The organism is Streptomyces sp. 4N124 (assembly GCF_052245395.1).
Taxonomy (GTDB): domain Bacteria; phylum Actinomycetota; class Actinomycetes; order Streptomycetales; family Streptomycetaceae; genus Streptomyces.
On the sequence record NZ_JBQQBS010000071.1, the window covers coordinates 1 to 44879 of the forward strand.

At 73.1% G+C, this 44879-nt stretch carries 19 protein-coding genes and 1 pseudogene; 10 read left to right on the forward strand and 10 right to left on the reverse strand.

Going from position 1 to position 44879, the window contains the following annotated elements:
• The 9 genes and pseudogenes from ACTWQO_RS42280 to ACTWQO_RS42320 form a co-directional block, all read right to left on the reverse strand.
• Positions 1-2182 (reverse strand): type I polyketide synthase (locus ACTWQO_RS42280; RefSeq protein ID WP_443242692.1); only part of this gene is annotated, 2182 nt, incomplete at its 3' end.
• An 85-nt stretch (positions 2183-2267) separates the two neighbouring features.
• The gene (locus tag ACTWQO_RS42285; protein ID WP_443242693.1) at positions 2268-7118 is read right to left on the reverse strand and encodes a type I polyketide synthase; all 4851 of its coding nucleotides are present in this window, start codon (positions 7116-7118) and stop codon (positions 2268-2270) included.
• Between the two features lie 287 nt (positions 7119-7405).
• A pseudogene (locus ACTWQO_RS42290) lies at positions 7406-14162 on the reverse strand (SDR family NAD(P)-dependent oxidoreductase); the annotation flags it as partial.
• A gap of 195 nt (positions 14163-14357) precedes the next feature.
• Positions 14358-15767: an FAD-dependent oxidoreductase gene (locus ACTWQO_RS42295; protein ID WP_443242694.1), complete on the reverse strand. Its 1410-nt coding sequence runs from the start codon at positions 15765-15767 to the stop codon at positions 14358-14360.
• Complete coding sequence (locus ACTWQO_RS42300; protein WP_443242695.1) at positions 15764-16969, reverse strand: DUF993 family protein; 1206 nt, start codon at positions 16967-16969, stop codon at positions 15764-15766. Before ACTWQO_RS42300 ends, ACTWQO_RS42295 begins: the two co-directional genes overlap by 4 nt.
• 186 nt (positions 16970-17155) lie before the next feature.
• A complete protein-coding gene (locus tag ACTWQO_RS42305; protein WP_443242696.1) occupies positions 17156-19702 on the reverse strand; it encodes an FtsX-like permease family protein in 2547 nt (848 codons plus the stop codon).
• Positions 19702-20493 carry an ABC transporter ATP-binding protein gene (locus ACTWQO_RS42310; protein WP_443242697.1) on the reverse strand — a complete coding sequence of 264 codons (792 nt, stop codon included), beginning with the start codon at positions 20491-20493 and terminating at the stop codon, positions 19702-19704. The genes ACTWQO_RS42305 and ACTWQO_RS42310 overlap by 1 nt, the downstream gene beginning before the upstream one ends.
• Positions 20494-20539: 46 nt before the next feature.
• A complete protein-coding gene (locus tag ACTWQO_RS42315; RefSeq protein WP_443242698.1) occupies positions 20540-22144 on the reverse strand; it encodes an MFS transporter in 1605 nt (534 codons plus the stop codon).
• A 215-nt stretch (positions 22145-22359) separates the two neighbouring features.
• Complete coding sequence (locus tag ACTWQO_RS42320; protein WP_443242699.1) at positions 22360-23208, reverse strand: mycofactocin-coupled SDR family oxidoreductase; 849 nt, start codon at positions 23206-23208, stop codon at positions 22360-22362.
• A 202-nt stretch (positions 23209-23410) separates the two neighbouring features.
• Between ACTWQO_RS42320 and mftA the strand changes: the two genes are divergently transcribed.
• From mftA to mftC, 3 genes are read left to right on the forward strand one after another with little or no spacing between them, the layout of a single operon-like run.
• Complete coding sequence (mftA, locus tag ACTWQO_RS42325; protein ID WP_443242700.1) at positions 23411-23533, forward strand: mycofactocin precursor MftA; 123 nt, start codon at positions 23411-23413, stop codon at positions 23531-23533.
• Positions 23534-23546: 13 nt separating this feature from the next.
• Entirely contained in the window at positions 23547-23852 is a 306-nt protein-coding gene (mftB, locus tag ACTWQO_RS42330; protein WP_443242701.1) for a mycofactocin biosynthesis chaperone MftB, read from the forward strand.
• A complete protein-coding gene (gene mftC / locus ACTWQO_RS42335; RefSeq protein ID WP_443242702.1) occupies positions 23849-25063 on the forward strand; it encodes a mycofactocin radical SAM maturase in 1215 nt (404 codons plus the stop codon). Before mftB ends, mftC begins: the two co-directional genes overlap by 4 nt.
• Here mftC and ACTWQO_RS42340 read toward each other — a convergent pair.
• Positions 25053-26681, reverse strand: a complete 1629-nt coding sequence (locus ACTWQO_RS42340) for an IS200/IS605 family accessory protein TnpB-related protein (RefSeq protein ID WP_443242703.1) — start codon at positions 26679-26681, stop codon at positions 25053-25055. The two genes, mftC and ACTWQO_RS42340, sit on opposite strands and share 11 nt — an antisense overlap.
• Positions 26682-27014: 333 nt before the next feature.
• Here ACTWQO_RS42340 and ACTWQO_RS42345 point away from each other — a divergent pair, with 333 nt between their 5' ends.
• The 7 genes from ACTWQO_RS42345 to ACTWQO_RS42375 form a co-directional block, all read left to right on the forward strand.
• Positions 27015-30065, forward strand: coding sequence for a BTAD domain-containing putative transcriptional regulator (locus ACTWQO_RS42345; protein WP_443242704.1), 3051 nt, complete (start codon positions 27015-27017; stop codon positions 30063-30065).
• 79 nt (positions 30066-30144) lie between these two features.
• Positions 30145-31392, forward strand: coding sequence for an FAD-dependent monooxygenase (locus ACTWQO_RS42350; protein WP_443242705.1), 1248 nt, complete (start codon positions 30145-30147; stop codon positions 31390-31392).
• Positions 31393-31673: 281 nt separating this feature from the next.
• Positions 31674-33203, forward strand: a complete 1530-nt coding sequence (locus ACTWQO_RS42355; protein ID WP_443242706.1) for an AMP-binding protein — start codon at positions 31674-31676, stop codon at positions 33201-33203.
• The gene (locus ACTWQO_RS42360; RefSeq protein ID WP_443242707.1) at positions 33200-34450 is read left to right on the forward strand and encodes a type III PLP-dependent enzyme; all 1251 of its coding nucleotides are present in this window, start codon (positions 33200-33202) and stop codon (positions 34448-34450) included. The genes ACTWQO_RS42355 and ACTWQO_RS42360 overlap by 4 nt, the downstream gene beginning before the upstream one ends.
• Entirely contained in the window at positions 34443-34937 is a 495-nt protein-coding gene (locus ACTWQO_RS42365; RefSeq protein ID WP_443242708.1) for a cobalamin B12-binding domain-containing protein, read from the forward strand. The genes ACTWQO_RS42360 and ACTWQO_RS42365 overlap by 8 nt, the downstream gene beginning before the upstream one ends.
• Complete coding sequence (locus ACTWQO_RS42370) at positions 34934-36298, forward strand: methylaspartate mutase (RefSeq protein WP_443242709.1); 1365 nt, start codon at positions 34934-34936, stop codon at positions 36296-36298. Before ACTWQO_RS42365 ends, ACTWQO_RS42370 begins: the two co-directional genes overlap by 4 nt.
• A gap of 131 nt (positions 36299-36429) precedes the next feature.
• A partial coding sequence (locus ACTWQO_RS42375; protein WP_443242710.1) for an SDR family NAD(P)-dependent oxidoreductase occupies positions 36430-44879 on the forward strand: 8450 nt, incomplete at its 3' end.

Below are 44879 nucleotides of genomic sequence, written 5' to 3' on the forward strand. Positions count from 1 at the left end.
CGGTGGGCCCGTTGACGGCGGCGATACCGACGCCCTCGGCCAGCAGCGGTCGTACTTCTTCTTCGGTGGCTTGTACGGCGGCCATGGCGCCGCCCGCCGGCAGCGCCTGCATCAGACGCCCACGCGCGGCCACCAGCTTCGCGGCGTCGGCGAGGGACAGGACTCCGGCCACGTGGGCGGCGGCGAACTCGCCGATGGAGTGCCCGGCCAGATAGTCGGGCCTGATGCCCCACGACTCCACCAGCCGGAACAGCGCCACCTCGATCGCGAACAGGGCGGGCTGGGTGAACTCGGTACGGTTCAGCCGCTCGCCGTCCTCACCCCACATCACCTCCCGCAGCGGCAGGCCGTCCAGCTCGGCCAACACCGCGTCGAAAGCCTCCGCGAACACCGGGAACGCCTCATACAACTCCCGGCCCATACCGATCCGTTGCGCCCCCTGGCCGGTGAACAGGAACGCCGTCAGACCGTCGGAGGCGAGGCCGCGCAGTACGTCGGGGTGGGCCTCGTCGCGGGCGAGGGCGGCGAAGGCGGTGGCCGCGGACTCGCGGTGCTCGGCGAGGATCACCGCGCGGTGTTCCAGTGCCGCGCGGGTGGTGGCGAGGGAGTGGCTCAGGTCGAGGGCGGTCAGGTCGGTGCGCTCGGCGGTGTAGGTGCCGACGCGTTCGGCCTGGGCGCGCAGGGCGTCGGCGCTGCGGGCGGAGACGAGCCAGGGCAGGGGGGTGCCGGTGGGCCAGGGGGCCGGGGCGGGCGAGGGCTCGGCCGGTTCCGTCGTGGCGGGGGTGTCGGATGCCGGGTCGGTGCCGGCGGGCTCCGGCTCGGGGGCCTGTTCCAGGATGAGGTGGGCGTTGGTGCCGCTGACGCCGAACGCGGAGACGGCGGCGCGGCGCGGATGGTCGCCCTGCTGCCAGGGGCGGGGCCCGGTGAGGAGCTCGACGTTTCCGGCGGTCCAGTCGACGTGGGTGCTGGGCCGGTCGACGTGCAGGGTCTTCGGCATCGTCTCGTGCCGCATCGCCATGACGAGCTTGATGATGCCGCCGACGCCGGCCGCGGCCTGGGCGTGCCCGATGTTCGACTTCAGGGAGCCCAGCCACAGCGGCCGGTCCTCGCCGCGGCCCTGACCGTAGGTGGCCAGCAGCGCCTGGGCCTCGATCGGGTCGCCGAGTGTGGTGCCCGTGCCGTGGCCCTCGACGAGGTCGACCTGGGTGGCGGAGATGCGGGCGCTGCCGAGGGCCTCGCGGATGACGCGCTGCTGGGAGGGACCGTTGGGTGCGGTCAGGCCGTTGCTGGCGCCGTCCTGGTTGATCGCGGATCCCTTGATGACGGCGAGCACGGGGTGGCCCTTGGCGCGGGCGTCCGAGAGGCGCTCCAGGACGAGCACGCCGGCGCCCTCGGCCCAGCCGGTGCCGTCGGCGGCATCGGCGTAGGCCTTGGCGCGTCCGTCGGAGGCGAGACCGCCCTGGCGGGCCATGCCGATGAAGGGGCCCGGGGTCGACATCACCATGACGCCGCCGGCCAGCGCGAGGGAGCACTCCCGCTCGCGCAGGGCCTGTGCCGCCAGGTGGACGGCGACGAGGGAGGAGGAGCAGGCGGTGTCCACGGTCACGGACGGGCCTTCGAGGCCGAGCGCGTAGGACACCCGGCCGGCGATGACGGCGGCCACCGCGGCCGTGCCCATGAAGGGGCCGGCCGCCTCGGGAGCGGCGTTGAGCAGGTCGCCGTAGTCCTGGAAGCCGGATCCGGCGAAGACGGCGACCTGGCCGCCGCGCACCTTGTCGGCGGGGATGCCCGCGCGTTCCAGTGCCTCCCAGGACAGTTCCAGCATCAGCCGCTGCTGGGGGTCGATGGCGACGGCCTCGCGCGGTGAGATCCCGAAGAAGGCGGGGTCGAACTCCCCCGCCCCGTCGATGAATCCGCCCACCCGCGCGAAGTCGGCGTCCCCGAAGGCGTCGAGGTTCCAGCCGCGGTCCGTGGGGAACGGGGACACGGCGTCCACGCCGTCGTCCACCAGGCGCCACAGGTCCTCGGGCGAGCGGACGCCGCCGGGGTAGCGGCAGCTCATCGCCACGATCGCGATCGGGTCCTGCTCCTTGGCCTCGTACTCCTGCAGTCGCCGGCGCGTCCGGGCCAAGTCCGCAGTGACCCGCTTGAGGTAGTCAAGGAGCTTCTGATCGTCAGCCATTCCCCGCCTCGCAACGTCCTGTGGAATACGCATTGGTTCTGGTGGTTCTGGTGGTTCGTGCCCGTGCGCGTGCGCGCGGGCCTGTTCAGGCCAGGCCCAGTTCCTTGTCGATGAAGTCGAAGACGTCGTCGGCGGTGGCGTCCTCGGTGATGTGCCCGCTCGACGGCGTGCCGCCGAGCCTGGCCGTCAGTGCCTCCAGCCGGCCGGGGATCCGGTGGCGTTCGACGTCCTCGGGTGGCAGTGCCGCCAGGGTCTCTTCCAGGCGGTCGAGTTCGGCCAGGACGGACATCACCTGGCCGCCGCCGTCGGTGGCCGGGCACAGCTCGTCGCGCAGATGCGCGGCGAGCGCGGCCGGCGTCGCGTGGTCGAAGACCAGGGTGGCCGGGAGCTTCGTGCCGGTGGCGGCGGAGAGCGCGTTCCTGAGGTCGGTCGCGGCCACGGAGTCGAAGCCGAGGTCGGTGAAGGGACGGGCCGGGTCGAGGGTTGCCGGGTCGTCGTAGCCGAGCAGGGCGGCCACATGGCCGCGGACGAGGTCGAGCAGTGCCCGGCTCTGCTGGGCGGGCGGCAGTTCCCCCAGGCTTCGCGTGAACTCCCCGCCGTCCGCGGCCTGTTCGCCCTGGTCGCCGTCGCCGTGCAGGGCCGTCCGCGCCTCGGGCACGGCGTCCAGGAGGGGCCGCGGGCGGGCCAGGGTGTAGACGGGGGCGAAGCGTGACCAGTTGATGTCGGCGACGACGAGCCGGGCCTCGTCGTGGTCGAGGATCCGGCCCAGGGTGGCGACGGCGAGCCGGGGCTCCATGGGCGGGGTGCCGATCCTGCTGAGGGCCGCGCCGAGTTCGGCGTCGACCATGCCGCTGGCCCAGGAGCCCCAGGCGACGGAGGTCGCGGTGGCGCCGCGGGCGCGGCGGCGGTCGGCGAGCGCGTCGAGGAAGGCGTTGGCGCTGCCGTAGGCGGCCTGGCCGGCGCTGCCCCAGATCGCGGATCCGGAGGAGAACAGCACGAAGGCGTCCAGCGGGCGGTCGCCGAGCAGTTCGTCCAGGTGCTGGGCGCCGCCGGCCTTCGCGTCGGCGACGGCGGCGAACTCCTCAAGGGTCAGCTCGGACAGCGGGGCGATCCGCTGCATCACGCCGGCGGCATGCACCACGGCGGTCAGCGGGCGGTCCTCGGGGATCGAGGCGAGCAGGGTGCGCACGGCGTCGCGGTCGGCGACGTCGCACGCCTCGACCGTCACCGTCGTACCCCGCGCGGCGAGGTCGGCGACAAGGTCGGCGACGCCGTCGGCGTCGGGTCCGCGGCGGCTGGTCAGCACCAGGTGTTCGGCGCCCCGGTCGGCGAGCAGCCGGGCCACGTGGGCGCCGAGGCCGCCGGTGCCGCCGGTGATCAGGGTCGTGCCGCGCGGCCGCCAGTCGCGGACCGGCGATGTTGCGCCCAGCGGGGCGCGCACCATGCGGCGGCCGAGCACCCGCTCGCCGCGGACGGCGAGTTCGGTCTCCTCGCCGGGTGCGGCGAGGACGGCGCAGAGCCTGCCGACGGTCTCCTCGTCGATGGTGCCCGGCAGGTCGATCAGGCCGCCCCAGCGTTCGGGCAGGTCGAGGGCGAGGCCGGCGCCCAGGCCCCACAGGGCGGCCTGCCGCGGTGCGGGGGCCGCGTCGGCCGGGTCGGCGGCCACCGCCTGCGCGGTGACGCACCACAGCGGGGCGGCGAGTCCGGCGTCGCCGAGTGCCTGCACCAACGTCACGGTGGTGGCGGTGCCCCGGGACAGCGCGGGGTGGTCCGCGTGCGGCCGGTCGTCGAGGGCGAGCAGCGACAGCGCGCCGGCCAGCGCGGTGTGTGCCCGCAGTTCCCCGGCGAGCGCGGCCCGGTCCTGGTCACCGACCTCCAGGCGTACGGTCCACAGGCCCTGTGCGGCGAGACCGTCGGTGACGGCACGGATCCGGGGGTCGTCGGCGTGCCCCTCGGGCACGGCCAGCAGCCAGGTGCCGTCCGGCAGGGTCCGCTCCCCGGCTCCGGTCGGGGTACCGGCCGGATGCCAGGCGACGCGGTAGCGCCAGGCGTCCGTCCTGGCCTGCTCGCGCAGCCGCCGGCGCCAGTCCTTCAGCGCGGGCAGCACCTCGTCGAGGGCATGCGCGGGCGCACCCGTCCGGGCCGCCAGGGCCGCGCCGTCCTCGCGCTCCATGACCTCCCAGGCGACGGCGTCCGCCGCCTGCGGGGTCACGGGCGCGGCGGCCGCCGCGGACGTCTCGGGGTCACGCCAGAACCAGCGGCGCTGGAAGGCGTAGGTCGGCAGGCCGACCCGGCGGGCACCGCGCCCGGCGAAGAACGCCGCCCAGTCCACCGCCGTACCCCGGCAGTGGGCCAGCGCCACGCCCGCCACCAGTTCGGGCTCCTCGGCCCGCTCCCGCCGCAGCACCGGCACGAAGACGGCGTCCTCGGCGGACTGCTGCCCCATGCCGGTCAGCACGGCATCCGGACCCAGCTCCAGGAACGTGCCGACGTCCTTGCCGGCCAGGGTGCGGACGGCGTCGGCGAAGCGGACGGCTTCGCGGACGTGCCGCACCCAGTAGTCGGGGTCGGCGAGGTCGGTTGCGGTGGCCGTCTCGCCGGTCAGCGTGGAGACGATCGGGACGGACGGTTCGCCGTACGAAATCGAGGCGGCCACGTCGCGGAAGTCCGCCAGCATCGGTTCCATCAGCGGGGAGTGGAAGGCGTGCGAGACCTTCAGACGGGTGCTCTTGCGGCCCTCCGCCTCGAAGTGCGCCTTGATCCGCAGGACTTCGGTCTCGTCGCCGGAGACCACCACCGCGGCGGGCCCGTTGACGGCGGCGATACCGACGCCCTCGGCCAGCAGCGGTCGTACTTCTTCTTCGGTGGCCTGGAGCGCCACCATCGCGCCGCCCGCCGGCAGCGCCTGCATCAGACGCCCGCGCGCGGCGACCAGCTTGGCGGCGTCGGCGAGGGAGAGCACACCCGAGACATGGGCGGCCGCCAGCTCGCCGATGGAGTGCCCGGCGAGGTAGTCGGGCCTGATGCCCCACGACTCCACCAGCCGGAACAGGGCGACCTCGATGGCGAACAGGGCGGGCTGGGTGAACTCGGTACGGTTCAGCGCCTCCGCGTCCTCGCCCCACATCACCTCCCGCAGCGGCAGGCCGTCCAGTTCGGCCAGCACCGCGTCGAAGGCCGCCGCGAACACCGGGAACGCCTCGTACAACTCCCGGCCCATACCGATCCGTTGCGCCCCCTGGCCGGTGAACAGGAACGCCGTCAGAGCGTCGGTGCGGGAGGTGCCGCTCTGAATGACGCCGGGGGACGGTTCGCCGTGGATCAGGGCGCCGAGCCTGCGGGTCAGTTCGTCGCGGTCGGAGGCGAGGATCACGGCGCGGTCCTGGAGCGCGGTACGGGTGGTGGCCAGGGAGTAGCCGAGGTCGAGGACGCCGGGGGCGGTGTCGGACTCGACGAGGGTGAGCAGTCGCCGCGCCTGGGCGCGCAGCGCGTCGGTGCCCTTGCCCGAGAGGGGCAGCGGCACGAGCGTCGGGTTCCTGACGGTCGGCTCGGGCTCCTCGGGCTCCTCGGCCTGTTCGGCGGCGGGCGGCTCCTCGATGATCACGTGGCCGTTGGTGCCGCTGAAGCCGAAGGAGGAGACGCCGGCGCGGCGCGGCCTGCCCGGTGTGGCGGGCCAGTCGCGTGCCTCGGTGAGGAGTTCGATGTGGCCGGCCGTCCAGTCGACCTTGGGGCTCGGCTCGTCCACGTGCAGGGTCTTGGGCAGGACGCCGTGGCGGATCGCCTCGACCATCTTGATGATGCCGCCGACGCCGGCCGCGGCCTGGGCGTGCCCGATGTTCGACTTCAAGGAGCCCAGCCACAGCGGCCGGTCCTCGCCGCGGCCCTGCCCGTAGGTGGCCAGCAGCGCCTGGGCCTCGATCGGGTCGCCGAGTGTGGTGCCGGTGCCGTGCGCCTCCACGGCGTCGACCTGGTCGGCGGTCAACTGGGCGCCGGCCAGGGCCTGTTCGATCACGCGTCGCTGGGAGGGCCCGTTGGGGGCGGAGATGCCGTTGCTCGCGCCGTCCTGGTTGACGGCCGAGCCGCGCACCACCGCGAGGACCGGGTGGCCCTTGGCTTGGGCGTCGGAGAGCCGCTCGACCAGCAGCATGCCCACGCCTTCGCCCCAGCCGGTGCCGTCGGCGGCCGCGGCGAAGGACTTGCAGCGGCCGTCGGGCGACAGTCCGCGGTCCTGGCTGAAGCCGACGAAGGCGTGCGGGTGGGCCATGACGGTCGCACCGCCGGCGAGGGCGAGGGTGCACTCGCCGGAGCGCAGCGCCTGGATCGCCAGGTGCAGGGCGACCAGCGAGGACGAGCAGGCGGTGTCCACCGTCACGGCCGGGCCTTCCAGGCCGAGCGTGTAGGCGATCCGTCCGGAGGCGACGCTGGCGAGGCTGCCGGTGCCGCCGCCCACGAGGTAGTCGTGGTAGACGACGCCGGCGAAGACGCCCGTCCTGGTCTCCTTGAGCGAGGCCGGGTCGATGCCCGCCCGCTCCAGGGCCTCCCAGGCGGTCTCCAGGAGCAGCCGCTGCTGCGGGTCGGTCTCCTTGGCGTCCTTGGGGCTGATCTTGAAGAAGTCGGCGTCGAACTCCCCGGCGTCGTGCAGGAATCCGCCTTCACGGGCGTAGGTCTTGCCGGGCGTGGCGGGCTCGGGGTCGTAGAGGGTGGCCGTGTCCCAGTCCCGGTTCTCGGGGAAGGGCGAGATGGCGTCCCGGCCGGAACTCACCAGCTCCCACAGGTCTTCCGGGGTGCTGACGCCGCCCGGGAACCGGCAGCTCATGCCCACGATCGCGATGGGCTCGTGGTTCCTGGTCTCGGCCTCGCGCAGCCGCCGCCTCGTCTGCTGGAGATCGGCCGTCGCGCGTTTGAGGTAGTCGCGGAGCTTGTCGTCGTTCCCCATCGCTCATGAACCAATCTCGAGGTTGTCCAGTGCCTGGAAGAGCTCGTCGTCGGTGGCCGATGCGAAGTCGTCGTCGGGTGCGTCGGCCGCGGTGTCCTGCCGGGTGTCGCGCCAGGAGCGCAGGAGCGCTTCGAGCCGGGCCGTGATCCTGGAGGTCTCGCCGTTCAGTTCGGGCGCGGCGGCCAGCAGGGCCTCGATCCGGTCGAGCTCGGCGAGGACGGGCCGGGCCGGGCTGGTGTCCTGGCCCTGTGCCGCGGCCAGCAGGAGTTCGCTCACCGCCCGTGTGTTGGGGTGGTCGAACGCGAGGGTGGCGGGCAGGTCCGTGCCGGTGGCGGCGACGAGTCGCTTGCGCAGCTCACCGGCGGCCACGGAGTCGAAGCCGAGCTCGGTGAAGGCCTGTTCGGGCTCCACCTCGTCGAGCGACTCGTGGCCGAGTACGGCGGCCACCTGCTGCCGGACCAGCAACAGCGCGGCGCGCTCGCGTTCACCGCCGGGCAGGGCGAGGATCTCCCGCCAGCGGCCGGTGTCGGCGGCCTCGTCCTGACGGTCGGCGAGGTCCTGGCCGCTGCCCCCGACGACCACGGTCTCGCCGGTGATCTCGGCGAGCCAGTACGGGCGGCGCTGGAAGGCGTACGTCGGCAGGCCGACCCGGCGGGCACCGCGCCCGGCGAAGAACGCCGCCCAGTCCACCGCCGTGCCCCGGCAGTGGGCCAGCGCGACGGCCGCCACCAGCTCCCGCTCCTCGGCCCGCTCCCGCCGCAGCACCGGTACGAACACGACGTCCGTGTCCTCGCCGCCGGCCAGGCACTGCGGACCGGTCGCCGACAGCGGCCCGTCCGGCCCCAGTTCCAGGAACGTCGTGACGCGCTGCGCCTGCAGATGCGCGACCGCGTCGGCGAACCGCACGGTCCCGCACACATGCCGGACCCAGTACTCGGGGGTGCCGATCTCCCCGCCGCCGACCGGGGTGCCGGTGAGGGTGGAGACGATGGGGATGGCCGGTTCGCTGTAGGAGAGGGAGGCGGCGACCTCGCGGAAGTCGGCCAGCATCGGTTCCATCAGCGGGGAGTGGAAGGCGTGGGAGACCTTCAGGCGGGTGCTCTTGCGGCCCTCCGCCTCGAAGTGCGCCTTGATCCGCAGGACGTCGGCCTCGACGCCGGAGATCACCACCGCGGTGGGCCCGTTGACGGCGGCGATACCGACGCCCTCGGCCAGCAGCGGTCGTACTTCTTCTTCGGTGGCTTGTACGGCGGCCATGGCGCCGCCCGCCGGCAGCGCCTGCATCAGACGCCCACGCGCCGCGACCAGCTTCGCCGCATCCGCGAGGGACAGGACCCCGGCCACGTGGGCTGCGGCGAACTCGCCGATGGAGTGCCCGGCCAGATAGTCGGGCCTGATGCCCCACGACTCCACCAGCCGGAACAGGGCGACCTCGATGGCGAACAGGGCGGGCTGGGTGAACTCGGTACGGTTCAGCGCCTCCGCGTCCTCGCCCCACATCACCTCCCGCAGCGACAGACCGTCCAGCTCGGCCAACACCGCATCGAAAGCCGCCGCGAACACCGGGAACGCCTCATACAACTCCCGGCCCATGCCCAGCCGCTGCGCCCCCTGGCCGGTGAACAGGAACGCCGACTTGGTGCCCGTGCGGCTCGCGTCGCCGTGGACGACCGTGGCGGGGTGTTCGCCGTCGGCGGCGGCCGTGAGGGCGCGCAGGGCCTGGTCGCGGTCCTCGGCGAGGACCGCGATGCGGTGCTCGAAGGCGGTGCGGGCGGTGGCCAGGGTGTGGGCGAGGTCGAGCCCGGTGCCGTCCGCTCCGCCGCGCAGGTGTGCGGCGAGCTTCGTGGCCTGGGCGCGCAGCGCCTTCGGTGTGCGCGCGGACAGCAGCCAGGGCAGGACGGGGGTGGTGTCCTCGGCCGCGGGCGGCTCGGCCGCCTGGATCTCGGGGGCCTGTTCGATGACGACGTGGGCGTTGGTGCCGCTGATACCGAAGGAGGAGACACCCGCACGGCGCGGGTGGCCGGTCTTTGGCCAGGGCCGGGACTCGGTCAGCAGGCGGACGTTGCCCGCCGTCCAGTCGACCTGGGGCGAGGGCTCGTCGGCGTGCAGGGTGGCGGGCAGCGTCTCGTGGCGGATCGCCTCGATCATCTTGATGACGCCGGCGACACCGGCGGCGGCCTGGGCGTGCCCGATGTTCGACTTGATGGAGCCGAGCCACAACGGCTGGTCTTCGGGGCGTTCCTGGCCGTAGGTGGCCAGCAGCGCCTGGGCCTCGATCGGGTCGCCGAGGACCGTGCCGGTGCCGTGTGCCTCCACCGCGTCGACGTCGGCGGTGGTCAGGCCGGCGCCCGCGAGGGCCTGGCGGATGACACGCTGCTGCGAGGGGCCGTTGGGGGCGGAGAAGCCGTTGCTCGCGCCGTCCTGGTTGACGGCCGAGCCGCGGACCACGGCGAGCACGGGGTGGCCGTTGGCTTGGGCGTCCGACAGGCGCTCCACGAGCAGCAGGCCGACGCCCTCGGAGAAGCCGGTGCCGTCGGCCCCGGCGCCGAAGGAGCGGCAGCGGCCGTCGGATGAGAGGCCCTGCTGGAGCCCGAACTCGACGAGTACCTCGGTGGTGGCCATGACGGTCACGCCGCCGGCGAGGGCGAGGGTGCACTCGCCGGAGCGCAGCGCCTGGATCGCCAGGTGCAGGGCGACCAGCGAGGACGAGCAGGCGGTGTCCACCGTCACGGCCGGGCCTTCCAGGCCGTAGGTGTAGGACAGGCGGCCGGAGGCGATGGAGCCGGTGGCCCGGGAGCGTGCGTAGTCGTGGTACATCGCGCCGGTGAAGACGCCGGTGGCGCTGCCTTTGAGGGTCGCGGGGTCGATGCCGGCCCGTTCGAAGACCTCCCAGGAGGTTTCGAGGAGCAGCCGCTGCTGCGGGTCCATGCCGAGCGCGTCGTTCGGGCTGATGCCGAAGAAGGCGGCGTCGAACTCGGCGGCGTCGTGCAGGAATCCGCCGGAGCGGGTGTAGGTCTTGCCGGGGGTGCCGGGCTCGGGATGGTAGACGCCCTCGATGTCCCAGCCCCGGTCGGTGGGGAACTCCGTGACGGTCTCGGCGCCTTCGGCGACCAGCCGCCACAGGTCTTCGGGGGTCTCGACGCCGCCGGGATAGCGGCAGGCCATGGCGACGACGGCGATCGGTTCGTCCAAGGCGGCGGCCGTGGCGGGTGCGGCGGCCGGGGCGGACGAGCCGAGCGCGCTCTCCTTGAGGTGCTGGGCGGCGGCCCGGGCGGTGGGGTGGTCGAAGACCAGGGTGGCGGACAGGCGCAGCCCGGTCGCGGTGTGGAGCCGGTTGCGCAGTTCGACGGCGGTGAGCGAGTCGAAGCCGAGTTCTTTGAAGGCCCGGTCGGCGTCGACGGCGTCGGCGGAGTCGTGGCCGAGGACGTCGGCGACGTGGGTGCGGACCAGGTCGAGGAGGAGGCTGTCGCGTTCGGCCTCGGGCAGCCGGGCCAGTTGTTCGGCCAGCGAGGCGCCGCCGGTGGCGCCGCCGGCCCGCGCGGTCTTGCGGGCGGGGACGCGCACCAGGTCGCGCAGGACGCCCTGGACCAGGCCGGCGGCCGCCTGGGCGCGCAGTGCGGCCAGGTCGAGCCGGAGCAGCAGCACAAGCGGCTCGTCGCGGGCCAGCGCCTGGTCGAACAGCGCGAGTCCCTCGGGGGTCGCCATGGCGGGGAAGCCCTGGCGGCGCAGCCGTTCGATGTCGGCGTCGTCGAGCTGTCCCGTCATGCCGGTGCCCTCGGCCCACAGGCCCCAGGCCATGGAGGTGGCGGGGAGCCCGGCCGCCCGGCGGTGTGCGGCGAGGGCGTCGAGGAAGGTGTTGGCGGTGGCGTAGTTGGCCTGTCCGGCCGCGCCGAGGATGCCGGCGGCGGAGGAGAACAGGGCGAACAGCGCGAGGTCGTGGCCGGCGGTGAGCTCGTGCAGGTGCCAGGCGGCGTCCGCCTTGGGGGCGAGGACGGTGTCCAGCCGCTGGGGGGTGAGCGAGCCGACGACGCCGTCGTCGAGGACGCCCGCCGAGTGCACCACGCCGGTGAGCGGGTGCTGTGCGGGGACGGCGTCGAGGAGCGCGGTCAGGGCGTCGCGGTCGGCGGCGTCGCAGGCGGCGAGGGTGACGGTGGCGCCGGCGGCGGTGAGGTGGTCGCGCAGGTCGGTGGCGCCGGGGGTGTCGGGTCCGCGCCGGCTGGTGAGCAGCAGGTGGCGCACGCCGTGCTCGGCGACCAGGTGGCGGGCGACGATGGCGCCGAGGCCGCTGGTGCCGCCGGTGATAAGGACGGTGCCCTCCGGGTCGAGCGCGGGCGCGTCCTGGGTGTCGGACTCGGCGGCGCGGACCAGGCGGGGGACGTGCATCTGGCCGCCGCGCAGGGCGAGTTCGCCCTCCGAGGTGGCCAGGGCGGCCGGCAGGGCGGCGCGGGATGCCTCGGTGTCGTCGAGGTCGGCCAGCACGAACAGGCCGGGGTTCTCCGCCTGGGCGGCGCGGACCAGGCCCCAGGCGGGGGCGAGGGTGAGGTCGGGGGCCGGGTCGCCGTCGGCGGCGGCGACGGCGCCGCGGGTGACGACGACGAGGCGCGAGCCGGCGAAGCGTGCGTCGCCCAGCCAGGTCTGTACGAGGTCCAGGGCCCGGTGGGCGGTGGCGCGGACGGCGTCGGGCACGGTGGCGTCGGGCACCGGGAGTTCGACGAGCGCCGTCGCGGGCACCGGGTCGGCGGCGCGCAGGGCGTCGGCGTCGGTGAACCAGGCCAGGTCGGCGGCCGGGTCGGCGGCGGGGTCGACCGGTGCGGGGGTCCAGGCCGGCCGGTAGGGCAGGTCGCGGCGGCCGCTCGCGGCGCCGAGCTGGTCGGCCAAGACGGCGCGGGCGACGATGGAGCTCACGTCGAGGACGGGGCTGCCGGTGTCGTCGGCGGCCTGCAGCAGGGTGTGGCCGCGGCCGTCGGCGACGAGCCGGACGCGCAGCGCGGTGGCGCCGACGGCGTGCAGGCTGACGCCGGTCCAGGCGAAGGGCAGGACCGTTTCGCCGCCCTGCTCGCTCTCGTCGCCGACGAGTTCGGCGTGCAGGGCGGCGTCGAGCAGCGCGGGGTGCAGGCCGAACCGCTGGGCGTCGGCGTGCGCCTGTTCGGGCAGACGTACCTCGGCGAAGATCTCGTCGCCGCGCCGCCATGCCGCGGACAGCCCCTGGAACACGGGGCCGTAGGCGTAGCCGCGGCCGAAGAGCCGCTCGTAGGCGCCGTCCAGGCCGATGGGTTCGGCGCCGGCCGGCGGCCACTGGGCGAGGTCGAAGCCGGGCTCGGGGCGCTGCTCGGTCAGCACACCGCCGGCGTGCCGCACCCAGGGCATGTCGTCGCCGTCGGCCCGGGAGTGGATGGCGACGGTGCGGGCGCCGCTGTCGTCCGGCGCGCCGAGCATCACCTGCAGGGCGACGCCGCCGCGTTCGGGCAGCACCAGCGGGGCGTGCAGGGTGAGTTCGTCGAGGGTGCCGCAGCCCGCCTGGTCGCCGGCGCGGATCGCCAGCTCCACGAAGGCGGTTGCGGGCAGCAGGACGGCGCCGAGTGCCTCGTGCTCGGCGAGCCAGGGGTGGGTGCCCAGGGAGAGCCGGCTGGTGAACAGGTGTCCGCCGGTCTCGGCGGGCTCGAGGGCGGCGCCGAGCAGCGGGTGGTCGACGGCCTCCTGGCCGATGCCCGACACCTCGTCGCCCGGGGTCGGTACGTTCAGCCAGTACCGGCGGCGCTGGAAGGCGTACGTCGGCAGGTCCACGACCTGGGCGCCGGTGAAGAACCCGGTCCAGTCCACCCGTACTCCGCGTACGGAGGCCTCGGCCAGCGAGGTGGCGAACCGGTGCAGTCCGCCCTCGTCCCGGCGCAGCGAGCCGATGGTGGCCGCGCTCTGGCCGGCGGCGTCGATGGTCTCCTGCACGCCGACCTTGAGGATGTGGTGCGGGCTCGCCTCGACGAACACGCCGATGTGGTCGGCGAGGAGGGTCTGGACGGCCTCTTCGAACCGGACGGTCTGCCGCAGGTTCGTGTACCAGTACTCGGCGTCGAGGGCCGCGGTGTCCAGGAAGGCGCCGGTGACCGTGGAACAGAAGGGGATGTCCGACGTCCGCGGGCGGATGGGGGCCAGAAGGTCGATGAGCTTTTCGCGGATGGATTCCACGTAGTGCGAATGCGAGGCGTAGTCCACCGGAATCCGGCGCACCCGTGCCCCGTCGGCGGTGAGCAGGTCGAAGACCTCGTCGAGGGCGCCCACTTCGCCGCACACCACGGCGCTGCCGGGTCCGTTGACCGCGGCCAGCTGGATGCGGCCCTCCCAGGGGCGCAGCCGCTCGCGCAGGGTGTCGGCGGACAGCGACACGGAGATCATGCCGCCCTTGCCGGCCAGTTCCTCGCGGATGAGGCGGCTGCGCAGGGCGACGACGCGGGCGCCGTCCTCCAGGCTGAGTGCGCCCGCCACGCTGGCGGCGGCGATCTCGCCCTGGGAGTGGCCCACGACGGCGGCGGGTTCGACGCCGTAGGAGCGCCACAGGGCGGCGAGGGACACCATCACCGCCCACAGCACCGGCTGCACGACGTCCACCGGTTCCAGCGTGGGCTGGTCCCCCCGGCCGCGCAGGACGCCCTCCAGGTCCCAGTCGACGAAGGGCGCCAGCGCGCGGGCGCATTCGGCCATCCGTCCCGCGAACACCGGGGAGGTGTCGAGGAGTTCGACACCCATGCGGGCCCACTGAGAGCCCTGTCCGGGGAAGACGAACGCCACCCGGGGCGCGCCGCCGGTGACCGGTCCCGTCACGACGGTGCCGCCGGTGCCGCCCTGGGCCAGCGCGTCGAGCCCGGCCAGCAGGCTCTGCCGGTCCTCGCCGACGACCACCGCGCGGTGCGGCAGGGCGGCCCTGGTCGTCGCCAGGGAAAGACCCACATCGGCCGGGTGTTCATCCGGCCTTTCCGTCAGGTACGAATACAGCCGTCCGGCCTGGGCCCGAAGCGCCTGTGCACTTTTCCCCGAGATCAGCCACGGCATCGCCGGAGGCATTTCCTCACCGCTCACCCAGGACACCCCTCGAATTGGTAAACGAACATCACGCGCGTCGTGCAGAAGGATTCGAATAAAATCCTGAGCGTGGCGGAGAGGCCCGCCAACCCCTTAATCGGTCCGGCAGCCCCTACAAAAGGGGCCGCCGGACCGCGTGTGCGGGCGGGCCCGGCCGCGTGCGCCTCACGCCGCCTGCGCCGTGCTGCCGCCGGCGGCCGACGGTGCGAGCAGATCCCCGAACTCGGGGTACTGGGCGATGGCTTCCTCGCGCGTCAGCGGCTGCTCGCGGGGGCCGCGGAACACGGTCAGCAGGGCGGGCAGCGTCATCATGCTGGCGGGCGGCGCCTGCAGCGCGGCCACCTTGAACGAGGCGTCGGACAGGGCCGCGTTCTCGGTGGTCATCCGGGCGAACCGGGCCGTGAAGCGGCGCAGCAGTTCGGGTGCGCGCTTGATGGTGGACTCGGCGCCCGGGAACCACTGGTCGGTTCCGGTCGCCATCTGCCACGGCCCGAGCGACGCCTTGGAGACGGCCCTCTGGGCCCGCTTGCCGAGCCCCGGCACGAGGCCGCCGCGCTCCAGTTCGGTGCGCAGCGCGAGCGCCCCGAGCGCGGCGATGGACATGCCGGTCGCGTAGTTGGGGTTGAGCGTGGTGGCGGCGTCACCGATGACGACGAAGCCCTCGGGCAGCGGCAGCTTCTCGTAGTGCCGGCGCCAGTTGGGCAGGCCCCGGTAGGCCTGGATGCGTCCGGCCGGGGTCGCCTTGGCGATGAGGTCGGCGACGACGGGGTCGCGCAGGGAACGCGCGAACTCGGTGAAGCCCGCCTCGTCGGTGGGCGGTTGGCCGCCGCGGGTGCCGATCAGGGCGACGATCCAGCGGTTGCCCTCGTTGGGCAGCAGCGCGGCGCCCCGGCCCGGCTCCCCGGTGCCGTTCTGGGCCTGGACGAGCACGCCGGGGAAGTCCTCGGGGGTGCCGGCCGGCGCCTCGTAGAGCCTGCTGGAGTAGGCGAAGCCGGCGTCGACGTTCTCCTCGACGACCTCGGGCAGGCCGAACCCGGCGAGCCAGGCGGGGGCCTTGGAGCGGCGTCCGGTGGCGTCGACGACGAAGTCGGCGGCGAGGATCTCCTCGACGCCCGCGCGTTCGATGCGCACGCCGGTGACGCGGGCGGCCGACCCCTTGAGCCCGAGGGCCCTGGCCGACTCGATCACCGTGATCGCCGGGTCGGCGAGCACCCGCTCGCGCAGCGTGTGGTCGAGCAGCGCCCGGCTGCACAGCAGCACATGGGCGTCGCCCGTGCGGTGGCGCCGGTACCAGCCCTCGGCGGAGAGGGTCAGCAGGTCGGCCGGCATGCCGCGGCGCTTGGCACCGGCCGCGTACAGCGCGTCGGACAGGCCGGGCACCAGGGTGTCGGCGGCCCTGACGCCGCCGCTCATGAACATGTGGTTGTGGTATCCCTGCGGCAGGCCCTTGCGCAGGTCGGGCCCGTCGGGGAAGCGGTCGCCCTCGACGACGGTGACGTCGTCCACGTGGCCGGCGAGCACGGCGGCGGACAGCATCCCCGCCATGCCGCCGCCGAGCACCACTGCACTGGTCATCGGCTGCTGCCTTCCTGCGGGATCCCGGACATGTCGAGGAAGCGGGCGATGCGGTGGGCGGCCAGCTCGGGGTCGGCGAACAGGCCCAGTTCGTCCGCGAGCCGGTAGGCCTGGGCCAGGTGCGGCACGGAGCGGGCGCCGTGCTCGGCCCACACCATGCGGAAGTGGCCGATGTGGCCGGACAGCCAGCTGAGGAACACCAGCCCGGTCTTGAAGAACAGGGTGCTGCGGCCCGGCCCCGCAAAGAGGTGCGCGGACAGCGCGTGGGCCTGGCCGAGCTGCTTGCGGAAGGTGTCCGCATCCCCGTTGTCGAGGGTGCGCAGGGCTTCGGCGGCCAGCGGTGCGATGGGCGTGAACACGGGCGACAGGGCGTCGCTGAAGCCCTGCTCGTCGCCGGCGATCAGCTCGGCGTAGGTGTCGTAGTCCCCGGTGTAGAAGCGGATGCCCGCGGGCAGCCGGCGGCGCAGCGCGGTCTCGGCCCGGGGGCTGAGCGGGGCGACCTTGACGCCGTCGATGTGGTCGGCGTGGTCGGCGAGGACGGTCAGGAACGCGTCCGTGGCGGCCGCCGGGTCCTGGTGGCCCCAGTAGCCGCTGTGGCCGGGCACCCACTCGGGCAGCAGCCAGTGCACCAGAGCGGGCCGGGCGGACTTCGCCAGCAGGCCCGCATACACCTCGGCGTACTCCTCGGGGCTCTGTACGGCCTGGGCGAGTTGGGCGCTGGCCTGGATGACCGGCTGGCCGCCCGCCTCGTTGACGACGTCCAGCTGCTCCTCGTAGGCGGCGACGACGGCGTCGCGGCTGTGCGGGGAGAACGGGTCGAGCTGGTCGGTTCCCACCCCGGCGGCGAACCGGCCGCCCGCCTCGGCGGCGGCGGTCCCGGTCCGGCGGATCAGCTCGGCGGCGGTCGGCCAGTCCAGGCCGGCGCCGCGGTGCGCGGTGTCCAGGGCCTCGGCGACGGTGAAGCCGTGGGACCACAGCTGCCTGCGGATCGTGAGGGTGGCCTCCCAGTCGAGGGCCTGCGGCGGCGGCGGACCGAGCGGCGGGCCGAAGGGCTCGTTCGCAGCCAGCGGGTCGCCGACGACCGGAGCGGCGGCCAGCACGGACCGGCTGCGGAACGGGGTGCTGTCGGAAGTGAAGGCGCGCGGCTCTCGGTTCGGCCGATAGCGCGTCAACGCGCCGTTTTCATCTGGGAGTTCAATCACGGCGTCAGCTCCGGGGTATGGGTCGAATTGAGAAAATGCTAGTGACCTGAAAGACGCCGAAGACCCCTTAGCCAACCCCTAAAGGGCGGCTCATGGCTCTACATTTCGGTCCCCGTCCGCGGGGCGGACGGGGACCGAAAATCAATTGTTTCTCGAGTTTCGCCGGACGGCGCGCAGCCGCTTTCGCTAGGCGGCGAGTACCGCGGCCTCCAGCGGACGGGCCTTGAGCGCCCGCCAGGTGGGCAGCAGCGTCGCCGCCATGGTGAGCACGAAGGCGAACGCGGCCATGCCGACGTAGAGCCACACGGATCCCGCGGGTACGACCGAACCGGCCCTGGCGATGCTGAAGGTGACGAAGGTGGCGGGTGCCACCAGCGTGCCGAGGCCGATGCCGATGACGGCGGTGATGCCGCCCTCGATCGCCATCATCCGCATGACCTGTGCCGGGGTGGCACCGGTCAGCCGCTGCAGGGCGAACTCGCGGCGGCGCCGGCTGACGGACAGCCAGAGGCTGTTGAGCACCGAGATGGTGATGTAGCCGAACAGGGTCCCGATCATCATGTAGCTGACCATGGCCTGGGCGCCCAGGTGGTGGTTGAACGCCTCGGTCATCTCCTTGCGGTCGACGACCTCGGTGCCCGGCAGGGTCCCCGCCAGGGTGGTGAGGGCCGCCGCGGCCTTCTCCTCGCTCACCCCGTCGGCGGGGGTGACGACGATGTGCGTGGGCAGTCCGATGGTGGTGTGCCGGGCCAGCAGGTCGACCGGGAGCATCAGGGACTCGAAGCTCTCCTTGGACTCGAACACCGCGACGATACGCAGTTCCTGCACGGCACCGTCGCCCATGCGCAGTGTCATGGTGTCGCCGACGCCGCCGCTGAACTCCTTGGCGAAGGTGTCCGCGATGGCGACGGTGTTCCCGGTGAGTTCCTTCAGGCTGCCCTCGGTCGTCGCCTTGACGGCGCCGACGTCCGCGGCGCTGTCCGCGTTGAATCCCAGCAGCTGCCAGCCGGCCAGGTCCTTGTTCTTCCAGGGGTCCTCCGGCTTCTCGATGAATCCGGAGCTGGCGACGAACTCGGACGCCGCGCCGACCTCGGAAAGAGCGCGGACCTTGTCGAGGGTGTCGGGGGCGATACCGTCCGGCCCGCCCTTGAGGACGACGTCGCTCTTGAGGTTCTCGGTGTAGACGCTGCTGACACTGCCCTCGGTGGCGATCAGATACAGGTTCGCCGTGGCGATCCCGGTCAGCAGCATCACCGGGGTGACCACCGCCGCCATCCGGACCGCCCTGGCCTGCGCGTTGAGCGTGGCCATCATGCCGGGCAGCCCGGACACCAGGCGGACCACCGGGCCCAGGACGCGGGTGAGGCCCTGGGTGATGGCGGGGCCGAGCAGCGCGAGCCCGACGGCGAACAGGATGGACGCCCAGGTCGCCGGGGTGGCGATGAACGGGCCGGTGACGAAGTTGAACGCGGAGAACACACAGGCGCCGCTGAACACGAAGCAGAGCACGGCGAACAGCAGCCGCACCTTGCCGATCCGGAACTGCTGCCCCTCGTCGTCGCCCAGCGCCTCGATGGCGCGGGTCCTGACCACCCGGCGGCTGGCGATGGCCGCCGCGCCGACGGAGGTGAGGACGGAGACGAGGCCGGCGGCCACCACCGGCAGCCAGCCCTTGTAGTAGACGACGCCCTCGGGGGCGATGCCGATGTCCACCAGGCGGTCGAAGATCAGCTTTCCGATGTCCCGGCCGGGCACCATCGCGATCAGCGTGGCCAGCACCGCCACCACCAGCGTCTCACCGATGATCATGCGGCGCAGCTGGGCGGGGGTCCCGCCGACGGCCCGCAGCAGGGCCACCTCGCGGTGCCGCTGCTGGAAGGAGAGCGACAGCGTCGACGCCACACCGAGCAGGCCCGCCATGACGGCGAGGGCACCGAGCAGCCCGGGCACCAGCACCAGGTCGGTCATGTCGATGTTGGAGCGCTCGGCCTCGCCCCGGTTGTCCCCGGACAGCACCGAGACGCCCTTGCCGACCGTGTCGGCGATGGCCTGCTCGGTCTTGGCCGGGTCGGCCCCCGGTTCGAGGAAGACGCCGATCGCCTCGACCTGACCGGGGTCGTTGGTCAGCCGCTCGGTGTCGGCCGCCGAGAAGAACAGGGCGTGCCGGTCGGTCGTGCGGGACGCGTCGGCGACACCGCTGACCTGGAAGGTCTGCGTGCCGCCGGCGACGGCGACCTCGATGGAGTCACCGACCGAGGCGCCCAGGCTGCCCGCCACGTCGGAGTCCACGACGACCTCGCCGGCCGCCTTCGGCTCCGCGCCCTGGCTCAGCCGGTAGGGCATCAGCTGGGCGGAGGACCAGCCGTAACCGAAGGAATCGTGGTCGGCCTCGGCGACGGTCTTGCCGTCCTTCAGGGCGCTCGCCGGGAACCAGACGTCGGGCACCGCCTTGGCCACACCGGGCACGTCCGCAACGGTGCCGACCAGGCCGGCGTCGAGGGGCACCTGCTCGGACAGCGAGGCCACCGGGTTGTTGTGCTGTTCGTAGTCGGCGCTGCCGGTGACCACGATGGGGGCCGCCGCGAGCCGTTCGGCGGGCATCACGGCCCGCAGCCCGGTCTCCATCATGCTGCCGGCGGCGGTCATGATGACCCCGCACACCAGCAGCGCGATGAAGGTCGCGGCGAACCCCTGCCAGCGGAACCGGAGCGTACGCAGGGACAGACGGAACATCACACGCTCCCGGCAGTCATCGCGACGGGCTGCGCCGCGACCGCATCGCTGAGGTGTGTGAGCTGCTCGGCCACGGCGGCCGCGGTGGGCCGGTGCAGTTCGGTGGCGATCTGGCCGTCCGCGAGGAAGACCACACGGTCGGCGTAGGAGGCGGCCACCGGGTCGTGGGTGACCATCACGATGGTCTGGCCCGCCCGGTGCACCGACTCGCGCAGGAGCAGCAGCACTTCGCGGGCGGTCTTGGTGTCGAGGGCGCCGGTCGGCTCGTCGGCGAAGACCACGGTCGGCTGCGTGACCAGCGCGCGGGCGATGGCCACACGCTGCTGCTGGCCGCCGGAGAGCTCGGAGGGGCGGTGGTGCTCGCGCTGGGTGAGACCCACCCGCTCGATGACCTCGTCCACGAAGGCCTTCTTGGGCTTGCGCCCGGCCAGCTGGAGCGGCAGGACCACGTTCTGACGCACGGTCAGGGCCGGCATCAGGTTGAACGCCTGGAAGATGAAGCCGATGCGGTCACGGCGCAGCAGGGTGAGGTTCTTCTCGCTGAGCTTGCTGAGGTCGGTCCCCTCCAGGAAGACCTGGCCCGACGTCGGCCGGTCCAGCCCCGCCGCGCAGTGCAGCAGGGTGCTCTTGCCGGATCCCGAGGGGCCCATCACCGCGGTGAAGGTGCCCCGCTGGAAGCTGACGGAGACTCCGGCCAGGGCGGCGACACTGTTGTCTCCCCGGGTGTAGATCTTGCGGACCGAATCCAGCCGGACGGTCTCGTGTGTCGGGCTTCCGTAGGCGTCAGCCACGGTGTTCCACCTCGTTTCGTGATGGGCTTGCGGACAGGGATGTCGGTCACTCCGCCGTGCGGACCGCGACCTCGGGACGGACGGGCGCGTACGGCTCGGTGGGCGCCGGGGATTCCTCGGGCGCCTCCTGCTTCTCCTGGGTGACCGGGATGTGCCGCAGCCGCAGCACGGCGAGCAGCGCGGCGCCGAGTGCGACGACGAGGCCCGTCGCGGCGGTGGCGTGCATCGCGTCCACGAAAGCGCCGTGGGCGGTGCTCAGGATGTCGGCGGCCGGGGCGCCGGTGAGCCGCGCCGCACTCTCCGCGGCACCGCCCAGGGTTTCCCTGGCCGGTTCGAGGGCGGCCGCCGGGATGCCGGAGCCGATGTGGTCGTCGAAGGAGCCGCGGTAGACGCTCGCGCCGATGGTGCCGAGCACCGCGATCCCCAGGGCGCCGCCCAGTTCCTGGTGGGTCTGGGTGAGGGCGGAGACGGAACCGGCGTTCTCGGGCGGCGCCGCCGCGACGACCAGGTCGGTGACCATGGTGAGGACGATCGCGGAGCCCACGCCGATCCCCACCACGCCGTAGACCAAAAGCGTCATGTTCCGCTCGACGCCGATCTGGGTCATGGCGGCGAAGCCGGTGGCGCCGAACACGAATCCCGCCGCGATCACGTAGGCGGGCCGCACCGTGCGGGCGAGTATCACAGCGAAGGGGACGAGAAGGAAGGTGAGGGCCGGCGACGCCATGGTCCACAGCGCGGACTCCAGGGGGCGCATGCCGAGCACGCTCATCAGGTACTGGGTGGTGAAGATGCCGTAGCCGATGAGGCAGAAGAAGGCGATGAGGCTGAGTGAGATCGCGGGCGCGAACCCACGGTTGCGGTACAGCTTCAGGTCGACCATCGGGTCGGCCAGGCGCGACTGGCGCACCAGGAACGCCGCGCCGATCACGAGGCCGACGGCGATGCTGGCCAGGGGCACGGCCTCGAACCCGCCCGCCGCCCCTTCCTTCAGGCCCCAGATGACCGTCAGGACGGCGGCCAGCGACAGCACCGCGCTCAGGACGTCGAACCGCTGCCGGGTCTGGGCGCGGAACTCCGGCACCAGCAGCGGTGCCGCCACCAACAGGATCAGCAGGACGGGGACGTTGATCAGGAAGATCGAGCCCCACCAGAAGCTGTTCAGCAGGCTGCCGCTGATCACGGGACCGATCGCGGCACCGGCGGACAGCCCGATCGACCAGACGGCGATCGCGGTGCTGCGCTGCTTGGGGTCGCGGAACATGTTGGTGACCAGGGCCAGCGTCGAGGGCATCAGGGTGGCCCCGCCGAGGCCCTGCAGGGCGCGGGCCGCGATCAGCATCTCGGCGCTGGAGGAGAAGGCGGCGGCCACCGAGGCCACGCCGAAGAGCGTGGCGCCGATCAGCAGCAGCCGCCGCCGGCCGATGAAGTCGCCGATGCTGCCCATCGTGATGAGCATGCCGGCGAGGATGAAGCCGTAGATGTCGACCATCCACAGCTGCTGGGTGCTCGAGGTCTCAAGGTCCGCTGCGATCGACGGCACTCCGAAGTAGAGCACCGTGATGTCCATGGAGACCAGGAGGAGAGGAAGCGTGAGGACGGCGAGTGCAATCCACTCCTTGCGTCCTGCCCGTGTGTGCGTGGGGGTCATTACGTGCGTCCTTTGTCGCCGGTTGATGGCCATCGCGGTGCCGAATCACCATGAAAACAACTGGGATTCGCAGTGCGCAATCCATTCAAGCGGTCGACGCGTTGCCCTCGCCATGACCGGCACCCCCTAACAGCCCTTTGACCACCCCTAATCGGGGGCTCATTTCCCGACTGTTTTTCGAGCAGCTCTCAAGTGCTTTTCAAGTGCTTTTCAGTTCACAGTCCCTGCTTGACGATCGCTCCGCCGTCGACCTTCAGGTGCAGGCCGGTGACGTAGCGGGACTCGTCCGAGGCGAGATAGACGACGGCGTGCGAGACGTCGATCGGGTTCACGAACGGGATCGGCATCGACTGCAGGCCGGTGAAGATCGGGTCGACGTCCTCGCGGGTGGGCTCGTCCAGGTCCGGGCGGAAGGTCTTGTACACCGCGTCGTTGAGCAGCATGTGGGTGTCGACGTTGGTCGGGTGGACGGCGTTGACGCGCTGTCCGGCGCCGGCCACCAGCTGGGAGAGCGTGTTGACGTACTCGACCAGCGTGTGCTTCGCGAAGCGGTAGGCCGCGAATCCCGGACCGGCCGGCGAGACGTCGCCGTGGCCGGGCTGCAGGGCGGTCATCGAGCCGATGACGATGATCGAGGCGCCCTCGCCCAGATGCGGCAGCGCGGCGTGCACCGTGTTCATGACGCCGCCGAGGTTGATGTCGACGGTGTCGGCGAACGCGCCGATCGGGCGGCCGGCGCCGATCGGCAGGATGCCCGCGTTGGGGATCACCACGTCGAGCCGGCCCAGTTCGGCCACACCCTCGTCGACGGCGGCCTTGAGCGCGTCCCGGTCGCGCACGTCCGCGACCCGGGTGACGATGCGGCGGCCCGCCTTCTCGACCAGCCGGGCGGTCTCCTCCAGGTCACCGGAGCCTGCCATCGGGTAGGGGACGGACGCGATGTCCTCGCACAGGTCGACGGCGATGATGTCGGCGCCCTCTTCGGCCAGCCGCACGGCGTGACTGCGGCCCTGCCCGCGCCCCGCCCCGGTTATCAAAGCCACTTTTCCAGCCACCCGGCCCATGTGGACCCTCCCTCATTCGTTGCGTCAGATTCAGCCAGAATTGTTTTTCGCCAACGGGTATTTCTCGGCTCATTATCTGCACCCTGACCAACCGGACGGAGCGCGCATCACCCCCTAAAAACCTAGGGGTCGACTGCTGCGGCGAGGGCCGCGCACCATCTATTCCAGGCCGTCAACTCACGTCGTTTGAAGGGAGTCGGCCATGGCCGCTGAACAGGTGACCGAAGAGAGCCGGACCGCGGACGAGCCCGACAGCGGGGATCTCGTGTCCGAGGAGCTGCTGGTCGAAGAGGTGTCGATCGACGGCATGTGCGGTGTCTACTAACCAGGAGCCCGACGTGTTCACTCCCGAGCGCCCCTACCGGTGTTCTGCCAGCGTGGCGCTGCGCCCGGAGCCGTTCGGAGCGCTCGCCTACGACTTCCGCACCCGGCGGCTGAGCTTCCTCAAGACGCCGGTGCTCGTCGACGTCGTACGCACCCTCGGCGACCATCGGGACGTGCACAGTGCGCTGCTGGGCGCGGGCGTGGCAGGCGCGGAGCGTGCGGCCTATCTGCAGGCGCTGGCCTCGCTCGCCACCAGCGGCGTGATCGAGCCCCGCCCCGGCGGGACTCGATCCGTGTCTCTCCCGGAGCGTGCCGCGTGAGGCTCGTCGACCACTTCGAGACCGGCCTCGATGCCCCGATCTGCCTGACCTGGGAGCTGACCTACGGCTGCAACCTGTCCTGCGTGCACTGCCTTTCGTCGTCCGGCCGGCGCGACCCGCGCGAGCTGACCACCGAGGAGTGCAAGGCCGTCATCGACGAGCTCCAGCGGATGCAGGTCTTCTACGTGAACATCGGCGGCGGCGAGCCGACCGTGCGCCCCGACTTCTGGCAGCTCGTCGAATACGCCACCGCGCACCAGGTGGGCGTCAAGTTCTCCACCAACGGCGTGCGCCTGACCCCCGAACGGGCCCGGTGGCTCGCCGCGAGCGACTACGTGGACGTCCAGATCTCGCTGGACGGGGCGACCGCGGAGATCAACGACGCGGTGCGGGGCGCCGGTTCGTACGCCACCGCGACGCGGGCGATGGGCAACCTGGCGGACGCGGGCGTGCGGGACTTCAAGCTCAGCGTGGTGGTGACCCGGCACAACGCGGGCCAGCTCGACGCGTTCAAGGCGCTCGCCGACGCGCACGGAGCCCAGCTGCGCCTGACCCGGCTCAGGCCCGCCGGGCGCGGCGCCGACGTCTGGGACGAGCTGCACCCGACCCAGGGCCAGCAGCGCGACCTGTACGAGTGGCTGCTTGGGCAGGGCGAGGGGGTACTGACCGGTGACTCCTTCTTCCACCTCAACGCGCTCGGCTCGAGTCCGCTGCCGGGCCTCAACCTGTGCGGGGCGGGCCGGGTGGTGTGCCTGATCGACCCGGTGGGCGACGTGTACGCGTGCCCGTTCGCCATCCACGACGAGTTCCTCGCCGGCAACGTCCGCTCCCCGGGCGGCTTCGCGGCCGTATGGCGCTCCTCCCCCCTCTTCGCCCGGCTGCGCGCCCCGCAGACCGGCGGCGCGTGCACGGCGTGCGCGGCCTACGACGTGTGCCGCGGCGGCTGTATGGCCGCCAAGTTCTTCACCGGGCTGCCGCTGGACGGCCCCGACCCGGAGTGCGTCAAGGGCAACGCCGAAGGCGCGCTCGCCGCGGTCGGCGCGGGCCAGACGCCCAGGCCGGGCGCGGACCACTCGCACCGCACCGAACGTGCACCGCGCTCGGGCCCGGTCCCGGTCAGCATCGGCTGGGGACCGCCCGCCGCCGCACCGGCACCCGACCGGGCCTGCGACACCAGCCCGCTGGCCGGGTTCACCGTTCCTAAAGACTGAGCGGGAGTGAGTCCTGTTGCCAGGACTCATGCTCAGCCGAACGCCCCGGACGGTGTTGGGCGTTCTGGTCCACCGCGTTCGCTCCGCGTCCGGCGCGCACGGATCGGGTCCGTGGTCCGGGGAGGCGGGGGCGGTGTCCCTCACGCCCCGGGGCGCCCGGTCGGGCCTGGACGGTCCGATGCCCCTGCTCATCACTCCGGTGAGCAGGGGGCGGTGCCGTCCGTCGCCGGATCGGGTGTCCCAGGGCGCGCCTTCCGATCGCCACGGCAGCCGCGTCGTGGCGGGTCGTCTTGCGAGTCTTGCTGGTGTGGGGCTTTTGCCAGTGCTGGGCGCCCCACTTGGAGGTGTAGGCCGGGTCGACGGCGACGATGGTGATGCCGAGTTCGGCAGCCATCGACACCAGCCGGGCCCGCAACCTGCCCACGGGCATGCCGGAGATGAGGTTGCGGAACCGCTTGCGGCGGCTGTGTTTTTCGCGGGTGGTCTCGGCGGTGAAGTCGAGGTCCTCGATGGCAACCGCCAGGCCGTGCCGGGCGGCCCAGTGCAGGAGGCGGATCAGGGCGTGGCGGACTTGCGCGTCGCGGTGGCCGGCGGTGCCGGACAGGTCGTAGCCGAAGTGGAGCGGGTCGCCGACGGGGTTGCCGTGGTGGTCCAGGCGCCAGGCGGCCAGGTGGTCGGCGTTGGTGTCCACCCCCACCAGGCCGTGCGCGCGGGCCGCCTGCAGCGGCACGAGAGCGACGGGCGGGTTCGTCCACGACGCGGTCAGGTACCAGCGGCCCCGGTCCGTGTCTTCGTGGATGCGGTAGGCGACGGCCCGGTTTGCGGTGACGCGGTCGGCCCACTGCTCGCCCCGGTGCGCGAAGCTCACCCGGGCGGTGAGCACGTACCGGCCGTGCGGGGCGTTCACCAGGTGCGCCAGCGGCGCCGGGAGCTTGAGGGAGACCTCGCCGTCGGGCGTGACGCGGATGGTCTCGTTGCCGTACCGCTTGCCGGATTCGCCGTCGGCCTGCAGGAACCGCCGCCCGGCCTGCCACCGCTTGCGCCATTCCGGCTCGGTGAGCTGCGCTTGCTTCAGGTGGTGCCGGGTGTTCAGCAGCCGCTTCCCGCCGCGCACCACGTGCACGATTCCGGCCTCCCGGTCGGCCCGCGCCGCGTCGAGCCGGTCTTCGAGCAGGTGCAGGCGGCGGGACTTGGCGAACCACTCCTGCCGGGTGCGGTAGCCGCCCGGCGCCTGCTTGGTGCCCTTCTCACCGACGGGCCTCGACAGCCGGTGGGTGATCGTCTCGATTCCGGCCCGAAGGCTCTGGATGTGCGCGAGCTGGCCGCGCCGGGCGAGCGCCCACTGATCGTGGGTGGCCTTCGTGATCGCCCCGGCCCAGCGCGAGGAGGACTGCCTTGTGAGGGTGCGCTTGCGCTCGGCCCACCGCCCGGCGCCGTGCTCCATCCCGGCCGCACACCGCGCTTTGAGATCACGGGCGGCGAGCGTGCCGAGCAGATCACCGACCAGCCGAAGCACCTTCTCATCCCCGGCACTCAAGCCCTTGAGCCGGGTACGGACCGCCACCCCCGAGGGGCCGGGCACCACGAACGGCGCCGCCACCTCCCGCAGCCCACCCACCGGACACCCCCACACACAACACACGCCGAAGAACCCACTGCCCCACCCAACGACCCACCCCCCGCAGGGGTCACGCATTCGATGCGAGAACTTTCGTTCCCAACGTGGACACCCGCACCCGCCGCCGCCAGGACACTCACTCGTACACACCACAACGCGCCCGTGCGCAGACAATCGACAGCAGCTCATTACCCCGGGCCGGGCGCCCCGCTGCGGCCGCCGGGCGGACGGCCGGGCCAGGGATCCGGCCGGGGCGGGCGCCGCCCGGCGGCCCGGTCGTCCGGCTCGGCCGGCGGCCGGAGTTGACGATCAGGCATGGGACACAATCTGACTGTGCAGTTCACGATTCTGGGTCCGATGGAAGTGCGGGGCGCCGACGGCGAACCGCTCGAACTCGGCGGTCCGCGGCCGCGTTCGGTGCTCGCGCTGCTGCTGGCGGCCCCGGGCCGGGTGGTGACCGTCGACCGGCTGATCGACGAGGTCTACGGCGACGACCCGCCGACCGGTGCCGCCAATGCCCTGCAGTCCCAGATCTCCCGGCTGCGGCGCCGCCTGGGCGTGACGATCGAGTCGCTGCCGGCCGGCTACCGGCTGGACATCGACCCCGACGACGTCGACGCGCACCGCTTCGAGCGCCTGGCCCGCCAGGGACGCCAGGCGCTGGCCGCCGGCGACCACGGGCGGGCCGCCGCCGTCCTGCGGGAGGCCCTGGGGCTGTGGCGCGGACCGGCCCAGACGATGCAGGCCGAGCGGCTGGAGGAGCTGCGCCTGGCGGCGGCCGAGGACCGCTTCGAGGCGGAACTGTCCCTGGGTGAGGCCGGCTCGCTGGTGCCCGAGCTGCAGCAGCTGGTCGCGGCGCATCCGCTGCGCGAGCGGTTGTGCGGCCAGCTGATGCAGGCGCTGCACGGCAGCGGCCGGCAGGCCGAGGCGCTCAGCCTGTACGAGCGGACCCGGGCGATGCTCGCCGAGGAGCTCGGCACCGACCCGTCGCCGGAACTGGCCGCCGTCCACCTGGAGTTGCTGCGGGCCCAGGCCCCGCCGGCGCAGGCCGCGCCGCGCCAGGTGCCCGCCCAGTTCACCAGCTTCGTGGGCCGGGAGACGGAGCTGCGCCGCATTGGCGAACTGCTCGGCACCGCACGGTTGGTCACCCTCATCGGGCCCGGCGGTGTGGGCAAGACCCGGCTCGCCGTGGAAGCGGCCGCCCGGGAGAGCGGCGAGGTGTGTTTCGTGGAGCTGGCTGCGCTGGCGGACGGCACACAGATCCCGGCGGCCGTGCTCGGCGCCCTGGGGCTGCGGCCCTCCTCCAAGGGCGGCCAGGACTCCGAGGAGCGGCTGGTCAGCGCGCTCGCCGAGCGCCGGCTGCTGCTGGTCCTCGACAACTGCGAGCACGTCCTTCAGGACACCGCACGCCTGGTGCGGCGGCTGCTCGGTGCCTGTCCCGGACTGCGGCTGCTGGCGACCGGGCGGGAGGCGCTGGGGCTGACCGGTGAGGCGCTGTGCCCCCTGTCGCCACTGGAACTCCGCTCGGCACAGCGGCTGTTCAGGGACCGGGCTGCGGCCGTGTCCTCCGCGTTCGCGGCATACGACGAGGAAGGGGCGGTCGTGGCACGTATCTGCGCCGCCCTGGACGGGCTGCCGCTGGCGCTGGAACTGGCGGCGGCCCGGCTGCGGACGCTGTCGGTCGAGGACGTCGCCGCCCGCCTCGACGACCGTTTCCGGCTGCTGTCGCGCGGCGACCGCACGGCCGCGCCCCGGCACCAGACGCTGCGCGCGGTGGTGGAGTGGAGCTGGGAGCTGCTGGACGACGACGAGCGGGCCATGGCCCGCCGGCTGACCGTCTTCGCGGGCGGGGCCACCCTTGCGGCCGCCGAGGCGGTGTGCGCGCTGCCCGACGCCGAGGAGCTGGTCGACTCGCTGGTGGGCAAGTCGCTGCTGGAGGTGCGGGACGGGCGGCTGCGGATGTTCGAAACGGTGCGGGCGTTCGGCGCCGAGCGGCTGGCCGAGGCAGGCGAACAGGAGCGCTTGCGGGCCGCGCATGCCGCGTACTTCCTGGCCCTGGCGGAGCGCGCGGAGCCGTATCTGCGCCGCACCGAGCAGGTTCAGTGGCTGGCCCGGCTCACCGCCGAACAGGACAACTTCCAGGCGGCACTGCGCTGGTCGGTGTCCGCGGACACCGAGGCCGGGCTGCGCCTGATGTCGGCGCTGACCTGGTACTGGTGGCTGCACGGGCTGCACGGCGAGACCGCGCCGCTGGCCGCGGCGCTGCTGGCGGCGACCGGCGACGAGCCGCCCGAGGGGCTGGCGGAGGAGTACGTGCTGTGCGTGCTCAACGCGCATGCGAAGGACGGTTCGTCACCGGCGGCCGCCTCCTGGCTGGACCGGGTGCAGGCGATCCTGCGCGGCATCGACCGTCCGCTGCGCCGGCCGGTGCTGACCGTGCTGTGGGCGGTGATCGGCGGTCCGGGGCGGGCGTCCGACGAGGACACGCAGCGCCGGCAGATCGGCTCCGACACCTGGTCGCGGGCGGTGAGTTTGATGGGCGGCGGCTTCGAGCCGTGGTTCGCGGGCCGGCCGGACGAGGCGGAGGAGCAGTTCGCCACCGCGCTGGCCGGGTTCCGGGAGACCGGTGACCGCTGGGGGATGGCGAACTCGCTGGATCCGCTGGCGATGTTCGCCGACTGGCGCGGGGACCGGGACCTGGCGGTGGCCCGGCTGGACGAGGCCCTGACCCTGACCGGGCAGCTGGGCGCGCCCGAGGAGACCGCCGACCTGCTGCGCCGCCGCGCGGACGTGCTGCTGCGCGGCGGGGATCTGGACCGGGCCAGGACGCACTACGAGCGGGCGGCCGAGCTCGCCCGGCGCACCGGCGTCCCGGACAAGGTGGCCGCCGCGCAGCGCGGACTGGGCGACGTGGCGCGGCTGTCGGGCCGGGCCGGCGACGCACGCCACTGGTACGAACGCGCGATGGCCTCCGTCGCCGACGGCTGGACCGGTGACGCGGAGATACAGCAGGTGTTCACGGGGCTCGGCCGGACCGCGGAGTTTGAGGGGCGCGGTGCTCAGGCCCGCTCCTGGCACGAACGCGCCGTGACGCTGGCCCTGGAGCGCGGCACCCCGGCCGACCTGGCCGACGCGGCGGAGGGCCTGGCCGGGCTGGCGCTGCTGGAGGGCGCCGGCCAGCGCGCGGCGCTGCTGCTCGGGGCGGGGGTGGTGCTGCGCGGTATGCCGGTCGCCGGGGATCCCGACGTGGCGCGGATCGCCGCGGCGGCACGACAGCTGGCGGGTGCGCCGGCCTATGAGCGGGCCTACGCGCGGGGCAGGAGCCTGACCCAGCGGGAGGCGCTGACCATCCTCGGTCAGGGACGGTCAGCGGACGGTACCTGACCGGTAAGCGGCGGCGGCCATGCTCCTTTCCAGAAGCGGACGAACACCGCTTGGACACCCACTGGACGAGGAGCACACCATGAACGAGAGCACCCGCAAGCCGCTGCAGAACATGACCGTCCTGATCTCCGGCGCGAGCGTCGCGGGCCCGGCGCTGGCCTACTGGCTGAACCGGTACGGCGCCACGGTCACCGTGGTCGAGAAGGCCCCGGCGCTGCGCGAGGGCGGCTTCGCGGTGGACTTCCGCGGCGATGTGCACCGCACGGTGCTGCAGCGCATGGGCGTCTGGGGGGAGATCCACCGCCGTCAGACCCACATGGGCGAGCAGGTGATGCTCGACGAGAACGGCGCCGAACAGGTGCGGCTGCCGGCCGAGTTCATGAGCGGCGAGGTGGAGATCTTCCGGGGCGAGCTGTCGAAGATCCTGTACGAGCGGACGCGGGACGACGTCGAGTACGTCTTCGGGGACTCCATCACCGCGCTCGACGAGCGGACGGGCGAGGTCCGGGTCACCTTCCAGCGCTCCGCGCCGCGCACCTTCGACCTGGTGGTGGGCGCCGACGGACTGCACTCGAACGTGCGCCGGCTGGCCTTCGGCGACGAGTCCCGCTTCATCCGCTTCCTCGGCCACTACGTCGCCGGGTACGACGCCCCCAACGACCTCGGCCTGGACCGCACCGCCCGCTGGTTCAACGCGCCGGGCCGCGCCCTGGGCCTGTCCAACTACGACGGCGACCCGGACCGTGCGGGCGTCTGCATGGTCTTCGCCTCAACGGAGCTGGCGTACGACCGGCACGACGGCGCGCAGGTCAAGCGCATCCTCGCCGAGCGCTACGCCGGGCTCGGCGGCACGACGCCGCAGGCCCTGCAGGCCCTGCAGGCTCTCGACAGTGCGCAGGACGTCTACTTCGACGCGATCGCCCAGGTGCGCATGGACCGCTACTCCAAGGGCCGTGTGGTGCTGCTCGGGGACGCCGGCTACGGAGCCACCATGGGCGGCATGGGCACCGGACTGGCCGTCGTCTGCGCCTATGTCCTGGCCGGGGAGCTGGCCGTGCACCGTGACCACCGCACCGCGTTCGCCGCCTACGAGGCCGGGATCCGGGAGTTCGCCGAGGGCTGCCAGAAGACCGCGAACGGCGCCGGCTCTTTCCTCGCCCCGCCCACCCGGGCGAAGATCCGCAGCCGCAACCGCATGTACCGGATGCTCAGCTCCCGCCTGATGTCGGGGCTCTTCGAGCGGCTGTCGGTCAAGGCGGCGAACAACATCCGGCTGAAGGACTACCCCGTGCCGGCCGACCGGTCGGCGGCGAACAGCGTCTCGTGACGCCCGCACCGGCCGCGGCCGGTCCGCAATCCCGTCCGGCGCACCCGCCTCGGACGGGATTTCCCCTTTTCCGATTTCCGGCGCCGCTCCAGTGATATTCGAGAGGTGTGGTCCGGGCACCTCGCGCGGTGCCGCATAGTGCGGTCGAGCCGCTTTGATAGGGGGAGTTAGGGGTTTGACCGGCCCTGTCTCGAACCTACCGTGGTCGTCGAGGATTCGATCCGGGATTTGAATCCGGTGTTTCCGCGAACCGAGCCACAACTCGAGGCAGGAGTGCGGCATTGGCCAGCCACTCGTATTCGGCACGAGAAGAAGAAGGAAAACTCGTCCACGGCCTGCTGGACGACGCCGCCGCCGAGGTGCCCGACGCCCCCGCGATCCGCGACTCGTCCGGATCGTGGACGTACCGGCAACTGAGCGAGTACAGCCGGGCGTTCGCCCTCTGGCTGCGGGCCCAGGGCATCGGCCGGGGTGACCGCATCGTGCTGCAGCTGCCGACCGGGCGTGAACTGGCGGCGATGTTCTACGGGGCGGCCCGGTGCGGCGCGGTCTTCGTGCCGGTCAACCCGAAGATGAAACCCTTCCATCTGCGTCACGTCGTCGCCAACGCCGAGCCCAAGCTGCTCATCGGCGACGCGAGCACCGCCGGACGCATCCGCGAGGTGGCCAACCCGGTGCACCTGCTGGACGGCCTGTGGGCCGAGGTGGAGGCACTGCGCGCCGACGCCGGCCGTTTTGAACCCGAGCAGGTGCGCTGCGACGACGTGGCCACCCTGATCTACACCTCCGGCAGCACCGCCGCCCCCAAGGCGGTGGTGTGTCCGCACGCCCAGGTGACCTTCGCCTCCCGCGCGCTGACCGAGGCGCTCGGCTACCGCCGGGACGACGTGGTGTTCTGCCGGTTCCCGATGTCCTGGGACTACGGCCTGTACAAGGTCGTGATGACGTGCGTCGCCCGCTGCGAGATCGTGCTCGCGGACCGGGAGTCCGATCTGCTGCTGCTGCGCCGGATGCGGGAGACCGGGGCGACGGTGGTGCCCATCGTGCCCTCCTTCGCCTCGATGCTCCTGACGCTGTCGCGGCGCGACGGCGGCGATCCCCTGCCGGTGCGGCTGTTCACCAACACCGGCGCCGCCCTGCCCCAGGCGACCATCGACGCACTGCGCGAGCACTTCCCGGGCGCCCGGGTGGTGCGCCAGTACGGGCAGACCGAGGCCAAGCGCATCACCGTGATGCCGCCCGAGGAGGACCGGGAGCGCCCCGACTCGGTCGGCCTGCCGCTGCCCGGCACCCGGGTGCTGATCCTGGACGCCGAGGGCCGCGAGGTGCCCACCGGGGAGACCGGCGAGATCGTCGCCGTCGGCCCGCATGTGATGCCCGGGTACTGGAACAGCCCGCAGGCCACCTCGCAGGCGTTTCGGCGGCTGGCCGGCACCGGCGAACCCTGCCTGCACACCGGGGACTACGGCAGTCTCGACGAGGACGGCTACCTCTACTTCCGGGGCCGCCGCGACGACATGTTCAAGCGGAAGGGCTTCCGCATGAGCACCCTGGAGATCGAGGGCGCCGCGCTGGACATCCCCGGCGTCCGGGCCGCCGCGGCGCTGCCTCCCGGCGAGGGGCACGACCTCGCCCTGTTCGTGGAGAGCGAGCTGCCGCCGGCCACGGTCCTCAAGGAGGTGGCCCAGCGCCTGGAACCCGCCAAGGTCCCGGCCCTGTGCCGCGTCCTGAGCGAATTCCCGCTCACCCAGCACGGAAAGAACGCCCGGCAGGAGCTGGCCGCCCTGCTGCTCGACGGGAGTGGAAAATGACGACCGGGTCCACAGATCCCACCGATCTCGCGCGGCGCTACGGCACCCCGCTGTACGTGTACGACCTGGACCGGGCCCGCGCCGCCCGGCGCGACCTGTTCGGCTGGCTGCCCGAGGGCTTCGAGGTCTTCTATGCCTTCAAGGCCAACCCGCACGTCGACCTCGTTAGGGCGCTGCGCGACGGCGAGGGCCCGGCCTGCAAGGCCGAGATCAGCTCGACGGGCGAGCTGGCCGCCGCGCTGGAGGCCGGGTACGCCGGCTGCGACATCCTCTACACCGGCCCCGGCAAGACCCCCCAGGAGCTGCGCGAGGCCCTCGCGAGCGGGGTGCGGACCTTCTCCGCCGAGTCGCTCACCGACCTGGAGCACATCGGCGCGGCGGCCGTCGAGCACGGCGTCGTCGCGGACTGCCTGCTGCGCATCAACAGCGCGCAGGCGGGCGCCACCACCAGCATCCGGATGACCGGCGCCCCCACCCAGTTCGGCATCGACAGCGAGACGATCCCCGCCGTGGCCGGCCGGCTGCGCGCGGTGCCGGGTACCTCGGTCGCCGGGCTCCACCTGTTCTCGCAGAGCAACGCCCGCGACGAGGCGGCGCTGATCGACGAGCTGACGCACACCATCGAGGTGGCGGCCGCCGTCCAGGAGGAACTGGGCGTCCCGCTGCGGCTGCTGGACATCGGCGGCGGGTTCTCGGTGCCGTACGCGCAGCACGGCGAGCGGGCCCGCTACCCCAAGCTCAGGGCCGAGCTGGAGGCCTCGCTCGACGTGCACTTCCCGGGCTGGCGCGAGGGCGCGCCGCGGCTGGCGGTGGAGTCCGGCCGCTATCTGTCCGGCGACAGCGGGACCCTGGTGGCGCGGGTGAGCAACGTGAAGGTCAGCCGGGGCAAGAAGTTCGTCATCCTGGACGCCGGCATCAACACCTTCGGCGGCATGTCCGGGCTGGGCCGGCTGCTGCCGGTGTCGGTGCACGTCGAGGCGGACGGCGAGCGGGAGCAGGCGAGCCTGGTCGGCCCGCTGTGCACGCCCGGCGATGTGCTGGGCCGGCAGATCGAGGTGCCGCCCCTGTCCCCCGGCGACCTGGTGCGCATCCCCAACACGGGGGCGTACGGGCCGACGTCCAGCCTGCTGATGTTCCTGGGCCGTCCCGCCCCCACCGAGGTCGCCGTCGAGGGCGGTGCGGTGGTCTCCGTCTCCCGCATCGAGCACGTACGCACCTACCGGAGCGAGGGACGCGGCGATGACTGAGCGCCTGGCCGTCGAGCGGGCCGGGGAGCTGTACCCGGCCACGCCGAAGGGCACCGTGATCGTCAGCTCCGTGGCCTCCGACTCGCACACCTGGAACCTGGTGTTCCTGCAGCTGCTCATCGAGGAGTGCGGCTACGAGGTGATCAACCTCGGCCCGTGCGTGCCGGACGAGCTGCTGGTCGCCGAGTGCCGTGAGCGCCGGCCGGAGATGATCGTCATCAGCAGCGTCAACGGTCACGGCTACCAGGACGGCATGCGGGTCATCGACAAGCTGCGCAACTGCGATCCGCTGGTCGCGACACCCGTCGTGATCGGCGGGAAGCTGGGCACCGACGGCGGCGAGGGACAAGACCGGTCGGGCGAGCTGATGGCCGCCGGGTTCGACGCGGTCTTCGAGGACGGCACGGATCCGATCGCCGCGTTCCACTCCTTCCTCACCGCGCTGCCGCAGCCCGAGCGGCAGATCACCAGCCGGACGTCCGCATGAGCGGCCTCCATCCGGCGCGGCGGCTGCGGCCCGTCCAGCAGGCCCCGTCCCCGGTGGACTTCGGGGAATTCGTCCGCAGGCAGGGCGGCGGCGGCCGGCTCGTCGTCCAGCCCCGCATGGGCTTCGGCGCCCCGGAGAAGATGCGCGAGGGTCTGCTCGCCACCAAGGAGGCCGACGCCACCACGGTGGGCACCCTCACCCTCGACAGCTACACCCGCGTCGGCGACCTGGACGCCGTCGACAGCGCGCTGCGCCGCGGCATCGACCTCAACGGATACCCCGTCGTGAACCATCCGCCGGCCACCACCGCGGCGGTCCTGGAGGGCGTGCGCGACGCGGGCTTCCCGGTGCAGATCCGGCACGGCTCGGCCACGCCCATCGACATCTTCTGGGCGATGATGCGCCTGCGCCTCAACGCGACCGAGGGCGGCCCCGTCTCGTACTGCCTGCCCTACGGCCGTACCCCGCTCGCCGACGCCGTGCGCAACTGGGCGGGCTGCTGCGAACTGTACGTACGGCTGCGCCAGGTGGGGATCGAGCCCCACCTGGAGACCTTCGGCGGCTGCATGATGGGGCAGCTGTGCCCGCCCAGCCAGCTGGTCGCGATCAGCTTCCTGGAGGCGATGTTCTTCGCCCAGCACGGCATCCGGTCGCTGTCGCTCAGCTATGCGCAGCAGACCCACATGGGGCAGGACCAGGAGGCGGTGGCCGCGCTGCGCCGGCTGTGCGCCGAGCTGCTGCCCACCCGCAACTGGCACATCGTCGTCTACGCCTACATGGGGGTGTACCCGCAGACCTCGCGGGGCGCCTACCGGCTGCTCGGCCGGGCCGCCGAACTCGCCGTCAGCACCGGGGCGGAGCGGCTCATCGTCAAGACGGCCGCGGAGGCCCGCCGCATCCCGACGATCTACGAGAACGTCCTGGCCCTCGAGTACGCGGGCCGCAGCGCCGAACTGACGGCCCAGCAGGACCCGGCGGCCGCACAGGGCCCCCAGGGCACCGCCGGCCGGTCCGACTCGCAGACCTACCGCGAGGCACGCGCCCTGGTGGACGCCGTGCTGAATCTCGACGGGGACATCGGCCGCGCCCTGCTCACCGCTTTTGGGCGCGGGTATCTCGACGTGCCGTACTGCGTGCACCCCGACAACGCGGGCCGCACCCGCAGCCGTATCGACGCGGACGGCAGGCTTAGCTGGGCGGACATCGGCAATCTTCCGCTGGCCTCGATCGTGGAACTCGGGCCGTCCAGAAGGATCTCTTCCGCGGATCTGATGAATGACCTCCATCACATTCGCCGCAGGTTCGACGAACCGCCTCGGGAACTGGGTGAATCGATCGAAGCGGAACTGGTCCGGGGTTAGTGGAATCAGTAGGGGCTTATAGGGGTGTGGGCACGCAGTTCCCCCGCCTTAGAGTTTCAACTCCGGGTGTTTCTCGGGGATATCGACATTTCCTGGTGTGGTAACAGAAATTTTAGGTGTGGAGTGTGCAGATGAGCGGGTCCGGAAGCTTCATTTCTGACACCCAGCACGAGCCGGGCGACGCGCCGGGCAAACGTTTTGCCCTGGTGAACCGACTGGAGCCGCTGCCGGCCGCCGAACAGGTACGGGTCCTGCTCGACCTGGTGCGCGCCGAAGCAGTCGAGGTCCTGCGTGCCGCCCTGGCCGAGCCGCCGGCCGCGGTCCGCCCCGACCTGCCCTTCAAGGAGCAGGGGCTGGACTCCCTCGGCCTGGTCGCGCTGCACGTGCGGGTGAACGCGGCCACCGGACTCGCCCTGCCGCCCACCGTCGGCTTCGACCACCCCACGCCGGCCGCGCTCGCCGCGTTCCTGCGCGCCGAACTCCTCGGCGCCGGCGCGGACACCGCCGACGACCTCGCGCCCGTGGCGCGGATCACGGCCGACCACGACGATCCGATCGTCGTGGTCGGCTTCGGCTGCCGCTTCCCCGGCGGTGTCGACAACGCCGACGACCTGTGGCGGCTGGTCGACGAGGGCCGGGACGTGCTGGGCGACTTCCCCACCGACCGCGACTGGGACCTGGACAACCTCTTCGACCCGGACCCGGCCACGCCGCGCAAGAGCTATGTGACCAAGGGCGGTTTCCTGGAGACCGCCACGCAGTTCGACGCCGACTTCTTCGGTATCAGCCCGCGCGAGGCGCTCGCCATGGACCCGCAGCAGCGGCTCGTGCTGGAGACCGCGTGGGAGGCGCTGGAGGACACCGGCATCGCCCCGGACTCCCTGCGCGGCAGCCGCACCGGCGTCTTCCTCGGCGCCGAGGTCCACGACTACGGCGTCAAGGCGAGCGAGGCCCCCGAGGGTCTCGACGGCTATCTGATGATCGGCACCGCGCCCAGCGTCGCCTCCGGACGCATCTCGTACACGCTGGGCCTGGAGGGTCCGGCGATGACGCTGGACACCGCCTGCTCGGGTGCCGTCGTCTCGCTGCACCTGGCCGCGCAGGCGCTGCGCCGCGGCGAGTGCACGCTGGCGCTCGTCGGCGGGGTGACCGTGATGGGCAGCCCGAGCATCTTCACCTCGTTCAGCCGTCAGCAGGGCCTGGCCCCCGACGGCCGGGTCAAGGCGTTCGCGGCGGCCGCCGACGGCACCGGCTTCTCCGAGGGCGTCGGCCTGCTCGTGGTGGAGCGGCTGTCCGACGCCCGCCGGCTCGGCCACACCGTGCACGCGGTGGTGCGCGGTACCTCCGTGAACCAGGACGGCGCCAGCAACGGTCTCACCGCGCCCAGCGGCACCGCCCAGCAGCGGCTGATCCGCCAGGCCCTCGCCGACGCCGGGCTGACCTCGGCCGAGGTGGACGCCGTCGACGCGCACGGCACGGGCACCCGGCTCGGCGACCCGATCGAGGCCCAGGCGATCCTCGCCACCTACGGCCAGGACCGCCCGGCCGGCGAGCCGCTGTGGCTCGGCTCGGTGAAGACCAACCTGGGCCACACCCAGGCGGCGGGCGGCGCGGCCAGCATGATCAAGATGATCATGGCGATGCGGCACAACACGCTGCCCAAGACCCTGAACGTGGACGAGCCCTCCCCCCACATCCGCTGGGAGAGCGGCCAGGTGCGGCTGCTGTCCGAGCCCCGCCCCTGGGAGCGGGGCGAGCGTCCCCGCCGGGCCGGTGTGTCGGCCTTCGGCATCAGCGGCACCAACGCGCACGTCATCCTGGAGGAGCCGCCGGCACCCGAGGAGCCGGCGGCCGCCGTGCCGGACCGCCCGGAGCCCGCGGCCCGGCCCCTGCCGCTGGTCGTCTCGGCGCGGACCGCCCCGGCGCTGCGCGCCCAGGCCGAGCGGCTGCTCGGCTTCCTGGCCGGCGAGCCCGACGCGTCCCTGACCGACATCGGCCACTCGCTGGCCACCACCCGGGCCGCCCTCCCTCACCGCGCGGTGGTCCTGGCCCAGGACCGGGCCGGCCTGCAGCGCGCCCTTGGCGGCGTCGTCGAGGAGCAGCCGGCGCCGGGCCTGTTCCTCAACCCGCGCGGCCACAGTGCCGACACCGCGGGCCGGCTCGCGTTCCTGTTCACCGGCCAGGGCAGCCAGCGCCTGGCCATGGGCCGCGAACTGTGCCGTACGCACCCGGTGTTCGCCAAGGCCCTCGAGGACGCCATCGCTCATCTCGACCTCCAGCTCGACGTCTCCCTGTGGGACGTGCTCTTCGCCGCCGAGGGCAGCGCGGAGGCCGAACTGCTGCACCAGACGCGCTATGCGCAGTGCGCCCTGTTCGCCGTCGAGGTGGCGCTGTTCCGCCTCGTCGAGTCCTGGGGCGTGCGCCCCGACTACCTGGCCGGGCACTCGGTGGGCGAGCTGGCCGCCGCGCACGTGGCCGGCGTGCTGAGCCTTCAGGACGCCGCGACGCTGGTCGCCGCCCGGGGCCGGCTGATGCAGGAACTGCCCGCGGGCGGCGCGATGGTCGCCCTGCAGGCCGCCGAGGACGAGGTGGGGCCGCTGCTCACCGACCGGGTGAGCATCGCCGCGATCAACGGCCCGACCTCCGTCGTGGTCTCCGGCGACGAGACCGAAGTCCTGCGCGTCAAGGACCACTTCGACGGGCTGGGCCGCAAGTCCAAGCGGCTGCGGGTCAGCCATGCCTTCCACTCGCCGCTGATGGAGCCGATGCTGGCCGACTTCCGCCGCGTCGCCTCGATCATGACGTACCGGGCGCCGCAGATCCCGGTCGTGTCCAATGTGACCGGTCAGCTGGCCACCGCCGAGCAGCTCTGCTCGCCGGACTACTGGGTGAAGCACGTCCGCGGGGCGGTCCGCTTCGCGGACGGCATCCGCTTCCTGGAGGCCTCGGGCGTCACCGGATACCTCGAACTCGGCCCGGACGCCGTGCTGTCGGCGATGGGCCAGGAGTGCGTCACCGCCTCCGGCGCCATCTTCGTCCCGGCGCTGCGCCGCGAGCGCGACGAGCAGCACGAGCTGCTGTCCGCGCTGGCCCTGCTGCACACCTGCGGCACGGACGTCGACTGGGGCGCCTGCTACGACGGACTCGGCGCCCGCCGGATCCCGCTGCCCACCTACGCCTTCCAGCGGCGCCGCTACTGGCTGAGCGCCCCGCACGCGGGCGGGGATGCGGCCGGTCTCGGCCAGATCGCGGCCGGCCACCCGCTGCTCGGCTCGGTGCTGCGGCTGGCGGCGGGCGACGAGGGCACCGATGGTGTGGTGCTGACCGGGCGGGTGTCGCTGCGCTCGCACCCGTGGCTGGCCGACCATGTCATCGCCGGGGTCCCGCTGCTGCCGGGCACCGCGTTCGTGGAGCTCGCCGTGCGGGCCGCCGACGAGGTCGGCTGCGCGCTGGTCGAGGAGCTGACCCTGGAGGCCCCGCTGGCCCTCCCGGCGGCGGGCGGGGTCGCGCTCCAGGTGGTCGTGGGCGCCGCGGACGGCGAGGGCCGGCGCACCGTCGGCTTCTTCTCCCGCCCCGAGGACGCCGACGACGACGGCTGGACGCGGCACGCGGCCGGCCTGCTCGCCCCGTCGGCGCAGCAGGAGGCGAGCGCCGAGTCGTTCGGCATGGCCCAGTGGCCGCCGGCCGGCGCCGAGAGCGTCGACATCAGCACCCTGTACCCGGACATGGCCGAGAACGGCTACGGCTACGGCCCCGCCTTCCACGGCCTGCGCGCGGTGTGGCGCCAGGACGGCGAGGTGTACGCCGAGGTCGCCCTGGACGGCGATGCCGCGTTGCAGGCCGGGGCCTTCGGGCTGCACCCGGCGCTGCTGGACGCCGCGCTGCACGCCACGGACTTCGCCTCGCCGCAGCCCGTCCCGGACGGCACCCGGCTGCCGTTCGCCTGGACCGGGGTGTCGCTGTACTCCTCGGGCGCCGCGGCGATCCGGGTGCGGATCGCGGCGAGGGGCACCGACTCGGTGTCCCTGTCGATCGCCGACCCGTCCGGGGCGCCGGTGGCCCGGATCGACTCCTTCGTGCTGCGCCCGGTCGACACCGGGCAGCTGCGCGCCGCCCACGGCGGTGCCGCTCCGCTGCGCGTGGAGTGGTCCTCCATCACCGCCCCGGCGGCGGCCGGCACGGACGGCTGGCGGATCCTGCGCCTGGACGCGGCCGGCGACGGCGGCGTTCTCGAAGCCGTCCGCGCGAACACGACGCGGGCCCTGGCGGCCGTACAGGACTGGCTGGCCGGCGAGTCCGCGGGCGAAACCCGGCTTGCCATCGTCACCTCGGGCGCGGTCACCGCGACAGGGCAGGACGGCATCGACCTGGCCATGGCCCCGGTGTGGGGGCTGGTGCGCGCGGCCCAGGCGGAGCACCCGGGCCGGATCGTCCTCGTCGACACCGACGCGGCCGCCGACGAGCGGCTGCTGTTCTCGGCGTTGGCCACCGGCGAGCCCGAACTCGCCGTACGCGGCGGGGAGATACGCGTGCCGCGCCTGGTGCGGACCGCGGCGCCGGGCGACGAGGTGTCCGCTCCGTGGGATGCGGATTCCACCGTCCTTGTCACCGGCGGCACCAGCGGCCTGGGCGCGCTGGTCGCCCGCCACCTGGTCGCCGAGCACGGCGTGCGCCACCTGCTGCTCACCAGCCGGCGCGGACCCGACACCCCCGGCGCCGGCGACCTGCGCGAGCACCTCACCGCCGCCGGCGCCACCGTCACCCTCGCCGCCTGCGACGCCGCCGACCGCGACGCCCTGACCGCCGTCCTGAACGCCGTCGACCCCGACCACCCGGTACGCGGCATCGTCCACGCCGCCGGCGTCATCGACGACGGGCTGATCGCCTCACTCACCCCCGAACGGTTCGACACCGTGCTGGCGCCCAAGGCGGACGCCGCCTGGCACCTGCACGAACTGGCCGGCGACCTCGGCCTGGACCTCACGGCGTTCGTCCTGTTCTCGTCCACCGCCGGGTTCCTGGACGGCGCCGGGCAGGCCAACTACGCGGCCGCCAACGTCTTCCTCGACGCCCTCGCCCAGCACCGCGCGGCTCAGGGCCTGGCGGCCACGTCGCTCGCCTGGGGTCTGTGGACCGGGGAGGTGGGCATGGGCGCGGCGCTCGACGCGAGCGCTCTGCAGCGCATCGCGAAGCTCGGTCTCGAGCCCCTGTCCGCCGAGGAGAACCTGTCCCTGCTGGACGCCTCGCTGCGCGGCGGCACGGCGGCCGTCGTGCCCGTGCGGGTCGACGGCAACGCGCTGCGGGACCGCGCCGACGGCGTCCCCGCCGTGCTGCGCGCCCTGGTCCCGGCCACGGTGTCCCGGCGTACGGCGTCGGCGGCGCCCGCCCACGGCGGTGCCGTCTCGGTCGCGGACTCGCTCTCCGGCCGGCTGGCCGGGCTGTCCGCAGCGGACCGTACGCAGGCCCTGCTCGACCTGGTCCGCGGCCATGTCGCGGCGGTGCTGGGTCATGACGGCGCGAACGCCGTCGACCCGGGCCGTGCGTTCAGCGAGAGCGGTTTCGACTCGCTCGCCGCGGTCGAGCTGCGCAACAGCCTCAACGCGGCCACCGGGCTGCGGCTGACCGCCACCCTGGTCTTCGACTACCCGACCCCGCGCGCCCTCGCCGAGCACATCGCGAGCAAGCTCGCCCCGCAGGAGGGGCAGCCCGCCACTGCGCAGGCCGCCCCCGTCACGGCCGTCACCGACGACGACCCGATCGTCATCGTCGGCATGAGCTGCCGCTACCCGGGCGGGGTCGGCTCGCCCGAGGAGCTGTGGGAGCTGGTGGCCCAGGGCCGCGACGCCATCTCGCTCTTCCCCGCGGACCGCGGCTGGGACGTCGACGCCCTGTACGACCCCGAGCCCGGGGTCTTTGGCAAGAGCTCCACCCGCGAGGGCGGATTCCTCTACGACGCCGCCGAGTTCGACCCGGAGTTCTTCGGCATCAGCCCGCGCGAGGCCCAGGCCATGGACCCGCAGCAGCGGCTGCTGCTCGAGACCTCCTGGGAGGCCCTCGAGCGGGCCGGCATCGACCCGCTGTCGGCCCGCGGCACCAGCACGGGTGTCTTCGCCGGCGTGATGTACCACGACTGGGGCTCCCGGCTCGGCGGCCGGGTCGCCGACGAGTACGCGGGCTATCTGGGCAACGGCAGCCTCGCCAGCGTGGTCTCCGGCCGGGTCGCCTACACGCTGGGCCTGGAGGGCCCGGCGGTCACCGTCGACACCGCCTGCTCGTCCTCGCTGGTCGCCCTGCACTGGGCCGTCCAGGCGCTCAGGGCCGGCGAGTGCTCGCTGGCGCTGGCCGGCGGTGTGACCGTCATGTCGACGCCGGACACCTTCATCGACATGAACCGGCAGCGCGGCCTGTCCTCCGACGGCCGCTGCAAGTCCTTCGCCGCCTCGGCCGACGGCACCGGCTGGGGCGAGGGCGCCGGCGTGCTCGTCCTGGAGCGGCTGTCCGACGCCCGGGCAGCCGGCCACCGCGTCCTCGCGGTCGTCAAGGGCTCGGCCGTCAACCAGGACGGCGCAAGCAACGGACTGACCGCGCCCAACGGGCCCTCCCAGCAGCGCGTCATCGAGCAGGCGCTCGTCACGGCGGGACTGACACCGGCGGAGGTCGACGCCGTCGAGGCGCACGGCACGGGCACCACGCTGGGCGACCCGATCGAGGCGCACGCGCTGCTCGCCACGTACGGGCAGCAGCGGCCGGACAGCGGTACGCCGCTGCAGCTCGGCTCCATCAAGTCGAACCTCGGCCACACCCAGGCCGCCGCCGGTGTCGCCGGCATCATCAAGACCGTCATGGCGATCCGGCACGGGATGCTGCCGAAGACGCTGCACGTCGACGAGCCCTCGCCCCAGGTCGACTGGGAAGCGGGCGCGGTTCAGCTGCTCACCGAGGCGAAGCCGTGGCCCGAGAACGACCGCCCGCGCCGGGCGGGCGTGTCCTCGTTCGGCATCAGCGGCACCAACGCCCACGTCATCATCGAGCAGGCCCCGCCGGCGGAGCCGGCCGAGCCCGTGTCCACCCAGGCGCCGGTGCTCGCCTGGCCGGTCTCCGGCAAGACCCCGGCCGCCGTCCGCGCCCAGGCCACCCGGCTGCGGTCCTTCCTGGACACCCTGCCCGACGGCGAACTCACCGCCGCGGGCCTGGCCCTGGCCACCTCCCGCGCGGCACTGGAACAGCGCGCGGTCGCGATCGGCACCGGCCGCACCGAACTGGCCCGCGCCCTGGACGACATCACCGACGGCAACGGCATCACCCAGGCCACCCCCGGCAAGCTGGCGTTCCTGTTCACCGGCCAGGGGGCGCAACGGATCGGCATGGGCCGGGAGTTGTACGAGGCGTTCCCGGTGTTCGCGGAGGCCTTCGACGCAGTGCTGGCCGAACTGGACGGCCTGCCGCTACGGGAGGTGATGTGGGGCGAGGACGCGGAGGCGCTGAACCGCACCGAGTTCACCCAGCCCGCCCTGTTCGCCATCGAGGTCGCCCTGTACCGGCTGGTGGAGTCGTGGGGCATCAGGCCCGACTACCTCGCCGGGCACTCCATCGGCGAGTTCGCCGCCGCACACGTGGCCGGAGTCCTGTCCCTCGCCGACGCCGCGAAGCTGGTCGCCGCGCGCGGCCGTCTGATGCAGGCCCTCCCGGCGGGCGGCGCCATGGCCGCGCTCCAGGCCACCGAAGAAGAAGTACGACCGCTGCTGGCCGACGGCGTCGGTATCGCCGCCGTCAACGGGCCCACCGCGGTGGTGGTCTCCGGCGACGAGACCGACGTCCTGCGGATCAAGGCGCACTTCGAGGCGGAGGGCCGCAAGAGCACCCGCCTGAAGGTCTCCCACGCCTTCCACTCCCCGCTGATGGAACCGATGCTGGCGGACTTCCGCGACGTGGCCGCCTCGATTTCGTACGGCGAACCGTCCGTCCCCATCGTCTCCACGCTGACCGGCGAGACGGCCACCGCGACCGAACTCGGCGACCCCGACTACTGGGTGAGCCACGTCCGCGACGCCGTCCGCTTCGCCGACGCCGTCCGCACCCTCGACGCCTCCGGCGTCACCAGCTACCTCGAACTCGGCCCCGACGCCGTCCTGACCGCGATGGGCCGGCAGACCATCGAGGACGCCGCCTTCATCCCGGCCCTGCGCCGCAACCGCGCCGAGATGACCGAACTGGTCTTCGCCCTCGCCCGGCTCCACAGCGCCGGCACCCCCATCGACTGGACCGCGTACTACGACGGCACCGGCGCCCAGCGCGCCGATCTGCCCACGTACGCCTTCGAGAAGAGGGAGTTCTGGCTCGACACCTCCCCGGAGCCGGCCGTGGCCACCGATGCCACCGGTCATGGGCAGGTCGCCGCAGGGCACCCGCTGCTCAGTTCGGCGATCACGCTGCCCGACGGCGGCGGGGCGATCCTGACCGGGCGGCTGTCGACGGCGACGCACGCCTGGATCGCCGACCACACCGTGCTCGGTACCACCCTCCTGCCCGGCACCGGCCTGGTCGAACTCGCCATCCGCGCGGGCGACGAAGCAGGCACCCC

Excerpts from the sequence above, each read along its gene's own strand:
- ACTWQO_RS42305 (WP_443242696.1), bottom strand. The coding sequence starts at position 19,702 with ATGTTCCGTCTGTCCCTGCGTACGCTCCGGTTCCGCTGGCAGGGGTTC.
- ACTWQO_RS42295 (WP_443242694.1), bottom strand. The coding sequence starts at position 15,767 with ATGACCAGTGCAGTGGTGCTCGGCGGCGGCATGGCGGGGATGCTGTCC.
- ACTWQO_RS42370 (WP_443242709.1), top strand. The coding sequence starts at position 34,934 with ATGAGCGGCCTCCATCCGGCGCGGCGGCTGCGGCCCGTCCAGCAGGCC.
- ACTWQO_RS42365 (WP_443242708.1), top strand. The coding sequence starts at position 34,443 with ATGACTGAGCGCCTGGCCGTCGAGCGGGCCGGGGAGCTGTACCCGGCC.
- ACTWQO_RS42360 (WP_443242707.1), top strand. The coding sequence starts at position 33,200 with ATGACGACCGGGTCCACAGATCCCACCGATCTCGCGCGGCGCTACGGC.
- ACTWQO_RS42285 (WP_443242693.1), bottom strand. The coding sequence starts at position 7,118 with ATGGGGAACGACGACAAGCTCCGCGACTACCTCAAACGCGCGACGGCC.
- ACTWQO_RS42315 (WP_443242698.1), bottom strand. The coding sequence starts at position 22,144 with ATGACCCCCACGCACACACGGGCAGGACGCAAGGAGTGGATTGCACTC.
- ACTWQO_RS42350 (WP_443242705.1), top strand. The coding sequence starts at position 30,145 with ATGAACGAGAGCACCCGCAAGCCGCTGCAGAACATGACCGTCCTGATC.
- ACTWQO_RS42320 (WP_443242699.1), bottom strand. The coding sequence starts at position 23,208 with ATGGGCCGGGTGGCTGGAAAAGTGGCTTTGATAACCGGGGCGGGGCGC.
- mftA (WP_443242700.1), top strand. The coding sequence starts at position 23,411 with ATGGCCGCTGAACAGGTGACCGAAGAGAGCCGGACCGCGGACGAGCCC.